This is a genomic window from Pseudomonas sp. MYb60 (genome assembly GCF_002979555.1).
Lineage (GTDB): Bacteria > Pseudomonadota > Gammaproteobacteria > Pseudomonadales > Pseudomonadaceae > Aquipseudomonas.
In genome coordinates this window covers 113,066-167,794 of the sequence record NZ_PCOZ01000005.1, presented here as the reverse complement: position 1 = coordinate 167,794, position 54,729 = coordinate 113,066, and the positions used below count along the sequence as shown (strand labels likewise).

Sequence of the window (54,729 nt, the reverse complement as noted above, 5' to 3'; positions counted from 1 at the left end):
GTCTTGTAATTCATTTTTTTGCAGTTTTTGATCCAGTAGCCCAAGTACACCGCCTCCAGTTCCTGGCGCAGTGCTTCGCTGATCTGCCAGAGGATGGCAAAGCGTCCCAGGCTGCGGCGCTCCTCGCCAGGTTCATAGAAGGTGTAGACCGCCGACAGGCCGTTAGGCAGTAAATCGGTCACCGCCACCGCGACCAACCGGTCATCGGCTCGGAACTCGTAGAAGCGCGAGAAGGGCAGGTCACGCACCAGAAACGTAGAGAATTGATCGCGACTGGGTGGGAACATGTCGCCGTCGGCATGCCGCTGTTCGATATAGCGCTGGTAAAGATCAAAATACTCTTCGGTAAATCTTGGCTTGGCGGCCGTTACGGTCAGGTCGGCGTTGCGCTTGAGAATGCGCTTTTGATTGCGGTCCGGCAGGAATTGCGCCACGGGAATGCGTGCCGGCACGCAGGCATTGCAGTTTTGGCAGTGCGGTCGATACAGGTGGTCGCCGCTGCGCCGAAAGCCCATCTCCGACAGGTCGGCATACACATGCACGTCCATCGGCTGGCTGGGGTCGAGGAACAGCGTGGTGGCCTGCTCGTCGGGCAGATAGCTGCAAGAGTGGGCTTGAGTGGCATAAAACTTCAAGCGCGCCAACTCGGTCATGATCAACCCTCGGATAAGCTTTGAAATAAGTGTAAGCCAGGTGCGACAAAGTCGCCTAGGAAACCCACGGTCCTGTGTTGGCTTGGTCCAGGTGGTCGCGCAGGTAGCCGGCGAAATCGCTGCGGGAGATGGCGCGGGCACCCAGGCTGTGCAGGTGGTCATTGGGCATCTGGCAGTCGATCAGGACAAAGCCCCATGCCTGCAGTTGCCGGGTGAGCGTGGCGAAGCCGAACTTGGAGGCGTTGTCGGCGCGACTGAACATGGATTCGCCAAAAAACAACTGGCCCATCGCCAGGCCGTAGAGGCCGCCTACCAACTTGCCGTCGTCCCAGACCTCTACCGAATGGGCGTGACCGCGCTGGTGCAGTGCCAGGTAGGCGCTCTGGATGCCTTCGGTGATCCAGGTGCCATCGGCATAGGCGCGTGGTGCGGCGCAGGCCTGGATGACGGCGGCGAAGTCCTGGTCGAATGTCACGCTGTAGCGCTGTTGACGCAAAAGCTTGCCCAACGAGCGAGAAACATGCAGCTCATCGGGAAAGATCACTGTGCGAGGGTCCGGTGACCACCAGAGGATGGGCTGGCCTTCCGAAAACCATGGGAAGCAGCCATGACGGTAGGCCTGCACCAGTCGCTCGGCCGACAGGTCGCCGCCAGCGGCGAGCAGGCCATTGGGTTCGCGCATGGCCTTGGCCAGCGGCGGGAAAGTCAGTGAGTCGCGTTGTAACCAGGTCAGCATGGCATCCAGGCTTGTAGGAGGGGAGGGGAGTGGCAGGTATGACACCGGCCTCGGCAGCAGTGATTATTGTCGACCTGGCGCCATCGGGCCAGCCTGAATCCGGCATTAGGGTGAGCGGGTGTTTCTGCAACTCTCTGTCCAAGGCGTGGTCGTAATCGGGTCTGCACCATGCAGGCCATTTGCCAAGCTACACCTTCTTGGCAAAAACAGCTCATAAGCCTTTGTCAGCTAAGACAATGCATGCTCAAATTGAACATGTTGTGACACTTGATTGGCTATGCTGCCGGGTGAGGGGCAAGGGCGTGGCATCGCCGACACAAACCCGTACAATGCGGGCACTGTGGCGCTTTTGTCATTTCATCCAGCAATCGCCCGGTGTTAAAAGTAGATTCAATCACGCTCGTTCATTTTTCAGCTGCCCGGATTGGGCGGTATTTGTCGTCATTCAACAGATGGACGCGCTAAAGGCGCAGGAAAAGACCCGTTTTGAAGAAATCCGCCGCAACACCCAAAGCAGCAGTCGTGCCGGCCTGGCGCCAGCACCTGCACTACCGCCTCAAGGAAGGTGCGCTGATCGCGATTGGCGCCCTGTGCCTGTTCCTGATGATGGCCTTGCTCACCTATGGCAAGGACGATCCGGGCTGGAGCCACAACAGCAAGATCGACGACGTGCAGAACTTTGGCGGGCCTGCCGGTTCCTACAGCGCCGACATCCTGTTCATGGTGCTGGGGTATTTCGCGTACATCTTCCCGCTGCTGCTGGCGATCAAGACCTGGCAGATCTTCCGCCAGCGCCATGAGCCGTGGCAGTGGAGCGGCTGGCTGTTTTCCTGGCGCCTGATCGGCCTGGTGTTCCTGGTGTTGTCCGGCGCGGCGCTGGCCCATATCCATTTCCATGCGCCGACCGGCCTGCCAGCAGGCGCCGGCGGTGCGCTGGGTGAAAGCCTTGGCGACCTGGCGCGCAAAACCCTGAATATCCAGGGCAGCACCCTGATGTTCATCGCACTGTTCCTGTTCGGCCTTACCGTATTCACCGACCTGTCGTGGTTCAAGGTGATGGACGTGACCGGCAAGATCACCCTCGACCTGCTGGAACTGTTCCAGGGCGCCGCCAACCGTTGGTGGGCCGCCCGTGTCGACCGCAAGCGCATGGTCGCCCAGTTGCGCGAGGTCGATACCCGTGTCAACGAAGTCGTGGCCCCGAGCACCCCGGACCGGCGTGAACAGGCCAAGGTCAAGGAGCGCCTGATCGAGCGCGAGCAGGCCCTGAGCAAGCACATGTCGGACCGCGAGAAGCAGGTGCCGCCAGTGATTGCCCCGGCACCGCCCAAGGCTCCCGAACCGAGCCACCGCGTGCAGAAAGAGAAACAGGCGCCGCTGTTCATCGACAGCGCCGTCGAAGGCACCTTGCCGCCGATCTCGATCCTCGACCCGGCCGAAAAGAAACAACTCAACTATTCGCCGGAATCCCTGGCGGCCGTTGGCCACCTGCTGGAAATCAAACTCAAGGAATTTGGCGTCGAAGTGTCGGTGGACTCGATCCACCCCGGCCCGGTGATTACCCGTTACGAAATCCAGCCGGCCGCGGGCGTCAAGGTCAGCCGTATCGCCAACCTGGCCAAGGACTTGGCCCGCTCCCTGGCCGTGACCAGCGTGCGTGTGGTGGAAGTGATTCCGGGCAAGACCACCGTGGGTATCGAGATTCCCAACGAAGACCGTCAGATCGTGCGCTTCTCCGAAGTGCTGTCCACGCCCGAATACGACAACTTCAAGTCGCCGGTCACCCTGGCCCTGGGCCACGACATCGGCGGCAAGCCGGTCATCACCGACCTGGCAAAAATGCCGCACTTGCTGGTGGCCGGTACCACGGGTTCCGGTAAGTCGGTGGGTGTGAACGCGATGATCCTGTCGATCCTGTTCAAGTCCGGCCCGGAAGACGCCAAGCTGATCATGATCGACCCGAAGATGCTCGAATTGTCGATCTACGAAGGCATCCCGCACCTGCTGTGCCCGGTGGTCACCGACATGAAGGACGCCGCCAATGCGCTGCGCTGGAGCGTGGCCGAGATGGAGCGCCGCTACAAGCTGATGGCGAAGATGGGCGTGCGCAACCTGTCGGGCTTCAATGCCAAGATCAAGGAAGCCCAGGAGCGCGGCGAGACCATTGACGACCCGTTGTACAAGCGCGAAAGCATTCACGACGAAGCGCCGAAGCTGACCAAGCTGCCGACCATCGTGGTGGTGGTCGACGAATTTGCCGACATGATGATGATCGTCGGCAAGAAGGTCGAAGAGCTGATCGCGCGTATCGCCCAGAAGGCCCGTGCGGCCGGTATCCACCTGATCCTCGCGACCCAGCGTCCGTCGGTGGACGTGATCACCGGCCTGATCAAGGCCAACATCCCGACCCGGATGGCGTTCCAGGTGTCGAGCAAGATCGACTCGCGGACCATCATCGACCAGGGCGGCGCCGAACAGCTGCTGGGCCACGGTGACATGCTCTACATGCCGCCGGGCACCAGCCTGCCGATTCGTGTGCATGGCGCGTTCGTCTCCGACGATGAAGTGCACCGTGTCGTGGAAGCCTGGAAACTGCGCGGCGCGCCGGAGTACAACGACGACATCCTCAATGGCGTCGAAGAGGCCGGCAGCGGCTTTGAAAATGGCGGCGGTGGCGGTGAAGACGATGCCGAGACCGACGCGCTGTACGACGAAGCCGTGGCCTTCGTGCTCGAAAGCCGTCGCGCCTCGATTTCGGCGGTGCAACGTAAACTCAAAATCGGCTACAACCGCGCCGCCCGGATGATCGAAGCCATGGAAATGGCCGGCGTGGTGACGGCAATGAACACCAACGGTTCGCGCGAAGTGATCGCCCCCGGGCAGATGCGCGACTGATCCCGCGCCGCGTGGCAGCACGCGGCGCGCCCTGACTACTCAATGAGGACTCCCATGCGTCTTATCCGCATGCTGTTGTTGCCGGCACTGGCCCTGACCGCTGTTTCGGCTCACGCTGACCCGGCCTCCGTCGCCAGCCTGAAGAACCTGTTGGACAAATCCCAGACCCTGACCGCGCGCTTCTCCCAGCTGACCCTGGATGCGGGCGGTACCCAGTTGCAGGAAACCTCCGGCGAAATGGCCGTGCAGCGTCCTGGGCTGTTCTACTGGCACACCGAAGGCAAAGCTGAGCAGACCATCGTATCTGACGGCCAGAAGGTCACCTTGTGGGACCCGGACCTGGAACAGGCCACCATCAAGAAGCTCGACCCGCGCCTGAACCAGACGCCGGCGCTGCTGCTCTCGGGTGACGTGTCGAAGATCAACGACAGCTTCGACATCACCTCCAAGCAGACCAGCAACGTAATCGAGTTCACCCTCAAGCCCAAATCCAAGGACACGCTGTTTGACACCTTGTCCCTGTCCTTTGGCAATGGCGTGATCAACAACATGCGCCTGGTCGACAGCGTCGGCCAACGCACCGATATCCTGTTCTCCGGGGTCAAGGCCAACCAGCCGGTGCCTGCCTCCACGTTCAAGTTCGACATCCCCAAGGGTGCCGACGTGATCCAGGAATAAACTGCCGAGAGGTTTCAAACGCTGCCCATGGATCTGTTTCGAAGTGACCCGATTGCCCAGCCCCTGGCCGCGCGCCTGCGCTCGACCAACCTGGATGAGTATGTCGGTCAGGAGCATTTGCTCGCACGTGGCAAGCCTTTGCGCGAAGCCCTGGAGCAGGGTGCGCTGCACTCGATGATTTTCTGGGGGCCGCCGGGGGTGGGCAAGACCACCCTGGCGCGGCTGCTGGCCAAAGTCTCGGATGCGCACTTCGAAACGGTCTCGGCAGTGCTCGCCGGGGTCAAGGAGATCCGCCAGGCAGTGGATGTTGCCAAGCAGCAGGCCGGGCAATACGGCAAGCGCACCATCCTGTTCGTCGACGAAGTGCACCGTTTCAACAAGTCACAGCAGGATGCATTCCTGCCCTATGTGGAAGACGGCACGCTGATCTTTATCGGCGCCACCACCGAAAACCCTTCGTTTGAGCTTAACAACGCGTTGCTGTCGCGGGCGCGGGTCTATGTGCTCAAGAGCCTGGACGAAGCGGCGATGCAAAAGCTGCTGCACCGCGCGCTGAGCGAAGACAAGGGCCTGGGCAAGCGCCAGCTCAGCGTCAGTGAAGAAGGCTTCAAGATCCTGCTGACCGCCGCCGATGGCGACGGCCGGCGTTTCCTCAACCTGCTGGAAAACGCCTCGGACCTGGCCGAAGACGGCAGCGAGATTGGCGTCGACCTGCTGCAAAGCCTGCTGGGTGACACGCGCCGGCGTTTCGACAAGGGCGGCGAGGCCTTCTACGACCAGATTTCGGCCTTGCACAAATCCGTGCGCGGCTCCAACCCGGACGGCGCGCTGTACTGGTTTGCGCGCATGATCGATGGCGGCTGCGACCCGCTTTACCTCGCCCGCCGTGTCGTGCGCATGGCCAGTGAAGACATCGGCAACGCCGATCCGCGAGCATTGAGCCTGTGCCTCGCCGCCTGGGACGTGCAGGAGCGCCTCGGCAGCCCGGAAGGCGAGCTGGCGGTGGCCCAGGCCATTACCTACCTGGCCTGTGCACCTAAAAGCAATGCGGTGTACATGGGGTTCAAGTCCGCCCTGCGCGCAGCCGCCGAATACGGTTCGCTCGAAGTGCCGCTGCACCTGCGCAACGCCCCGACCAAGCTGATGAAACAACTGGGCTATGGCGACGAATACCGCTACGCCCATGATGAACCGGACGCCTATGCCGCCGGCGAGGACTATTTCCCCGACGCGCTTGCACCGCTACCGCTTTATCAACCGGTGCCCCGTGGCCTGGAGCTGAAGATCGGCGAAAAGCTCAATCACCTTGCCCAACTGGATCGGCTCAGCCCCCGACAGCGGAGAAAGTAGTGCTCAAGACGATTCTTGCCGTGTCCGCAGCCGGCATCGCTGGTACATTACTGCGTTTCGCCACCGGCACTTGGGTCAGCGCCCACTGGCCGAAGCATTTCTATACAGCGACCCTGGCCGTCAACCTGGTGGGGTGCTTGATCATCGGGCTGTTGTACGGCTGGTTCCTGTTGCGCCCGGAAGTACCGATTGAAATTCGTGCCGGCTTGATTGTCGGCTTTGTAGGCGGTCTGACGACCTTTTCATCCTTTTCACTGGATACGCTGCGCCTGCTGGAAAGCGGGCAGGCCCTGATAGCCTTCGGGTATCTGGGGCTCAGCGTGTTCGGCGGGCTGCTCGCCACCTGGGCTGGCCTGTCCTTGACCAAACTTTGATAAACGAGAGACCGACATGCTCGATTCCAAACTGTTACGTAGCAACCTTCAGGACGTAGCGGACCGCCTGGCATCCCGTGGCTTTGCCCTGGATGTTGCGCGCATCGAAGCGCTGGAAGAACAGCGCAAGACCGTCCAGACCCGCACCGAAGCACTGCAGGCTGAGCGGAATGCGCGTTCCAAATCCATCGGTCAGGCCAAGCAGCGCGGCGAAGACATCGCGCCACTGATGGCGGACGTCGAGCGCATGGGCACCGAGCTGTCCGACGGCAAGGTCGAGCTGGAAGGCATCCAGTCCGAGCTGGATTCGATCCTGTTGGGTATCCCGAACGTGCCGCACGAATCCGTGCCGGTCGGTGCAGACGAAGACGGCAACGTCGAAGTGCGCCGCTGGGGCACGCCAAAAGCCTTTGATTTCGAGGTCAAGGACCACGTTGCCCTCGGTGAACTGACTGGCGGCCTGGACTTTGAAACCGCCGCCAAGATGTCTGGTGCACGTTTCTCCCTGCTGCGTGGCCCGGTGGCCCGTCTGCACCGCGCCCTGGCGCAGTTCATGATCAACCTGCACACCGCCGAACACGGTTATGAAGAAGCCTACACGCCTTACCTGGTACAGGCACCCGCGCTGATGGGCACCAGCCAGCTGCCGAAATTCGAGGAAGACCTGTTCAAGATCAGCCGCGAAGGCGAGGCCGACCTATACCTGATCCCGACCGCCGAAGTGTCGCTGACCAACATTGTGTCCGGCGAGATCCTCGACGCGAAAGAGCTGCCGTTGAAGTTCGTGGCCCACAGCCCATGCTTCCGCAGCGAAGCCGGTGCCTCGGGGCGTGATACCCGTGGCATGATCCGCCAGCACCAGTTCGACAAGGTCGAGATGGTGCAGATCGTCGAGCCGTCGACTTCCATGGAAGCCCTGGAAGGCCTGACCGCCAACGCCGAGCGGGTCCTGCAATTGCTGGAGCTGCCGTACCGCGTACTGGCGCTGTGCACCGGCGACATGGGCTTCAGCGCCGTGAAGACCTACGACCTCGAAGTGTGGGTGCCGAGCCAGGACAAATACCGCGAAATCTCGTCGTGCTCCAACTGCGGTGATTTCCAGGCGCGCCGCATGCAGGCGCGTTTCCGCAACCCGGAAACCGGCAAGCCGGAGCTGGTGCACACCCTCAACGGTTCGGGCCTGGCGGTAGGCCGTACCCTGGTGGCCGTGCTGGAAAACTACCAGCAGGCAGACGGTTCGATCCGTGTGCCGGAAGTGCTCAAGCCGTACATGGCGGGCGTTGAGGTCATCGGCTAAATGGAATTTCTGCCGCTGTTTCATAACCTGCGCGGCAGTCGTGTGTTGGTCGTTGGTGGCGGGGAGATTGCCTTGCGCAAATCCCGGCTGCTGGCTGACGCCGGTGCATTGCTGCGGGTGGTTGCTCCCCAGATCGAAGACCAGCTCCGCGAGCTGGTGCTGGGCAGTGGCGGGGACCTGATGTTACGGGGTTATCAGGAGACCGACCTCGACGGTTGCACCCTGATCATCGCGGCCACCGACGATGAGCCACTGAACGCGCAAGTGTCCAGCGATGCCAAGCGTCGCTGTGTGCCGGTCAACGTGGTGGATGCGCCGGCCCTGTGCAGCGTGATCTTCCCGGCCATTGTCGACCGTTCGCCCCTGGTGATTGCGGTGTCCAGTGGCGGCGACGCGCCGGTGCTGGCACGCTTGATCCGCGCCAAGCTGGAAACCTGGATTCCGTCCACCTACGGTCAATTGGCCGGTCTGGCGGCGCGTTTTCGTGCCCAGGTCAAAGGTTTGTACCCGGACGTGCAGCAACGTCGCGCGTTCTGGGAAGAAGTGTTCCAGGGCCCGATTGCCGACCGCCAGTTGGCCGGGCAGGGCGATGAGGCCGAGCGCCTGCTGGTCGAAAAGGTCAACGGCGCGCCGCCCTATGCGCCGGGTGAGGTTTACCTGGTAGGCGCGGGCCCCGGTGACCCGGACCTGCTGACGTTCCGTGCCTTGCGCCTGATGCAGCAAGCCGACGTGGTGCTCTACGACCGCCTGGTCGCCCCGGCGATCCTGGAGCTCTGCCGCCGCGATGCCGAGCGTGTTTACGTCGGCAAGCGTCGCGCCGACCACGCCGTGCCGCAAGACCAGATCAACCAGCAATTGGTGGACCTGGCCAAGCAAGGCAAGCGCGTGCTGCGACTGAAGGGGGGCGATCCGTTCATCTTTGGCCGTGGTGGCGAAGAGATCGAGGAGCTGGCTGCCCATGGCATCCCGTTCCAGGTCGTACCGGGCATCACGGCGGCCAGTGGTTGCGCGGCGTATGCCGGGATTCCGCTGACCCATCGTGACTACGCGCAGTCTGTGCGCTTTATTACCGGGCACTTGAAGGACGGGACGTCGGATTTGCCCTGGCAAGATCTGGTGGGGCCGTCGCAGACCCTGGTGTTCTATATGGGATTGATTGGCTTGCCGATCATCTGCGAACAGCTGATCAAGCACGGGCGCGCATCGGATACCCCTGCGGCGTTGATTCAGCAGGGCACTACGTCCAACCAGCGCGTGTTTACCGGCACGCTGGCGGACCTGCCGCGCATGGTGGCGGAGCATGAGGTGCATGCGCCCACATTGGTGATCGTGGGTGAAGTGGTGGTGTTGCGCGAGAAGCTCAAGTGGTTTGAAGGCGCTCAGTCACAAATCTGAGCCTTTCAAGAGCATCGGGGGTAAGTCCCCTCCCACATTGGAATGCATTTCACATGTGGGAGGGGCTTGCCCCCGATAGGGCCCTTAATCACAGCCCGCAATCTGGATCAGGTCCAAATACCTTTACCTGCCAACCGCTCCCGGTCATGCTTGCCATCAAACGCCTGCAACGGCCCCTTCGGCACAACCCCCGTCGGATTGATCGTGCGATGGCTGGCATAGTAGTGCCCTTTTATGTGTTCAAAATCCACCGTCTCGGCCACGCCCGGCCACTGATACATCTCCCTCAGCCAGTTCGACAGGTTCGGATAATCCGCAATCCTGCGCAGGTTGCATTTGAAATGCCCGTAATACACCGCATCAAAGCGGATCAGCGTGGTGAACAGGCGCACATCGGCTTCGGTCAGGAACTCGCCGGCCAGGTAGCGATGGTCGCTCAGGTGTTGCTCCAAATGATCCAGCTCGGCGAACACATCCTCAAACGCACGTTCATACGCCTGCTGTGAAGTGGCGAAGCCTGCGCGGTACACGCCGTTGTTCACCGCCGGGTAGATGCGTTCGTTCAAGCTGTCGATGGTCGAGCGCAGCGCCTCGGGGTAGAAGTCCAGGGTGTTGCCGGTCAACTCGTTGAACGCGCTGTTGAACATGCGGATGATTTCCGCCGATTCATTGCTCACGATGCGCTTGAGCTTTTTGTCCCACAGCACCGGCACGGTCACGCGGCCGGTGTAGTCGGCGGTATCAGCGGTGTAGCGCTGGTGCATGAAGGCAAAGTCATCGAGGGCGTCGCCGCTGGAGCCGTGGGCCTTGTCGAAGGTCCAGCCGTTTTCCAGCATCAGCCAACTGACCACGGACACATCGATCAGGCTTTCCAGGCCTTTGAGCTTGCGCAGGATCAGGGTGCGGTGGGCCCACGGGCAGGCGAGGGACACATACAGGTGATAGCGGCCAGCCTCGGCCTGGAAGCCGCCTTCGCCGGAAGCGCCTGGCGAACCGTCGGCAGTGACCCAATGGCGGCGTTGTGCCTGTTCCCGTTGGAAAGCGCCATCTGCGCTACTTTCGTACCACTGGTCTTTCCAGTGTCCTTCGATCAGCAAACCCATGACTGGCTCCTCGACTAATAAGCGTTGGAGACCAGTCTAAAGGGATAGGTTCGATTTAAAAGCGCAAAGACTGCGGGTTAATTATCGATTAAATCGATTTGTTCCGCGCATCCCAGTATTGCTGGGCCAGTGCAAAGGCCTGCTCCCGTGGATGGCCGAGGCCGCGCAAGGCCAGGGCCATGGTGGCGATCAGCGCCAGTTGCGGGTAGCTGTCCTCGACCTCGCCACGCCACAGCGCCTTGAGGTGCTCGGGGTCCAGCGCAGCCGGTTTGACGTGGCGCTGGGCGGAAAGCGCAGGCCACTCTTCATCCCAGCTGTCGCCGCCGGTGGTGCCGTACAGGTGGCTGGCCGAGTCCGGGTTGATCTCGATCTCGCCGCCGTCACCTTTGACCACAATCACGTTGTCTCCCAGCAGCCCGCTGGCATCGCGATGCACGCCCTGGTAACCGGGGTGGAAAATGCTTTGCAGGCCCAGCCGCGCGTTCAGCGGGTTGAGCAGGCGCGCCAGGGAGTGGATGGGCGAGCGCAGGCCCAATGTGTTGCGCAAGTCGATCATGCGTTGCAGTTGCGGCGCCCAGTCTCCCAAGGGGATAAACGCCAGGTTGCCGTGGGCGAATGCAGCGTCGACCTGCTGCCAGTTGCGGCACAGCGGGATCTGCAAACCCTCCAGCAATTGTTCGGTGTACAAGCGCCCGGCCGTGTGTGCACCGCCGCCGTGCATGAGGATGCGCACGCCGTTCTGCGCCAGGCACTTGGCCGCCAGCAGGTACCACGGCAGGTGGCGTTTCTTGCCGGCGTAGGTGGGCCAGTCCACGTCGACGTTCAGCGCGGGGGCATCAAGGCGTTCGCGCAGGGCCTCGGTGAAGCCGGCGAGTTCCTCCGGGCTTTCTTCCTTGTGGCGCAGCAGCATCAGGAAGGCGCCGAGCTGGGTGTCTTCGACTTTTTCGTCGAGCAGCATGCCCATCGCTTCGCGGGCTTCCTCGCGGGTCAGGTTGCGCGCGCCGCGCTTGCCTTTGCCCAGGATGCGCACGAATTGCGCAAACGGGTGCTCGGCAGGGGTTTCCAGGGTCAGCGGGGCAAAGTCGGTCATAAGCAATTCGTCGGCCTGGGCAGGCCCGCCAGCTTGGCGGCGAGTTTGGCGGGAGTGCCGTTGAACAGTTTGTTGAGGTGCAGGCTGTTGCCCTTTTCCGGGCCCAGCTTCAAGGCGGTGTATTTGATCAGCGGGCGCGTGGCCGGGGACAGCTGGAATTCGGCGTAGAAGGCGCGCAGCAGCTCGAGGATTTCCCAGTGAGCAGCAGTCAATTCCAGCGTTTCAGCGGCGGCCAATGCATGGGCAACCTCGACGGACCAATCGTTCAAGTCGACGAGGTAGCCGTCCTTGTCCAGTGCCAGGGCGCGCTCGCCTACGGTCAAGGTGTTCATAGCCAGCTGTTGACCTTGTCGTAGTCGAGTGACAGTTGCACGAAACCGGGATAGTCGACGCTGTCGGCCCAGTCCGGTAAGGGCAGATTGCGCGCCTGCATGTCTTCGGCCAGCACGAACACCTTCACGCCTCGAGCGTGCAGGGCGGGGGCGTGCAGCCCGTAGGCACCGTCGCCGCACAGCAGGATCGCGTCCTCGGCGCCGCAGATGCGCAGGCAGCTGTCGAGGCGGCTATCGGAAAACGGGGAGTGGGACACCACATGTAAAGTCGACATCAGAGGGTAATCACCTGGTCGTAGCGGTCAATCAATTGGGAAATGGCGTCGTTGCTCAACGGCTGTGCCTCGGTGGGCGGCGTCAAGCCGCGCACGGCCATGCTGTGGCGGCAGACAAATACATCGTCGATGCCGAACAGTCCCAATGCCTGCAGGTTGGCGCTGAGGTCCTTTTGTTGCACGGCCTTGGCGTTCTGGTGCGGCGCGAGCTGGAACACGCCGTCATCCATGAACAGCAAGCCGATAGGCAGGTCAAACGCGCCACCGGCCAGCACGATATCCAGCGCTTCCCGCGCACTTGGCCCGGACCACGGTGCCTGGCGGCTGATCACCAACAAGGATTTGGACATGTCACGGCCCTCCAAAGCAGATCAGGCGGTCGGCGGTTTGCGCGGCGTCGTGCAACTGCCCCAGGCCCGAGAGTGCCCACGGCGCATCCAGTGTCACCGCGCTGCGCTGGTAACGCGTGGCTTCCTCGGTGTTGAGCACGCCACGGCGCAGGGCGGCGGCAATGCACACCACCCCGTCGAGCTGGTGCAGGCTGACAAATTCACGCCACTGGCGGGCAATGTCCTGCTCGTCCTGCGGCGTAACGACAGCGTTGGACGCGCTGTACACGCCATCCTGATAAAAGAACAGCCGCACAATCTCGTGCCCGCCGGCCAGCGCCGCCTGGGCGAACATCAGGGCGCGGCGCGAGGAGGGCGCGTGGGCGGCAGAAAACAGGGCAATCGCAAACTTCATGGAACACTCTGCAAGTAAACGTGAGCCAATGATAAAGCCGTCGCCATGAAAAAGCCCGCCGTGATCAAAACGGTCACTGTCGGTGACTGTTTCGGCGATTGCCGGCAGGCGCAGGGCTGCCTAGTCTGTGGGCAGTCGAAACGGAAATGGAGTGCCCATGTCAGGTCCCTTGGCGTCCCTCAAAGTGCTGGATTTTTCCACCCTGCTGCCTGGCCCGTTTGCCTCCCTGCTGCTGGCCGACATGGGCGCCGAAGTGCTGCGTATCGAGTCGCCCACGCGCCTGGACTTGTTGCGGGCGTTGCCGCCGCACGATCAGGGCACTTCAGCGAGCCATGCCTACCTCAATCGCAATAAGCGCAGTTTGGCCCTGGACCTCAAGCAGGCTGAGGCATTGGAGATTGTGCGAGCGCTGGTCAAGAACTACGACATCGTCCTCGAACAGTTTCGACCCGGCGTGATGGAGCGATTGGGCCTGGGGTATGAGGCACTGAAAGCGATCAACCCCAGGCTGATTTATGTATCGATCACCGGCTATGGCCAGACCGGCCCTTACAAAGATCGCGCCGGCCACGACATCAATTATCTCGCCCTGGCCGGCGTGGCCAGCCATACCGGGCGCCAGGACAGCGGGCCATTGCCGCTCGGCGTGCAAGTGGCGGATGTGGGCGGGGGCTCGTTACATGCGGTGGTGGGCTTGCTCGCGGCCGTGATTGCGCGGCAGCAGAGCGGAGAAGGGCAGTACCTTGACGTGAGCATGACGGACTGCTCATTTAGCCTGAATGCCATGGTCGGCGCGGGTTACTTGGCGTGCGGGGTGGAGCCTGCATGGGAAAGCCATGTGCTCAATGGCGGCAGTTTTTATGATTACTACCGGTCCCGGGATGGGCGGTGGATGTCGGTGGGCAGCCTGGAACCGGCGTTTATGCAGCAACTGTGCGAAGCGCTGGGGCGGCCGGAGTTGGCGGCGCTAGGTATGTCCCCTGAACTCAAAATTGCGCTGCGTGTCGAGTTTGAAAGGCGTAGCTTCGAAGAGCTATGTGAGCTATTCGCTGGCGTGGATGCGTGTGTCGAGCCGGTGTTGAACCTGAGCGAAGCGGTGGAGCATCCGCAATTGAAAGCGCGGGGGGTGGTCAGCCAGGTACCGCGCGGCGACGGCTCGACCCAGGCGCAGTTGGCCTGCCCGTTGAAGTTCTCGCAGGGGTTGCCGGCGCCTCGGCATATTGGGGTTGCGGTGGGGGCGCACAGTGATGAGGTGTTGGCGGAGCTGGGGGTCAGTGCTCGGCGGATAGAGCAATTGCGGCAGACAAAGGTAGTTGGGTGACTGGTCTGGCGCTATCGGGGGCCTCACTCCCACACTGATCGACGGCGCGGTCAAAATGTGGGAGGAAGCTTGCCCCCGATGAGGGCTTCACTCCACCCGAGTTTCCCCAGTGAACACCAATGTCTGCCGACACCTGCGACACAAATACCGCCGCCCCTGTGCAACCAATCCATGGCGCTGGGACGAAAACGGAAAATCACTGTCTGCACACGGGCAGCGGTAGATATAGCGGGTCACCTGGCGACGCTTCACTTCATAGGTGTGACAACGGTCCGGCGGCAGTTCGTAGACCCCGCGCATGATCAACTGCCATTCCTCGCCATGGGGCTGGATACGCTCACCGAACAACTGGTGGGCAATCAGGTGCGCGACTTCGTGAGCCACGGTCTGTTTGAGGAAGTGCTGGCTGTTTTCACGGTAGAGTTGAGGGTTGAAGCGCAGCAGGTTCTCGTGCAAATGCGCGACACCGGCTTTCTGGCCCCGCAGCTTGAGGCTCACCTGGGGGCGTTTGAAGCTTCGTTTGAAAAAGGATTCGGCTTGCAGGAAACAATCTTCGACGCGGGTATTGAGTTGCTCGGGCATGCTGTACATCTCTCCAGAGACGCCCAGTATGCCGCAAAGTAGGGTGTTTCCGAATCTGCCAGGCGCCGAATGGTCGTGCATCATGCACAAAGCCACCTTGCGGTGGCCTTGCTCCCGGCTGGAAATGGGTCAGTTGGTGTAGATAGGCCCTACGCCCAGGCCCCAGACAATCACGGTGAACGCCATGATTGCCACCAGCACCACCAGGCCTACCGCCAATACCGAGCTGGAAAACAGAAAACCTTCATCCGGATCGATGTTCATGAAGGTCGGCAGCCCCACATACAGCAGGTACACCGTGTAGCAAATGGCCGCCGTGCCCACCACCATACCCAGCCACATGTGCGGGTAGAGCGCCGCCAGCCCGCCGATAAACAGCGGTGTGGCGGTGTAGGTGGCGAAGGCCACGCAACGCGCCATGCTGGGATTGGCGTCATAGGTGCGCGCCATCCAGTGGATGAACGCACCCATCACGGCCACACCGCCGAGCATGGCGGCGTAGGACATGAGCGTCATCCACAGCGCACTTTCCTGGGTCAACATCACGGGCGCGCGGTCACCGATGACCCAACCGACCTGCGTGGTGCCAATGAAGGCTGATACAGCGGGAATCGCCGCGAGAATCAGCGTGTGAGTGAGGTACATGTGGCTGATGCTTTCTTCTTTATCGCCACGGATTTCCCGCCATTCCTGGTCGGGATGGGTAAACAGCCCCACGACGTGATGGATCATGCCAGTCACTCCTGTCGTTATTACCATCGCCCCCCATCGGAGCGCCCACGGGCCAAATGGCCTCAAAGGTCTGGATAAATACGCGACCTCAGTCGCAGTATAGGAAGTTATGACCTGAATAACTGTAGGGCCTTTAGAGCATATTGCGCTGTAAACACTGGGCTTAATCGCGGCGGGGTCTGTTGTATGAAATGCTGACCGCCCCTCCCACATTGAATGTGGATAGTCGACATCGGTAAAATACCCGGCTTTTCGTCACACACCTCTAGCGGATCCAAGCGCCATGGGCACTCTTACGGTCAACCAGAACAAACTGCAAAAACGCCTGCGTCGCCTCGCTGGGGAAGCGGTCGCCGATTTCAACATGATCGAGGACGGCGACAAGGTCATGGTCTGCCTCTCCGGCGGCAAAGACAGCTACACGTTGCTCGACGTGCTGCTGCACCTGCAAAAGGTCGCGCCGATCCAGTTCGAGATCGTGGCCGTCAACATGGACCAGAAACAACCGGGCTTCCCCGAGCATGTGCTGCCGGCCTACCTCAAGGAGTTGGGTGTCGAGTACCACATCGTCGAAAAAGACACCTACTCGGTGGTCAAGGAGCTGATCCCGGAGGGCAAGACCACGTGCTCGCTGTGCTCGCGCCTGCGTCGCGGCACGCTGTACACCTTCGCCGACGAGATCGGCGCGACCAAGATGGCACTGGGTCACCACCGCGACGACATCGTCGAAACCTTCTTCCTCAACATGTTCTTCAACGGCTCCCTCAAGGCCATGCCGCCCAAGCTGCGCGCCGATGACGGGCGTAACGTGGTGATCCGTCCGCTGGCGTACTGCAACGAGAAGGACATCCAGGCCTACTCCGACTTCAAGCAATTCCCGATCATCCCGTGCAACCTGTGTGGCTCCCAGGAAAACCTGCAACGCCAGGTGGTCAAGGAAATGCTGGTGGACTGGGAACGCAAAACCCCAGGCCGCACCGAAAGCATTTTCCGCAGCCTGCAGAACGTGATTCCGTCGCAGTTGGCTGATCGCAACCTGTTTGACTTCACCAGCCTCAAGATCGATGAGACGGCTGCATCGCGGTTCGTCAATGTAGTGAACCTCTAGGCGGTTCCGACGCTCTGACACACGGCGCTCGCGGGCGCCGTTTTCAATTCATTTCCCGGGAGAGGGCATGCGCGATTACAAGTGGCTGCACGAATATTGTCTGAACCGCTTTGGTTCGGCGGCCGAGCTGGAAGCCCACCTGCCGGTGCCGAAAACCCCGGCGCAATTGCGCAAGATCAGCGATGACCGCTACCTGTCGACCTTGGCCCTGCGTGTCTTCCGCGCGGGCTTGAAGCACAGCGTGGTGGACGCCAAATGGCCGGCGTTCGAGAAGGTATTCTTTGGCTTCGACCCGGAAAAAGTCGTGCTGATGGGCGCCGAGCACCTGGAGCGGCTGATGCAGGACACCAGCATCATCCGCCACCTGGGCAAGCTCAAGAGTGTGCCGCGCAACGCGCAGATGATTCTCGACATCGAGCAAGAGAAGGGCAGCTTTGGCGCGTTCATTGCCGATTGGCCGGTGACCGATATCGTCGGCCTGTGGAAATACCTGAGCAAGCACGGGCACCAGCTTGGCGGGCTGTCTGCGCCGCGCTTCTTGCGCATGGTGGGCAAGGACACGTTCGTGCCGAGCTATGACGTCGTGGCGGCATTGAACGCGCAGAAGATCGTCGACAAGGCCCCCACCAGCCTGCGGGACCTGGCAACGGTGCAGGGCGCCTTCAACCAATGGCACGCCGAAAGCGGGCGGCCGATGTGCCAGTTGTCGATGATGCTGGCTTACACCGTCAATCATTGAGATTGAGGTGATGCCAGCGCAGGCAAGCCACACAGTTGACTGCATTCCAACGTTGACACTCGGTCAAAATAGGGGAGCTGGCTTGCCTGCGATAGCTGACTTCAGGTCGGCAATGATGCTGCTGCCAGCCGCCGATTCAGCTGATGCCGCCACCGCACATACAACAACGCCGTACAAAACACCGCCAAACTCGCCAACATCTCCAGCACCCCGAAGACTTGCCGGTTCGGGTCATACGCCGCCAGTGCGCCCTTGATGAAGTACAGGTTCACCGCAAAGCACATCCACGAATGCCCGCGCGCGCTGCCCAGCAGCATGCCCGGTGCGAGCACCAGCAGCGGCACCAGTTCAATCAGCAGGATCACCCACGGACGTGCCCCGTGCAGGTCGGCCATGAACAGGTAATACCCGCACAACAACCCCACCAGCCCGAGAAACGCCAGCAGGCTGAGCGCGCGGGCCAGCTTGACCCGTGGCTCCAGCCAGGCCCGGGAGGGCAGGACCTTAGGCTTTTTGGCCACGGCCGCTCTCCAGCAGGGTGGCGGTGGTCGCCAGGCGGAGGCCGAGGGCGCGGCACAAGGCGATTTCATGCGTGTCGAGCAGGCGCTTGCCATCCGGCCCGGCGTGGTGGCTGGCGCCGTAAGGCGTACCGCCGCCCTGAGTGTCGAGCAGCGCCTGCTCGCTGTAGGGCAGGCCGGTGATCAGCATGCCGTGGTGCAACAAGGGCAGCAGCATCGACATCAGCGTGGTTTCCTGACCGCCGTGCAGGCTGGCGGTGGAAGTGAACACCCCGGCCGGCTTGCCGACAAGGGCGCCGGTGAGCCACAGGTTGCTGGTGCCGTCGATGAAGTACTTGAGCGGCGCGGCCATGTTGCCGAAGCGTGTCGGGCTGCCCAGAGCCAGGCCGGAGCAGTGCTTCAGGTCATCCAGGCTGGCATACAGTGCGCCCTCGTCCGGGATGCTTGGCGCCACGGCCTCACACTCGGTGGAGATCGCCGGTACGGTGCGAAGGCGCGCTTCCATGCCGCCTTGCTCGATACCGCGGGCGATCTGCCGGGCCATTTCGCTGACCGAGCCGTTACGGCTGTAATACAACACCAGCACATAGGGTGTGGTCACGGCAGGATCTCCAGCACGTTTTCGGGCGGACGGCCGATGATGGCCTTGTCCGCGGTTTCCAGGATCGGGCGCTCCATCAGCTTGGGGTGCGCGGCGATGGCGGCGATCAGTTGCGCGTCGCTCAGGCTGGCGTCAGCCAGGTTGAGGGTTTTGTATTCGTCTTCACCGGTGCGCAGCAGTTGGCGGGCGCTAAGGCCCAGCTTGGCGAGCAAGGCCTTGAGTTGCGCGGCGTCCAGCGGGGTTTCCAGGTAGCGCACCACGGTCGGGTTGAGGCCGCGGGCTTCGAGCAGTTCCAGCGCACCGCGGGATTTCGAGCAGCGCGGGTTGTGATAAAGCGTCAGATCGGTCATGTGCGGGTCGCATCTTGCGTAAGGTGGCGGGTATTCTACCTGCGCTGTGGCCCGTCCTTAAACCGCAAGAGGCGATAGGTCGCAACCCACGTTCATTTTTGCGAAGGATTACCCCATGACAAGTCGACTGATCGGTGCATTGGCGATCATCACAACCCTGCTGCTCAGTGGCTGCGGCAATGACTACGGCGTTGACCAGTACGGCCAGAAAGTGGCAGCCGAGCGCCTGGACAAGCAATGGCTGGTCGTGAATTACTGGGCTGAATGGTGTGGCCCATGCCGCACGGAAATCCCGGAGCTCAATGCCTTGTCTGAACAGCTCAAGGGGCAAGGCGTGGGCGTAATCGGGGTCAACTTCGACAATGTGCAGGGTGAAGAATTGAAAGCCGCCAGCGACAAGCTGGGCATCAAATTCACGGTGCTGGCGCAGAACCCGGAAGAGCTGTTCGAGATTCCCCGTAGCGAAGCGTTGCCGGTCACCTACATCATTGATGACAAGGGCAAGGTGCGTGAGACGTTGATGGGCGAGCAGACAGCAGAAGGGGTGATCGCCAAGCTCAAGGCTTTGCGCGGTTAAGCAACAACGCAGATTAATTGTGGGAGGGGGCAAGCCCCCTCCCACATTTTGACCTCACCCCACCTAAAGCCGATGTTGTCAGCCTTCTTCAAGCCACAGGCGAATCGGCTTGCCTTCGGCCGGCCAGAAGCGGGTCTGCTCGATCGGGGAGATGTCCCAGCGTTGCACGCCTTGTAAGGCCTGGAAGAACCGGTGTTCCTGCTCCATCAGGGCTTCAGCACAGAGTTTGCGAGTGCTGCCGATCTTGCCAAAGCTGAGCGTGTCGCCGTCGAGGGTGTACGGTGCGAACCAGTGGTTGCAACCGCCGTTGCCATAAGCGCGACCATCCTCGCCGAGGGTGACGGTGAGGTGCGCGTAATCCATCAGCGGCCGTTCACCGATCCATTCCACCACGTAGCTGTGGTCCTGCTTGAGCTTGACGGCATCGCCGGCGCAACCCGTGAGGGCCGCACCGACGGCGGCGAGCAGAAGCAGGCCTTTCATTGCGCGGCCTGCTGGCATTTCGGGCAGCGGTGCTTGTCGCCTTCGCTGGCCCAGCCCAATTCCTTGATGCGCGCATTGGCGGCCGGTTGCAGCGGCTCTTTGGTCAGCTTGGTTTCCACCGCGAATTCAAACTCCAGCACGCTGTCGCAGCTGTCGCAATTGACCTTCCAGGTGTGAATCTCCAGTTCGCCGAATTTCGGCCCTTGGGCCATGGCGACCCACTGGCCAGCCGGGCGGATGGAGTAGCGCGCGTCACCTTCGACGGTCAGGCGCATCGACAGGGTTTTACTGCCGCGCAGGGTGACGATCAGTACGTCGCCATGCTTGATCGAACCACCGTTGCCGGTGACCTGGTAACGGCCCGGCACCAGGGCGCGGCATTCGATCAGGGTGTGTTGCGGGCTCAGCAAGCTGAAGCGGAAATCGTGTTCGGCCATGGATCCTCCAAATAGGCGCGGCATCCTATCACGGGTGCCTGCTCATCATGAGCGCGGTATGTGACCACTGATCATCCTTCGACGATGTTTTGCGCCCGGCCTGCCGCCCAGGCTGCGATATTGGCCAGGGTGGTGCCGGCAATCGCTGCCAGCGCCTCGCGGGTCAGGAACGCCTGGTGCGCGGTGATGATCACGTTGGGGAAGGTCAACAGCCGCGCAAGTACGTCGTCCTGCAGGGGCAGGTCGGAGCGGTCCTCGAAAAACAGCTGGGCCTCTTCCTCATACACGTCCAGGCCGAGGTAGCCGAGTTGGCCATCCTTGAGCGCGTGAATCAGTGCCGGGGTGTCCACCAGCCCACCGCGACCGGTATTGATCAGCATCGCGCCCGGCTGCATATGGGCCAGGGATTGAGCATTGATCAAGTGCTTGCTGTCGGCGGTGAGTGGGCAATGCAGGCTGATGATCTGCGCCTCGGCCAGCAATTGCGGCAGGCTCACGTAGCGGGCGCCCAGGGCTTCTACCTGCGGGTTGGGGAAGGGGTCAAAGGCGAGCAGTTGGCAACCGAAGCCGGCCATGATCTTGGCGAACGTCGCGCCAATCTGGCCGGTGCCGACCACGCCGACGGTCTTGCCCACCAGGTCGAACCCGGTGAGGCCATGCAGGCTGAAATCGCCGTCGCGCGTGCGGTTGTAGGCGCGGTGCAGTCGGCGGTTGAGGGCGAGGATCAGCGCAACGGCATGTTCGGCAACGGCGTGGGGCGAGTAGGCCGGCACGCGCACGATGGTCAGGCCCAGGCGCTTGGCGGCGGCCAGGTCCACATGGTTGTAGCCTGCAGAGCGCAAGGCGATCAGCCGCGTGCCACCCTTGGCCAGTTGTTCCAGCACCGGGGCGCTGAGGTCGTCGTTGATGAACGGGCAGACCACCTCATGCCGTTCGGCCAATGCCACGGTGTCGAGGTTGAGCCGCGCGGGCTGGAAGTGCAGCTCAAGTCCCGGTGGCAAAGGCTCGCCGCGGAAGCTGTCGCGGTCGTAGGGCTGGCTGCTGAAAAGAATCACGCGCATACGAATGCTCCCTGCAATGACTGAAATGTATGGGTTTCTCCCCACAGCAACCCTGTTCCTGCGAGGTGATCAAGCACTGACCCGCGCTTCACTGGCCAACCGGGCAATGGCCATGTCCAACTCGTCGAGGGCGTGCAAGGCCTTGGCGTCATCCTGTTTGAGCAGGGTCTCCGCACGCTGGCAGGCGGCGCGCAGTTGCGGCACGCCGCAGTAGCGGGTGGCGCCATGCAGGCGGTGCACCCGCTCGATCAGGGCGTTGCTGTCGTTGGCATCTCGGGCGATGCCAATGGCCAGGCGGTCGGCTTCCAGGGAGGCGAGCAGCATGGCCAGCATGTCGGCGGCGAGGTCGGTCTTGCCGGCGGCCAGGCGCAACCCTTCTTCGTGGTCGAGTACCGGCAGTCGCACGCCCGGGCCCAGGCCCTCGGTGACGCGCTCCGGGCCCTGGTTGCGCAGGGCCAGGCCGGTCCACTTCAGCACCACTTGAGCCAGTTGGCGCTCGCTGATGGGTTTGGTCAGGTAGTCGTCCATGCCGCTTTGCAGCAGCGCGCGTTTTTCGTTGGCCATCGCGTGGGCGGTCAGCGCCACCACGGGCAGCGGCGTGCCATGGCGCTCGCTTTCCCATTGGCGGATCGCCTCGGTGCTTTGGCGGCCGTCCATGCCGGGCATCTGCACGTCCATCAGCACCAGGTCGAAGGTTTCCTGTTTCACCGCATCCACGGCGGCGTAGCCACTTTCCACCGCCCGCACCTGGGCGCCCATGTCTTCCAGCAGGGTCTGCACCAGCAGCAGGTTTGCCGGGTTGTCATCCACGCACAGCACGCGTGGCGCACGGCTGGACAGCGGTTCGCCCGGCTCGCTGCGCGACGGACGCGGGCTGATCAAGTCGGACAAGGCTCGGCGCAGCTTGCGCGTGCATGCCGGCTTGGCCTGCAACTGGCTGTTGGGATTGGGCACCGACTGGTTGAACAGCATCTGCTCGGTGGTGGGGCACAGTACCAGCACCTTGCAGCCCAGGTGTTCCAGGTCCCACAGGTGTTGGTTGAGACGTTCGGGCGGAATGTCGTTGGCGGTCACGCCAAGCACCGCCAGGTCAATGGCCTGCTCGGTCTGGTGGGCGCTGGTGATGCCGTTGGTCAGGCTCTCCAGAGTGTTGAACGGGGTGACTTCCAGGCCGCAATCTTCCAACTGGTGCTGCAGGGCCTGGCGTGCCAGTTCGTGGTTTTCCAGCACCGCCACCCGATGGCCCAGCAGTGGCGCTGAAGGCAAGTCTTCGATGTCGTCGCGGGTCTTGGGCAGGTTCAGGCTGATCCAGAACTCCGAGCCCTGGCCCGGCGTACTCTCCACCCCGATCTCGCCGCCCATCTGTTCGATCAGGCGCTTGGAAATCACCAGCCCCAAGCCCGTGCCGCCGGGTTGGCGCGACAGCGAGTTGTCAGCCTGGCTGAAAGCCTGGAACAGCGCGCGCACGTCCTGGCTGGACAGACCAATGCCGGTGTCCTGCACGCTGATGCGCAATTGCACGCTGTCTTCCTGCTCGTCCTCGATCATCGCGCGGGCGACGATGGTGCCTTCACGGGTGAACTTGATCGCGTTGCTGATCAGGTTGGTGAGGATCTGCTTGAGCCGCAGCGGGTCGCCCACCAGCGCCAGCGGCGTGTCGCGGTACACCAGGCTGACCAGTTCCAGCTGCTTGGCGTGGGCAGCGGGAGCGAGGATGGTCAGGGTGTCTTGCAGCAGGTCGCGCAGGTTGAAAGGAATGCTGTCGAGCACCAACTTGCCGGCCTCGATCTTCGAGAAGTCGAGAATCTCGTTGATGATGCCCAGCAGGTTGTCGGCGGATTTTTCGATGGTGCCCAGGTAGTCGAGTTGGCGCGGCGTGAGCTCGCTTTTTTGCAGCAAATGGGTGAAGCCGAGGATGCCGTTGAGGGGCGTTCGGATTTCATGGCTCATATTGGCCAGGAACTCGGACTTGATTCGGCTGGCTTCAAGGGCCTCTTTGCGGGCCAGGTCCAGCTCGATGTTCTGGATCTCGATGGTTTCCAGGTTCTGGCGCACGTCTTCGGTGGCCTGGTCGATGCTGTGTTGCAGTTCTTCCTGGGCATTGTGCAGGGTCTCGGCCATGCGGTTGATGCCCGAAGCGAGCTGGTCCAGCTCCTGGCTGCCCAGGGGCGGCAAGCGGGTTTCCAGATTGCCGTCCTTAAGCTGCGCGACGGCTTGCTTGATCAGGCCGATCGGCGAATTGATCGTGCGGCTGATGCGCAGCGCCAGCGCCGCGGTGAAGATCAGGCCGATGGCGATCAGCAGCAGGCTGGCGAACAGGCTGCGATAGCCGCGCAGCAACATGCCGTTGTGGGACAGTTCGACTTCGACCCAGCCGAGCAGGCGGTCAGCTTCATCCGGAATCAGCTCGCCGGCGAGGTTGCGATGGCGGCCGAAGACCGGCAGCAGGTAGCGCGTGGCGTCATTGCCGGTGCGTTGCAGCAGGTGGGAGCTGTTGCCGCTGGGTGGCGGGTTGAGCATGCTCGGGCCGGCGTGGGCGAGGGAAGCGCGGTCAGGACCGAGGAAAGACACTGCGCGCACGTCCGGTTGTTCCAGGGACTGGGTGGCGATGCGCTCGAGTAAATCGGTATTTCTTGCACCCAGGGCAGGCGCCACCAGCGGGGCCAGTTGCTCGGCGATCATTTCGCCGCGTTGCAGCAGTTGGCTCTGCAATTCCGAGAGCTGCATCCAGGTGAAGTAGCCCCCTAACAAGCAGGCCATCAGGCTGGTCGGTAATAAGGTCAGCAACAGTACGCGGCCTTTTATCCCCATTCTTCTAAGCACGCCACTCTCCTGCTACCACATTGTCATCAACGATTTGCGTCGGCATCCGGTCCGCGCCACTTGCGCAGTGTAGCCATTTGCGCGGGGTGGAATCTCGCAAATTCATCAGTTGCGCGTGTCTTGGGGGGATTTGGCGCCGGGTGGCGATTGCCTGGGCCGGGGTTATCTTGAATAATCAATCATTGAGAATGACTTGCAGACGCTAATGAATCCCGCAGCCGTAGCCCTCCCCAGTATTCTGGCGATAGAAGATGATCCCGTGCTCGGCGCCTATGTGCATGAGCACCTGGGGCGTTGTGGCTTCCAGGTCACCTGGTGCCAGAATGGCCAGCAGGGGCTGCAGATGGCCCGCGACCATGCGTTCGACGTCGTGCTCATGGACATTCTGCTGCCGGGGATGGACGGGCTGTCGATCCTCACGCACTTGCGCCAGAGCCATTCGATCCCGGTGATTTTGATGTCGGCACTGGGCGCCGAAGCCGATCGTGTCAGTGGCTTCCGCCTGGGCGCCGACGATTACCTGCCCAAGCCGTTCAGCATGGTCGAACTGCGAGTGCGCATCGAAGCCATCCTGCGGCGTGTGGCGCTGGACCGGCGTCCACAGCCGGTGCTGGCACCGGTGCGCGAAGACGCCCGCACGCTGCGCTTCGACGATGAACTGTGCGACGTGTTCCACCAGGAGCAGTGGGCCGGCCTGACACGCAGCGAATACCGCCTGCTGGAAACCCTGCACCGCAATGGCGAGGAGGTCCTCAGCAAGGCCTTCCTGTATCAGCATGTTCTGCAACGCGGCTACGCGCCCCACGACCGCAGCCTCGACATGCACATCAGCCAGATCCGCCGCAAACTCAAGGCCATCGGCTACAGCGAACGCGAAGTGCGCACGGTGTGGGGCAAGGGCTATGTGCTGAGCGGTTACGATGACGGCATTTGATCGACCCTTCAAACCGTTGCCGGGCATACATTCGTTATTCTGGAAGCTTGCCTGCCTGCTGATCGCGTTTTGCCTGTTGATGATCTGGCTCAGTCTGACCTGGGGCCGGTACATGGAGCAGCAGGTCGCGTACCTGTCAGACGAGGCAAAAACCACCCTGAGTGGCTACGCCGTGGGCGCCGAGCAGGCCTGGAACCGCGGCGGCCACGCAGGCGTCGATGCGTGGATCGAGGCATTGGGCAAGCGCGAGCGCACCTGGATCGGTGTGATTGGCACTGACCTGCAGTCGTTGAGCAGCTATCCGCTGCTCGACAGGGAAAACCAGCGCCTGACCTTCCTGCGTGGGCTCGAATGGCCGGTGGGGCGGCATGCGAAGGTGTTGCCCTGGGTGAAGATCCCGTTCCCGGTGAACCCGGAACTCGGTTCGCTGGTGATCGAATTGCCGCAGCGCTTCATGCCGGGACGCTACAAGGTGTTTTGGCGGGTGGTGACCTATGGGGTGATTCCCGGTCTGTTTACCCTGTTGCTGTGTGTCGGCCTGTATCGCCTGTTGATCATGCCCCTCAATCAACTGCGCGCCCAGGCCAATGCCTGGCGTGCCGATCAATTGAATACGCGGCTGTCCCAGGCGGCGACCAGCCGCCAGGACGAGCTGGGTGAATTGGGCCGGGCGTTCGACCATATGTCCGAACGCCTGCAGGGCACGGTGGTGTTGCAGCAGCAACTGCTGCGCGACATGTCCCATGAGTTGCGCACTCCGCTGAGCCGTCTGCGGGTGGCGTGTGACAGTGAGCAGGACCTCGCGCCGTTGCGCGAGCGCCTGGGCCGCGAGATTGACGCCATGCAGCGCCTGGTCGAAGACAGCCTGCAACTGGCCTGGCTGGACGCCGAGCGCGCGCCGCTGCCCAACGAAGATATCCAGATTCAGGCGTTGTGGGACATGCTGCGCGAGAACGCCTGTTTCGAAAGCGATTGGCCCGCATCGCGCCTGCCTTGCCTGCTGGGGGCCGACTGCTGGGTGCGGGGAAATTTGAATGCCTTGGCCCAGGCCCTGGAAAATATCCTGCGCAATGCCATCCGCCACTCCCCAGCGGACGGGGTGGTGCGCCTGGATGGCCGGCGTGACGGCGACTACTGGCACCTGTGGCTGGAAGATCAGGGTGGGGGCATCGACGAGCAGGATCTGGAGCGAATCTTCGCGCCTTTCACCCGGCTCGACGGTTCTCGCCCCGGCGACGGCGGTTTCGGCCTGGGGCTGAGCATCGCCCGCAATGCCGTGCAGCGTCAGGACGGCAGCCTATGGGCGGAAAACACCGGTGTTGGCTTGCGGGTGCATCTGCGCTTGCTGGCGCGTTAGGGTTCAGCCGCGACGCTGTTTGCGTTTTTTCCATTGGTGGGCGACCCACCAGCGCCAGTAGCCCATGGTCAGGCAGTAGGCCAGTGCGCCCAGCACCAATCCCAATACCACCGAGCCCAGCAGGAACGGTTGCCACAGGGTGCTCAACTGGCCGCTGATCCATTCCCAGGTCAGGTCATCGGGCAGGCTTCGGGCGGGCACGTTCATCAACCAGGCCCCGGTCATGTAGGTGCAGATAAACACTACCGGCATGGTGATCGGGTTGGTCAGCCACACCAGGCTGACCGCGATGGGCATGTTGCCGCGCACGGTAATCGCCAGCACGGCCGCCAGCAGCATCTGCATCGGGATCGGGATAAACGCCGCGAACAGACCCACCGCCATGGCTCGCGCGACCGAGTGACGGTTCAGGTGCCACAGGTTCGGATCATGCAGCAGCGTCCCAAGAAACTGTAAAGACTTGTGTTCCCTGATACTGCTCGGGTCAGGCATGTACCGCTTGAATAGGCGCCGGGGCATAAGGGGTCCAGTTCAGTTCGAGGGGCAAGTATGCCCGCATTCTATAAACAGAAAATTCAGACTTTGTGACAAAACATCATCGGCAGTGCCCGGCGGTTGGCCAAGACTGAGTGGATCAGTCAAAAAGGATGATCCATGAGAATAGGGATGTTTGCACTCGCGCTGGGGCTGCTGACCCTGCGTTTTCTACCGGCGTTGCCGCCCACCGGGTGGCTGATCGTGCTCTTGGTGCTGGCCTTGATGCTGTTGCCGTTTCGCACGTACCCCCTGGCGTTTTTCCTGATCGGCCTGAGTTGGGCGTGCATCAGCGCGCAATGGGCGCTGGACGATCGACTGGCGCCGGGACTGGACGGCGAGACACGTTGGGTGGAGGGGCGCGTCACCGGGTTGCCGCAGCGAACGGGGGAGGGGGTGCGTTTTGAGTTGTCCGATGGCCGGTCACGCACTGCTCGCTTGCCCCAACGAATGCGTTTGTATTGGCAGGCTGGGCCCGAGGTGCGCAGCGGTGAGCGCTGGCGCTTGGCAGTCAAGCTCAAGCGACCCGCCGGGCTCCTGAATTTTCATGGCTTCGATCAGGAAGCCTGGCTGTTGGCCCAGCGTATGGGGGCCACCGGTTCGGTCAAGGACGGTGAGCGGTTGGCGCCCGCTCGCAACGCCTGGCGCGATGCTGTTCGCCAGCGCCTGATGGCAGTCGATGCACAGGGGCGTGAGGCCGGGCTGGTGGCGTTGGTGCTGGGCGACGGTTCGGGTCTGACGTCCGAGGATTGGCGGGTGCTGCAAGACACGGGCACGGTGCATTTGCTGGTGATTTCCGGCCAGCACATCGGCCTGCTGGCGGGGCTGGTCTACGCCCTGATCGCCGGCCTTGCACGCTACGGTTGCTGGCCGCGAACCTGGCCGTGGCTGCCTTGGGCATGCGGGCTGGCGTTCGCAGCGGCGCTGGGCTACGGCCTGCTGGCGGGGTTTGGCGTGCCGGTCCAGCGCGCCTGCGTAATGGTGGGGCTGGTGCTGCTGTGGCGCCTTCGCTTCCGTCATCTCGGGCTATGGTGGCCGCTGCTGCTGGCGCTGAACGGGGTGTTGATCCTTGAGCCGCTGGCCAGTCTGCAGCCGGGGTTCTGGTTGTCGTTTGCGGCAGTGGCGGTGCTGATCCTGGCTTTTGGCGCTCGCCTGGGACCGTGGCCTGCATGGCAGGCCTGGACACGGCCGCAGTGGTTGATCGCTATTGGCCTGTTTCCGGTGCTGTTGGTGCTGGGGTTACCGATCAGCCTCAGTGCGCCGCTGGCAAATCTGGTTGCGGTGCCATGGATCAGTCTGGTGGTGTTGCCGCTGGCGTTGCTGGGAACCGTGACGCTGGCGCTGCCGTTTGTGGGGGAGGGTTTGTTATGGCTCGCAGGCGGAGCGCTGGATGGGCTGTTCCGAGGCCTGGGCTGGCTCGCCACGCTGGTCCCGGCCTGGATTCCCACCGAGGTGCCGCTGGTGTTCTGGTGGGTGAGCCTGCTGGGTGCGGTGCTGCTGTTGCTGCCCAAAGGCGTGCCGTTTCGTCTGCTGGGCTGGCCGATGCTGTTGCTGGCGGTGTTTCCACCACGAGAACCGGTGCCCCATGGGCAGGTGGACGTGGTGCAACTGGACGTCGGGCAGGGGCAGTCGCTGATCCTGCGTACTCGCCACCACGTGCTGCTTTACGACGCAGGGCCGCGCTCCGGTACCTTCGACCTCGGTGCGAGGGTGGTGCTGCCGTCGTTGCGCAAGCTTGGAGTCGAGCAATTGGACTTGATGCTGCTCAGCCATGGCGACGCCGATCATGCCGGTGGTGCGGCGGCGGTTGCCAGGCGAATGCCCACCAAGCGTGTAGTGGGTGGGGAGACCCGGGGGTTGCCGGCATTTCTCGCCACAGAGCCGTGTATCAGCGGCGAGAAATGGACGTGGGACGGTGTCTCGTTCGAACTCTGGCAGTGGCCGGATGCCATCGACGGCAATCCGAAGTCCTGTGTCTTGCAGGTCGAGGCCAATGGCGAGCGCCTGCTGCTGACCGGTGACATTGATCGCCACGCCGAACAGGCGTTGCTCGCCTCACCGCTGGCGGTACCGACCGATTGGTTGCAGGCGCCGCACCATGGCAGTCGCAGTTCTTCGTCCTGGCCTTTTTTGGCGCGGCTTGGGCCCACGTCTGTGTTGATTTCCCGGGGGCGTGGCAATGCCTATGGTCACCCGCACCCGCACGTGCTGGCGCGTTATCGGGCGGTGGGCAGTCGCGTGTATGACAGCGCCGAGCAGGGGGCTGTACGCCTGCAACTCGGGGCATTTTCGACTCCGGTTGCCGCGCGCGATCAACGCCGGTTCTGGCGCGCAGGGCTTGAGTGAGCGAGGCGGGTCGACGAACCCCGCCGCCCAACCAATATGGTAAAGTGGCGCACTTTTTCGAGGGGGCATTCACTGTGTGGGAATTGGTCAAATCCGGCGGCTGGATGATGTTGCCGATCATCATGAGCTCTATCGCCGCACTCGGCATCGTAGCCGAACGCCTGTGGACCCTGCGCGCCAGTCGCGTCACCCCCGAGCATCTGCTGGGTCAGGTCTGGGGCTGGATCAAGAACAAGCAACTGGACAAGGAAAAACTCAAGGAGCTGCGCGCCAACTCGCCGCTGGGTGAGATCCTGGCGGCGGGCCTCGCCAACTCCAAGCATGGTCGCGAGATCATGAAGGAGTGCATCGAAGAGGCGGCTGCCCGCGTGATTCATGAGCTGGAGCGCTATATCAATGCGCTCGGCACCATCGCCGCGATGGCACCGTTGCTCGGTTTGCTCGGCACTGTGCTCGGCATGATCGATATTTTCAGCTCGTTCATGGGCTCTGGCATGACCACCAACGCGGCCGTGCTGGCCGGCGGTATTTCCAAGGCGTTGATCACCACGGCAGCGGGCTTGATGGTGGGTATTCCGTCGGTATTCTTCCACCGCTTCCTGCAGCGGCGCATTGATGAACTGGTGGTCGGCATGGAGCAGGAAGCCATCAAACTGGTGGAAGTGGTGCAGGGCGACCGTGACGTGGACCTGGTCGGGGGCAAAGCGTGAAATTTCGCCGCAAGCAACGGGAAAATGTCGATATCAACCTCGCGTCGCTGATCGACGTAGTGTTTATCCTGCTGCTGTTTTTTGTCGTCACCACCACATTTACCCGGCAGACCGAACTGCGTGTCGACCTGCCGGAAGCGGTGAGTGGTTCGCCGGCGGAGGACCAGGAGGTCAAGCAACTGGACATTGCCATCAGCGCCGAGGGAGTGTTTTCGGTGAATAACCAAGTGCTGGAGAAAAACGATCTCAACACCCTGATGGACGCCCTGCAGAAGGAGTCCGGCGGCGATACCCAGTTGCCGCTGTCCATCAGTGCCGATGGCAAGACCCAGCATCAAGCCGTAATCACCGCGATGGATGCTGCTGGCAAGCTCGGCTTCAGCCATTTGCGCATGAGTACCGTCGAGGCGGCGGGCCAACCCTGATGGCGATGTCCGATCGTTTGCTCAAGGCCTGGTACGAAGGTCACCCGGCGCTGGCGTTGTTACGGCCGCTGGAGTCGTTGTATCGCCGGGTGGTACAGGGCAAGCGTGCGCGTTTCCTGGCCGGCGAAGGCGACATCTATCAGTCACCCGTGCCGGTGGTGGTGGTGGGTAACATCACCGTCGGTGGCACGGGCAAGACGCCGTTGATCCTGTGGTTGATCGAGCATTGCCGCCGTGCGGGGTTGCGCGTGGGGGTGGTCAGCCGCGGCTATGGTGCCAAGCCTCCTCACTTGCCGTGGCGGGTCGAGGCCAGCCACAGCCCGCAAGTGGCGGGGGATGAACCTCTGCTGATCGTGCAGCGCAGCGGCGTGCCGCTGGTGATCGATCCGGACCGCAGCCGTGCAGTCAAGGCGCTGCTGGCCAGTGAGCCGCTCGACCTGATCCTCTCCGACGATGGCCTGCAACACTACCGTCTGGCCCGCGACCTGGAACTGGTGCTGATCGACGCCGCCCGCGGGCTGGGCAATCGCCGTTGCCTGCCTGCCGGGCCGTTGCGTGAGCCGGTGGAGCGCCTGCAAAGCGTCGATGCGCTGCTTTACAACGGTGCAGTGAGTGACCGCGATGACGGTTTCGCTTTTCGCCTGCAACCCACGGCGCTGGTCAATCTTCACACCGGCGAACGCCAGCGGGTCGATCACTTCGCGGCGGGCCAGCAGGTCCATGCGGTCGCCGGCATCGGCAACCCGCAGCGTTTCTTCAATACCCTTGAAACGCTACACTGGCGACCGATACCCCATGCTTTCGCCGACCACGCGCCCTACAGTGCCGAGGTCCTGAATTTTACCCCGTCATTGCCGCTGGTCATGACCGAGAAGGACGCGGTGAAGTGCCGCGCCTTCGCCCAGCCCGACTGGTGGTACCTTACGGTGGATGCGCTGCCGTCGCCGGCGTTCGTCGCCTGGTTCGACACGCAGCTGATGCGCCTGTTGCCCGCCCGTCTCTTGCCTTAAACCGCTTAATTCCAGGAAACACTCATGGACACCAAACTGCTCGATATCCTCGCTTGCCCGATCTGCAAAGGCCCGCTCAAGCTCAGCGCCGACAAGACCGAGCTGATCAGCAAAGGGGCCGGCCTGGCTTACCCGATTCGTGATGGCATTCCGGTCATGCTGGAGAGCGAAGCCCGCACCCTGACCAACGACGAGCGCCTGGATAAATGACCACCGCCTTTACCGTCGTCATCCCGTCCCGCTACGCCTCGACACGTTTGCCGGGCAAGCCGCTGCAGTTGATCGGCAGCAAGCCGATGGTGCAGCTGGTGTGGGAACAGGCCTGCAAAAGCAGCGCCGAGCGCGTCGTGGTTGCCACCGATGACCCGCGTATCGTCGAAGCCTGCAAACGCTTTGGCGCCGAAGCGGTGCTGACCCGCGAAGACCACAACTCCGGCACCGACCGGCTGGCCGAAGTGGCTACGCAGCTGGGGCTGGCACCGGATGCCATCGTGGTCAACGTACAAGGCGACGAACCCTTGATCCCGCCGAGCGTGATCGACCAGGTGGCGGCCAACCTCGCGGCCCATCCTGAAGCGCGCATGGCGACCCTGGCCGAGCCCATCGAAGACATCGAAACGCTGTTCAACCCGAACGTGGTCAAGGTGGTCAGCGATATCAATGGCCTGGCGCTGACCTTCAGCCGCTCCACCTTGCCATGGGCGCGGGACGCCTTCGCCAGGCAGCCGGATGTGCTGCCCGAGGGCGTACCCTATCGCCGCCATATTGGTATCTATGCCTACCGCGCCGGATTCCTGCATGACTTTGTCGGCTGGGGCCCGTGCTGGCTGGAAAACACCGAGTCCCTGGAGCAACTGCGGGCCCTGTGGCACGGCGTGCGTATCCATGTGGCCGATGCGCTGGAAGCGCCGCCGGCAGGGGTCGACACCCCGGAAGACCTCGAGCGCGTCCGCCGCTTGCTGGGGGCCTGATGGAGGTCCTGTTCGTCTGCCTGGGCAACATCTGCCGCTCGCCCACGGCCGAAGGCGTACTGCGCCATAAATTGCGCGAAGCCGGGCTGGCGGGGCAGGTCACCGTGGCCTCTGCCGGCACTGGTGACTGGCATGTCGGTAACCCGCCGGATTCACGCAGCCAGCGTGCGGCGTTGGGGCGCGGTTACGATCTGTCGGCCCAACGTGCCCAGCAAGTGTCCCGCGCCGACTTTGCGCGTTTCGACCTGATCCTGGCCATGGACAACAGTAACCTGCGCAACCTCAAGGCGTTGCAGCCGGCCCAGGGCAAAGCGGAGCTGGACCTGTTCCTGCGCCGCTACGACGCGGAAGTGGACGAAGTTCCAGACCCGTATTACGACGGCGAGCAGGGTTTCGAGCGGGTCCTGGACCTGGTCGAGCGCGCCTGTGATTTATTGGTGATCGAATTGAAGGGGCGGTTATGACCTTGCAGGTGCGTGCGCACGTATCGCTCAAACCCTTCAACAGTTTTGGCATCGACGTGCGTGCCCAGCTGTTTGCCGAGGCCCGCAGCGACAGCGACGTGCGCGAGGCCTTGGCCTACGCGTCGGCCCAGGCGTTGCCGCTGCTGGTAATCGGCGGTGGCAGCAACCTGCTGCTGACCCAGGATATTCCAGCGCTGGTGTTGCGCATGGCTACCCAAGGCATCCGCGTGGTGCACGATGATGGCATTCACGTAGTGGTCGAAGCCGAAGCGGGCGAGGCATGGCATCCCTTCGTGCTGTGGACCCTTGCACAGGGCTTCTGCGGCCTGGAAAACCTCAGTCTTATCCCGGGCACCGTCGGCGCTGCGCCGATGCAGAACATTGGTGCCTACGGCATCGAGATCAAGGATGTGTTCGCCGGGCTCACCGCACTGGATCGCCAGACCGGCGAGCTGCGCGACTTCAGCCTGCAGGAATGCGACTTCGCCTACCGTGACAGTCTGTTCAAGCACCAGACCGGCCGCTGGCTGATCCTGCGGGTGCGTTTTGCCTTGAGCCGTGCCAGTCACCTGAAACTCGACTACGGCCCGGTACAACAGCGCCTGGCGGCGCAGGGGATCACAGACGCCACGCCGAGTGACGTCAGCCGCGCCATCTGCAGCATTCGCAGCGAAAAGCTGCCGGATCCGGCAACGCTGGGCAACGCCGGAAGCTTCTTCAAGAACCCATTGGTGTCCGCCGTACTCGCTGCCGAACTGCAGGCGCAGTACCCGGACCTGGTGGCCTATCCGCAACCTGACGGGCAGGTGAAGCTCGCCGCCGGCTGGTTGATCGACAAGGCCGGCTGGAAGGGCTTTCGGGACGGTGATGCGGGCGTCCACTCGCTGCAGGCCCTGGTGCTGGTGAACTACGGCAGTGCCACCGGGCACGACATTGCCAATCTCGCCCTGCGTATCCAGCGCGATATCGCAGAGCGATTCAAGGTCGAACTGGAAATGGAACCCAACCAGTATTGATCCCCTGAAAGCGAAAAAGCCCCGTATCTTTCGATACGGGGCTTTTTTTATGCCGACTGGAATCAGTCGTCGCGGCTCATGATGCCGAAGATCTGCAACAGGCTGATAAACAGGTTGTAGATCGATACATACAGGCTGATGGTGGCCATGATGTAGTTGCGCTCACCACCGTGGATGATGGCGCTGGTCTGGAACAGGATGCAGACCGAGGAGAACAGCACGAAACCTGCGCTGATCGCCAATTGCAGGCCGCTGATCTGGAAGAACATGCTCGCGACCACGGCTGCCAGCAACACGAAGAAGCCCGCGGTGATGAAGCCACCCAGGAAGCTCATGTCCTTGCGGGTAATCAGCACATAGGCCGACAGACCCCCAAACACCAGGGCCGTCATGGCAAATGCCGAGCTGACCACTTCCGCACCACCGGCCATGCCGAGGTAACGGTTGAGGATCGGGCCGAGGATGAAGCCCATGAAACCGGTCAAGGCAAACGCCGACACCAGACCCCAGGCCGAGTCACGCAGCTTGTTGGTGAGGAAGAACAGGCCATAGAAGCCGATCAGCACAACGAAAATGTTCGGGTAGCCGACTCGCATCTGTTGAGCCACGAACGCCATCACGCCGCTGAATGCGAGGGTCAGGGCGAGCAGGCCATAGGTGTTGCGCAACACGCGGCTGACTTCAAGCTGCTCAGCCTGCGCGTTGCCATTCACTGCGTAATTCTGTTCGCGCATGGCGACACTCCTTCGGTTTTGAAACGTTCAGTCGCAAAGATCATAACAGACGCTCTGTAACAAGCGATGCCGAGAGTTTGACAGTGTGTTTCATTCGGGTATTATGGCGCCCGCTGAGACGGGATGGGCTACTATAATCTTGTGATGCAAAAGGGAAATTGGCAGAGTGGTTGAATGCACCGGTCTTGAAAACCGGCGAACGTTAATAGCGTTCCCAGGGTTCGAATCCCTGGTTTCCCGCCAATATTCATACGAAAGCCCCGTTCTTACGGGGCTTTCGTGTTTCTGGGGTTTGGGTGTGGTAAGACGGTTTTTGATAGGCGTTCCGAAACTTTGCCTATTTTGATGGTTTAGCAGTGGGGCCAATCCTCCTGTAAACCCTTTTGGTGATCTCCTGTTTGCTATGTCCCAGCAGTAGGCTTGCTTCGCCAATATCGATGATTTCCGATGCCGCCTTGGGTCGGATGTCACGAAACTGAAACCCTCCAATCTTTGCTGCGAGCATAGGGTCGCCCTGATCCAGCGCTTTCTGCTGCGCCTTCTCTCTTGCCTTGTCCCAGCGCAGGCGCAACATGCCTTTTGTCATCCTTTTTCCGTACTGGTTGATTAGTAGGTACTTGGAGGGGTGGTGCGCATTTCTTTCGATTATCTCTCTAACCAATTTCCCGAGACTGTTTTCTCCGGATTCTGTCCGCATGAGAATCCTGAGTTTCTGCCCGGTTTTACCCTGGGTGACCAGGAAATAATCGCCCTCGGTATCGTCGCTACGCATGATGATCACATCGGCAGGTCGCTGGCCGGTCAGGTAGGCCAGGTCCATGGCCTCCTTGAGTTCCGGTCCTGCCATTCCATACACCGCATCCCACACCACGGCGTTGGCGTAGTAGTCGCGTGGCACCTCCTTGTTTTTTCTGATGCCTTGGCACGGATTCTCTCGCTCCGTACCTACTTCACCACCCGCCGCCATCGAGCGGTCTTTTTTTGCCTGGGAAAAAGCGATGTCCATCACCGAGCAACAACTCCAACGCATCATGCCCAACGCCCGCCGCCAAGCGGGCGTTTTTGTATCCGCGCTAAACGCCGCCATGACCAACCGCAAGATCGACACACCGAAGCGCCAGGCGGCCTTCCTTGCCCAGGTCGGCCACGAGTCCAGCCCGTTGCAGTACGTGCGTGAACTGGGGGGCGATCAATACCTCAGCAAGTACGACACCGGCCCGCTGGCTGCCAAGCTGGGGAACACCCCGGCGCCTGATGGTGACGGCCAACGCTATCGCGGCCGTGGGCTGATCCAGATCACCGGGCACGACAACTACCTGCGCTGCAGCTTGGCGTTGTTTGGTGATGAACGATTGCTGCGCACGCCGGAGCTGCTGGAACTGCCGCAATGGGCGGCAGAGTCTGCAGCGTGGTTCTGGTCTGTGAATGGGTTGAATGGGCTCGCGGATCTGGAACAGTTCAACACCATCACCCGACGTATCAATGGCGGGCTCAACGGGCTGGAAGATCGCCTACAGCTGTGGGCCAGGGCGAGGGCGGTGTTATGCGTCTCCTCGACCTGATCCCCGCGCAGTTCCGCATTGGTGCAGTTGCCTTGTTTCTGGTGATGTTGGTCGCCGGCTCTGCTGCATTGGCCTGGACCGTTCAAGGCTGGCGTTGCGGCCAGCAACTGGAGCGCCAGGGCAGGCTACATGCAGACACCCTCAAAGAACTGTCCCTGGCCGCTGCCACCCTACAGCGCAATGAGCAGGATAAGCGCCTCGCCCTGGAGCAGCGCCTGCAGAACAAAGATGAAACCCACCATAAGGAATTGACCGATGAGCAAACCAAGCAAGCTCGTCTGCGTGATCGCCTGGCTACAGCTGATCTGCGGCTGTCAGTCGTACTCGCCGCCACCGACACCACCAGCGGCTGTTCAGTGCCAACCACCTCCGCCGCCGGGCGCGTGGTTCATGGCACCACAAGAGCCCAACTTGACCCAGCGCATGCTCAACGAATTATCGGAATCACCGATGCCGGCGACCAAGGATTAATTGCGCTGGGCGCATGTCAGAGTTATGTGCGCGAACTCACAATGATTCAGTAATAGTATTTTTTCGGATCAGGTGTTGTCTTTTAGTCCGTCGAGAAAAGTCAGTTCGTTTTCAAGCCGGATGAAGTTGAAGTCTCTAAGTAAGTGAGTGGCGTTTTTTCTAAATTGCAACTCAAAGACTTCGTCTTGCTCAACCCTGCGCCATAGAGTGTTAAAGCTGTCAACGGCAATAATTTTTATGTCGTTTGTGTCCATAAGATAAAAGTTTTCATAGCCGCGTGCGGACATTGCAGCTTGAACAACGTCTTTTTTCTCAGGCCATGAGTAATAAAAAATGGTTTTGGGTGGGTTGGTCTTGGTCGCGTGGTCTCCGAGAGGAGAGTACGCGTGCAGCAGTGAACTTCTGGCAGCCCACAGATCGTAAGGAGAATATTGGCTCCATTTGGAGTGGTGATATTTAATCAAATAATTTTTGAATCTGTCTTGGTTCGTGGTTTTGCCATCGCCCTCTTTGGCTAGTGTTGCACAAATGTCAATAAATGAATAAAACAATAAAAGCGCAGGCATCTTATGACTCTTTGCGAGCGCGTCGTAGGCGGCACCTTTGAGGTCGTTAAGCGTAACCAGAGCCAAGAGAGTTTGAGGATTCAATTTTTTTCCTGTTATTTCGTAGCCTATGAGGAGGTAGATTTGATCTCATAGAAAACCAAAAGAGCAACCGGTTCGATGCGTCAACATATAAACCGGTTGCTGTACCCGCAGATCATCCCTGCAAGTCCAGCCAAGGCTCCTGCTTCGTGCACAAAGCGGAGCGAGCCTAGAACTGTTTATCCATACAGCAAAGGTCTTGCTTTTATATGTCCACACCCATCATCCCTTGGATGGGCGGCAAACGCCGCCTGGCCGACCGCCTTATCCCGCTCTTCCCACCCCACGAATGCTACGTCGAAGTCTTTGCCGGCGGCGCCGCGCTCTATTTCATGCGTCCCCAGGCCGCACCGGTTGAAGTTCTAAACGACATCAACGGCGACCTGGTGACGCTCTACCGCGTTGTGCAGAACCATTTGGAAGAATTCGTGCACCAGTTCAAATGGGCGCTCAGTTCTCGACAGGTGTTCGAATGGCAGAAAATGACCCGCCCTGAAACCCTTACCGATATCCAACGCGCCGCCCGATTTTTCTACCTGCAGCATCACGCCTTTGCCGGCAAGGTGACGGGGCAGACGTTTGGCACCGCGACCACTGGCCCGGCCATCAATCTTCTGCGGATCGAGGAGAACCTGTCTGCCGCATGGCAGCGCCTGTCCGGCACCTATGTTGAGAATCTCCCCTGGATTGATTGCGCCGAACGTTACGACCGACCGCACACTTTCCACTACATGGACCCGCCTTACTGGCAAACCGCAGGCTATGGCGTGGACTTTCCCTTTGAAAACTATGAGCGAATGGCCGATTTCATGCGGCGCTGCAAGGGCAAGGTGATGGTCAGCATCAATGACCATCCCGATATCCGACGGGTGTTTGAAGGCTTTCATTTCGAGACGGTGGATATCCGATACAGCACGGCTAACCAGCGCCAAGGCAAAGCCGAGATCAGCGGTGAGTTGGTGATCATGAATTGGGAGCCGGCAGCGTTGGGTGGGTTGTTCTGATAGGAGCCGCCGTTTTGAACGGTGGCGCGTTGCCCTCACTGAACTAAAGTTGCCCCTGTAGCTCCTATTGCAGTCTTTTAGCCTCACATTGGGTAGCGGATGGATAAGCAACTCGCGGGTCTTTCATTTCTGCTTACCCTTGGGTGGATCTCCGCAGTCGCCTTCGTGATGTGGTACTTGAGCTGATCTGTCTGGCTCAATCAGTTCAGGGCCCTGATTTCTAACATTCCCTACGGCCTTGCCTACGGGAAACCATTCAAACTCTTCCGTGGGTTGGCACTGCTCCTTTGCAATCGCCTCCGCTCGCGATGGAGTTATGCCGGGATCAAGCCACTCGTTGGCATGTTCTGGCGTCAGCACCAAAGGGCGCCGGTCGTGGATATCGACCATGCCCTGATCGCTTGCGGCGGTGATAATGACAAAACCATCGCCCTCGTGAAGCTCCAACCCTGTATTGGCCTGGGCAAGCGCCCCGAAGAACATCGGACGCCGGCTCTTCAGACGGATGAAGTAGGGCTGCTTCTTCTTCGGGTCGTCTGGGTCTTTTACCCATTCATACCAGCCTTCACTGGGCACAATGGCCCGGCCATTCGGCCAGAGCTGTTTGAAGAACTTCCCGGTGGTGACCGTCTCGACCCTAGCGTTAATCGGATCCGGACGTTTTCCCTTCGCCCAGAACGGTGCCCATCCCCATTTCACTGCATCGATATGCAGCCCATCTTCTAATGTGTGTAGAACCTGCACCCGCGTTGACGGTGCCACGTTGTAGCGATAAATAGGCTGAGCGTCATACCCGCTAAACAGCTCTATCTGTGGGCTCAGCTCTTCAATGAAGATTGCCATTCCCTCGTACTGCACGAATCGCCCACACATACGCACCTCTCCACTTGTCGAAATCCCCTACAGAAAAATTGACCGCAAGCGTCCTACAAAGTTAACTGTACATTCATACAGTAAATGTAAAAGGCCGCATCATGAGCTTCACCATTCTAGGTCCCATCGCTGAGGTCGGCGCGAAGCTGCCGTTGTGCTCGTTCCAGGTCCCGGCCGGCTTTCCGTCGCCAGCAGCGGACCACATCGAGCAGCACATCTCATTGGATGAGGTCCTGAATATCCGAGCGCCCCACGTGTACCTGGTAGCAATCACCGGTGAGAGCATGCAGGGCGTTGGGATCTTCGATGGTGACCTGGCCGTGGTGGACCGTGCCATCGAGCCGATCCACGGGCATGTGGTGGTGGCACTGCTGAACAATGAGCCCGTCTGCAAGCGCCTATGTAAGCGCGGTGGGGAAGTAGTCCTCTTTTCCGAAAACCCCAAGTTCCCGGCCCGCTATGTTCTCGAAGGCGACGAACTGTCGATCTGGGGCGTGATCACCAGCACAGTGCGCAGCCATGTCTAAACCGCAGCCAACCTTCGCACTGATCGACTGCAACAGCTTCTATGCCAGTTGCGAGCGGGTATTCCGGCCCGACCTGGCGAAGGTGCCCATCGTGGTGCTAAGCAACAACGATGGATGTGTCATCGCACGCAGCTACGATGCGAAGCCGTTCATCAAGATGGGCGAGCCGTATTTCCAGATCAAGCACAAGCTCAAGCAGCATGGCATTGTGGCGTTCTCCTCCAACTATGCGCTATACGGCGACATGAGCGAGCGCGTGATGAGCCTGATCGAGGCGATGGTGCCGGCGGTTGAGGTGTACAGCATCGACGAGGCGTTCGCTGACCTGACTGGTATCGGTGGGTTGGATGCCTTGGGCCGGCAGATTCGCGCCCAGGTGCTTCGCTGCACGGGTATCCCTGTCGGTGTTGGTATCGCTCACACCAAGACCTTGGCGAAGTTGGCAAACCACACCGCGAAGCGACTGCAGTCTCAAACCGGTGGGGTGGTAAATATCACCGATCCGGTTAAGCGTGACTGGGTGCTACGCAATACTGACGTGGCGGAGGTGTGGGGCGTTGGCCGCAAGATGAAGCTTCATCTTGATGCCATGGGTATCAAATCGGCTATGGACTTGGCTAAGGCCGACCCATGGACGCTCCGAAAGAAGTTCAGCATTGTGATCGAGAAGACGGCCAGAGAGTTGGGCGGCACGCCTTGCCTGGAGCTGGATGACCCGGATCCGCCAAAGCAGGAAATCTGCTGTAGCCGCATGTTCGGCATGAGGTTGACGGAGTTGGCGCCCATCAAGGAGGCGGTGGCCACCTACATGATGCGTGCCTCTGAGAAACTCCGGGCTCAGAACTCGCTATGCAAGAAGGTACGCGTGTGCATCCGCACTGGGATGTTCAATCCCGAAGAGGCCAAGTATGCCAATGGGGTGGTTGTGGATATGCCGTATCCCACTGATGACGTGCGGCTGCTTACTCAAACAGCCGTGGGGGCACTTGACCGGATATTTCGACCAGGCTTTAAGTACAGCAAGGCTGAGGTGATGTTGCTGAACCTCTGCCAGCCCGGTGAGTACTCCGATGATTTGTTCGCTATATCACAGCCGGCAGAGGCGACTCGGGTGATGACAGTGATGGACCAGATCAATGAGCGATGGGGTAGGGGAACGCTGCGCTCTGCTTGTGTTCCGGCAGATCCTGATTGGGGCATGCGCCGCGATATGATGAGCCAAAGCTATACGACGAAGCTTGATGAGCTCTGGTCTGTGGCCTGTAGATAGCGGCAGCTTTCGGCCAATAGTGGCCGTTTGAAATATCAAATTTCACATCCATCCGCTGATTATCTTTTTAAACCGCGGAGGAGTGCAGGCAGCGCTGAGCTTGGTGGCTAGCCACAACCTGAATCGTCGCCGGTTCCGTAGACATCTTTGATGTCAATACTGTGGGCCGAAAGCAGGCACGATGTATCTCATAAATCTTTGGCTTTTTTGGTATTTTTTTATTCGGCAGAACGCCGGGGGATGGGCATAAACAGTTCCCAAACCAAAACCGCACCCCTTCCAGAATACGGGCTGTAGCTTGGTTGGTAGTTGCGAGTAAAGGAACTCCGGAGGCCTTCAAGGTTCCAGCCCGCTTGAGTCTGCATATCGGTCTTCAAAACCGGCGAACGTTAATAGCGTTCCCAGGGTTCGAATCCCTGGTTTCCCGCCAAGATTCAAACGAAAGCCCCGCACTAGCGGGGCTTTTGTGTTTCTGGAATTCGGCGGTGCTTTCAGTGAAGCGGCTGATCGTTTCCGCATCATTTCCGGCGGTTACCGCAACTCTTCCAAATTTCGGATTCATCGGGTTGGCTTCACGATCACCCCCGGCCCGTCGATAAACAGTCTCGGTTATCCGCTCGTCCGTGTGCCTCAGCAGTCGACTTGCATCCCCCAGATCAAGGATCTCGCTTGCTGCTTTCAGCGTGCGCACACGCCGAATCATTCGCGGCGGCAGATCCCTGTTTGCCGCGTTTGTCGCTCGCATTTCTTCATCCTACTCGTGAGACATCCAGCGACCAGGCGTCAGCCGCGACATTTTCTGTTGATGGTTTCACGCCTGCCAGTTCATCCGGGCGTAGACGCGGCCAACTACTGGGCGTCTTGCCAGTGATTCCCACGGTCTCCTCCTCGGCGATGGTTTCGCTCGGTATTTCCATGGTGGTGTCATTGCCGCGCCGGGCGGCACAAGGTGAGCAGTAAGTAGGTACGGTTGGTCTACAGTGGGTCGAGGCGCTATTCGATGGGGAGAAAATGGATGTTCGACAAGTATCCCGAGCAAAAGCAGGCCCGAAAGTGGGTAGGTGCGTTTGGTGTCGCACTCCTGGCATTGGGGGTCTTTCTGATTGTCATTGGTAGAACGGGTGGCGGGCTTTGTATCTTCATGGGGTGCGCTTTGGTATTACTGGTATTACTGGCGAATGATAAGCAGTTTGCGAGAACGATAAGGGCACTGGGCTGGTTTGGTGGGCTGTCGTGAGTGAGGTACCTCGCGCGCCGCTCACCGGCAGGCATGTAGGGGGATTTGGGTTGGGCTGACAGTCGCTATATTGGATAGCTGACTGCTATTATTTGAGGCTTTCTAATTAGGGAGTTTCATGGATGCGTTTTTATGCTGTCGGCCTTGCTGTTGTAGTTGGTTCTCTCTTTGGATGCGGGAGCCACTTGCCGGGTACACGAAGTGAGAGCATAGAGACTGCTGCGACCGCTTCCGAAGCGGAGTGGAAGAGCATTAAGGCAAATGTTCATGAGGTGCATAGCGCATATGGCGGCGCCCCAGAGAGCTTCGGGACGGTGCTCCAGCAGGTACAGATAAAAATGTGCATTGCAGGGCTTCCAACCGATGGGAACGTTCAACTACTCACGAATACGTTGAAATTCAAGGCCAATGCTCTGGGGGCGACGGGTATCAGCAAAGTTGATTTGCACATCGTTCCTTGGAGAGGGGCTGCACCCGCCGGTACCCGCTGCGTAAACGGTTACATGGAGGGGACCGCTGTAGCGCTTATCTTGGATAAGAAACTTTTCCCGTACTTATACCCCCAAGTTCAAGACACACCTGTAAGAAAGCTGCCAAATTGACATCCAAAATCTATAGGCAAAACGATGGCTCGACCCAGTGAACTGCACTTGGATTCAGTGACTCTGCACGAGCTCTCTCCGATCTCTTGATGGTGGGCTTATCACTTCGCTCCCTTCTAGCAGTACATACAGGTCAATCAGGCCAGGGCTGGCGCTGTGCGCAGGATCATAGACGGTATGATCCTACTTCGATTAAGCCGTCGCGTTCTTCGCGCATCTTGTCGCGCTCCCTGATAAGTGCCTTTATGGCAGTTGAGATGTTCATCTACCCGAGATCGAGCGTGACGCCCGGGAAGATCCTAGCCGACATCCTGCTGGCGATGCTGGTGCCGCTGACGCTGCTGGCGAGCGGATGAAAAACCCGGCACTTGGCCGGGTTTCGGTTATTTGCCTTTTGGTGCAGCGTTCCCTCTACCGCCTCCAGAAGGGTTGCCTGTGGTACTTGGCAGATTTGGAACGGCGGGGGCTTTGGAGCCCCCGCCACTCCCGCCTTTTCCAGTCGATCCTGAACTGCTCTTGCCGCCACCAGACTTGGACATGAGTTTCTCCTTGCTATAGATCAGTGGGACTGCCTAGAAGACCATAGACCCGTGAGTACGGCGTGCTCCGGTTTAATCTCTGAGATTGTTGCAGGTTGTTTCCAGGCTGGCGCGGGTAACCCTGTGCCGGTCTATTTTTTGTTTGGTTGATTTGTATTTGGGTGGTTTGTGCTCGGGCGGCGGGACGCCGGGGGAGGGGTGAAATCGTTTCCGCAACTCAATATGCGCCCCGTGATCTTCGCGTGTTTCCCGCCGAACACATAAAGAAATCCCGCGAGCCCAAAGGCTTTACGGGATTTTTTGCTCGCGGTTCAGGTGCTGCCTTTTATGTACCTACTGATGTATTGGTATCGGCATGGAGTGAAGGTCGGCGATTTCCGATGGTTAAACCCGTGCATTGTCATGACCGTGACTGTTTGCGCCATAACTGCACCATCGTCCCCAAATATCACCCCTTGGTCAGATCTACCAACGGTGTCTGCCGCACCTCAGTCTCGCGGCCACCCAGAATCTCGCTCACCTGCTTCAAGGCGTTATCCACTGCCGCCTTATTCGCCAACAAGCTGTAGCTGATGCGGAACTGCTTGTGCTCTTTCGGCCCAATAGTCGGCACCAGGTTCAGTGGCCGCTGATAACGGCGGTTGTAGGAAAAACTCGTTCCCGGCTCCAGCCCCGTGACATATCCCTGGCCTTGGGTGTCGGTGTTTTTCCACAGGGAAAACACCGGCAGTGTCTGCGTGTTGAAACCGACTGAAACGCCCAGGCTGCCGGCCTTGTTATGCAACACGGTCAAGGTATCGCCCTTGGCATCGCTATAGGGCACTACGTTGTAAACCGTTTCGTCGTAGTCCTTGGTCGGTGCGCGGTAGGTTTGCCACTCGGGTAGATCGCCTTTGGCCTTGTCGTTGAACGGCGACACTTGCTTCACAGGCGCGACGAAACGAGCGCCCTGCTCGAGGAACGGGGTGCTGAAGTTGCTGTGATACAGCGCCTGGTATTCCTTCGGATAGTCGCCGTTGTTGGTCAGGGTGTCGTTGAGGGCGAACAGTACGCTGCCGGGTTCGGTGACCAGTTCCGTTGCGACGGAGAAGTCGACCTTCTTGAACGCCTGCTCTTTCAGTTCGCCGCGCAGGATGATGGTGTACGGTGGTTTTTCATCGATGTGCAGGGTGACTTTGCTCGCAGGAATGTTGGCAGCTCGACCGTGCAAGGTCAGCAGTTCGCCATTGTCGACGCCGGGGTGGCCGACCCATTCGTAGCCGCAGCGGGTGACCAGTTCATTGAAACCTTCCAGCCAGCCCAAACCACCGCGGCCGTTGAGTTCGATGAAGGACGGATTGACCACTTCCTTGACCGGCGAATCCCAGCCCATGCGCACATTGCCGACCGAGGCCTGCAAGACATTCATACCCCGAGTCGGCACGACCGAGAGTTTCATCGTACCGTTATCGATGTCGACAATGCTGACGCCCTCCTGCCGACCGTCGTGCAAGGTGCGCAGCGTAACGCTGAAGGGCTTGTCGGTTTTTATGCCAAGCTGCTGGCTGGTGATCTGCCAGTTCTGAGCGGCTGTGTCGGTGTCGAGCAGGACGTAATCCCAAGCCATGGCGTGGGAGGCAGCGGACAGTGCGCTGAGGGCAACAACGAGTTTGAGCGGGGTCATGGCAGCAGCCTTTCTTGGAGTTGTGCGCTTTTTATAATCCTGATGAAACGTTTCAGCAAGCTTAAATGCCGACGCAGCGCGGGTGTATGCCAAGAAAGTCATCTGGAGGGGGGGGGCGTGCGCGTCTCTCGCTGGGATCTGCACGAAGAGAAGCGTGAAGCTATCCATTCGCAGGGGGCACCTCATTCGCCCCCTGCGATTGAACGTTTAGTGGCTGTCGCTTGAAGTGGCCGGCTGCTCAATCACTACGCGCTCGAATCGTCCGGCCAACACGACATACGCGAAGATCCCGATCAGACCGTGAGCTGCCACAAACCACAGCGCCGAGTTGAATGAGCCGGTGGTGGCAACGAAGTAGCCAATGACCACCGGGGTGATAATGCCGGCGACATTCCCGATCCCGTTGAACACCCCACCACTGAGCCCCACCATGTTTTTCGGTGCTGTGTCGGACAGCACTGCCCAGCCTACTGCGGCGAGCCCTTTGCCAAAAAAGGCCATAGCCATCAACGCGATCACCATCCAGTTGGCATCGACGTAGTTTGCCGAGACCAGGGTCGAAGCCATCGCCATGCCTATCACGAACGGTGTCTTCCGGGCGCGTGAGGGGTGGACGCCACGGCGGATCAAGTAATCTGACACCAGGCCACCCAGAATCCCACCTGAAAATCCGCAGATCGCCGGGAGCGCAGCCACCCATCCTGCCTCCATGATGGACATGCCTCTTCCTTTGATGAGGTAGATCGGAAACCAGGTAATGAAGAAGTAGGTGAGGGCGGTAATGCAGTATTGGCCGAGATAGATAGCCCACAATGTCCTGTTGTTGAAGAGCTGGGCGACTTCTTTCATGTTGAGCTTCGGTTTGACGGCCTTGCGCGTGGCTTCAAGATCCACCAACGCACCGCCGTCACGCATGTACTTAAGTTCAGCCTCGGTGAGGTGCGGATCGCTGTGAGGCTCGTGATACAGCGCGAACCAGAACACCGTGGCGACCAACCCCAGACCACCCATCCAGATAAAGACATGCTCCCAACCCCAGGAGTGGGTGAGCCATGCCATGAGCGGCGCGAAGACCACGACGGCCATGTACTGCGCTGAGTTGAACAGTGCGGAGGCGGTACCGCGTTCGCTCGTAGGGAACCAGCAGGACACGATGCGGTTGTTGGCGGGGAATGCAGGCGACTCCACAAGGCCGAGCATGAACCGCATGCCGAACAGGGTGATTGCGGCAGTGGAGCCAACCAGCCCAATCCAGCCTACGGTGCCTTGCATCATGGTGAATAACGACCATAAAAACAGGCTGCATCCGTAGACTCTGCGCGCACCAAATTTATCCAGTAGCCAGCCACCTGGGATCTGTCCAAGCGCGTAAGCCCAGGCAAAAGCAGAAAAGATCATGCCAAGCATGATGGGGTCGATGCCCAGTTCTTTGATGACGCCCGTGCCGGCAATGGACATCGTAGCGCGGTCGGCATAGTTGAGGACGGTCACAATGAAAATCAGGCCAAGGATGACGAACCGACGTCGTCCGACATTGGCCTTTTCAAGCGTCATTGCAAGGGGGGCGGTCTTGGAGGTCATGGCGCTCTCCGGCTTCCCTCGAGGGAAGTTTTATTGTTGGAATGAACAGCGTTTTTTAATCAGCAAGCGACGGCGGTCGGTAGCGGTGACCCTGCAAAACAGGCTTGCAAATTGGCCAGCACGATTTCGCCCATGGCGAGTCGTGTCTGTTCTGTCGCGCTGGCGCGGTGCGGTTGCAAAACCACAGTGTTCAGCGAGCGAAGTGCCTGAGGTACGCGCGGCTCATCGGCGAAAACATCCAGGCCGGCGCCTGCTATCGTGCCGTCGCTCAAGGCTGCAATCAGTGCGTGTTCGTCCACCAACTTCCCGCGTGCGACATTGATCAGATACCCATCAGGCCCCAGCGCTTTCAAGACTTCAGACGTGATGATCGCGCCGCCCTGGTCGGCAGATGCGGCCAGCATCAGTACATCGCTGCAGCGAGCCAAGTCGATCAGGTCGGGCACAAAGTTGTAGCCGCTTTGTGGTTGCTCACGCAGGTCGGTGTAGTTCACCGTCATGTTGAATGCCAAGGCCCGTCGGGCAATGGCATGACCCACCCGGCCTAGCCCGACAATGCCCAACTGAATGCCCGTCACCTTGCGTGCCAGTGGCTGTGCGGCAGTGCCCCATTGGCCCTCGCGCACGATGCGATCACCCGTACCCAGGTCGCGAAGGGCCATGATCAAGAGACCCATGCCCATGTCTGCAACGTCATCGGTCAGCACGCCGGGTGTAGTGGTCACTTGGACGCCACGAGCTGCAGCATGGGGCAGGTCGACCGCATCCGTGCCAATGCCACTGATGGCAATGACCTGAAGCGCAGGCAGGCGATCCATGATCAAGTTGGACAGGCCTTTGGCGCCGCCGGTGACGACGCCGCGAATGCTTTCTCCCACTTGAGTCAAAAATGCACTCGGGTCAGCGGCGTCATACAGTCGATGGACGACGTAGGATTCCCGTAGCCGGGCATCGATCAAGTCCGGCACTGGTTGGGTCAGGAGAATATTGATCTTCACGTCGCATTCCTTGAATTGTATTTATGTGGCAAGCGACAAGCAGTCGCCTGCGTGTCGTTCAAGAGTAGGAAAACGATCGATGCTGGTCTAACATTGATGCTGTATCGATCAATACAAGATTTGCATCATGGAATTGCATCAACTCCGTTGTTTTGTGATGGTTGCCGAGGAACTTCACTTCGGTAGAGCAGCCAAGCGTCTGTTCATGACTCAGCCCCCTCTCAGTCGACAAATCCAGATGCTCGAGCGCTCGCTGGGGGTGACGCTGCTGGAACGCAGCAACAGGAATGTGCAGCTCACAATTGCAGGTCAGCATTTCTTGCGAGACGCTCGTCATGTCCTGGCGTACACGGAGCAGGCCGGTACGGCAGCCCGGCGCTTGGCCAGGGGTGAATCAGGGCAACTTCTCCTGGGGTTCACAGCGGTCAGTGGTTATCACTTGATTCCCGGGCTGCTTGGGCACGCTGCATTACAGCTACCCGATGTGGGTTTCGAGTTGCATGAAATGGTGTCCGGCGCTCAAACCGAGGCCTTGGCGGCGAGCATGATTGATGTCGGTTTTGTAAGGCGGGCCGCGCCAGACCTGGCGTTCAACTCTCAGCTGGTGTGCAGCGAACCCCTTTTGGTCGTCATGTCGAATGCGCATCCGTTGGCGAGTAAAACCACGATCGCTATTGCCGATCTGGATCAGCAGCCTTTCGTCATGTATTCGCCGGATGAGGGGCGGTACTTCTATGACTGCATCGTCGGGATGTTTGCCATGGCAGGCGTCTCGCCGCGCTACCTGCATCATCTTGGCCAGACCCACTCGATACTTGGGCTCGTGCGTGCCGGACTGGGTGTGGCGATCGTGCCGGCGGCGGCCCGTGAGCTTTACCAGGGGCATCTACAGTTTCGTCCCATTGAAGAGGCTCAGCCGCGCGCAGAGATGTACATGATCTCCAGGAGCGACAATGACAATCCCGCATTGCCACCTTTCCTGCGGATGGCCGAGGATTATTTTCGCAGCCTTGATTGATGCGACCCTTCACGACGGTCCATACGGGCTACAGGCAAAATGCTTTCATCGTCATGAGCGGAAGTTGGCGTGGCGTAAACGCTCGCGGACACCGCTGAGGTGAAGTTGCATGGCTGCTTTGGCAGCGATCGGATCATCCTCGGCAATGCTTTGATAGATCGCCTGGTGTTCTCGCTGTAGGCGCAAGGTGTATTCAGACCGATCCCCGCCATTCATCGCGGCGTTGTTGAGGCGCTTGCGCGGTATGAGATCAATGCCCAAGTGATCGGTGATATCGACGAAATAACGATTGTCAGTCGCCAACGCGATCTGCCTGTGAAATTCGTGATCTGCCGCCGCTTCGGCTTCATGGCTCATAGACGGATCCGCTAGCGTTTCGAGCGCGCTCAGCATGCGTGCCAAGTGCTGCGCATTTCTACGTTGCGCCGCGAACCCAGCCGCCTCGACTTCCACGCTGACGCGAAGCTCAATGACCGCCAGGACATCCTCTAACGAGGTGCTGGAATCAGGGTGCGGGTCGAAATCAGCGTTACCCCTGACGAAAGAGCCTACGCCATGTCTGGTGATGACCAATCCTCGGGTTTGCAGCTGCGAAATGGCTTCGCGTACAACGGTTCGACTGACGCCGTGATCAATCATGATCTGCGCTTCGGGAGGGAATTTTTGCCCGCAGGCCATTGCGCCGCTGGTGATCCGTTCAGTCAGCACTTGAGCCAGTACGGACGAAAGGTTTCTGGGTTGATTCAAACCTTTGGGCCGGCGGTAGAGTGGCTGGGGTTCGTGCGTGCACGTGTCCATGTCTGCCCCTATGCATGAGCGGTAATTCCGGTCGACCTTGCCGCGGCATACTGCAAAGCAGGGCGGCACACAGTGTGCGCCACCCTGCAGGTCGACAAGCCGCAGGTGAATTCAGCCGATAGAGGCTTCGCTCCACTCACTGTTGACCAGGCGTTTCAGCTTGAGCGGATTGGCGTTCTGCAATGCCGGTGGTAAAAGCGCATCGGGGTAGTTCTGGAAGCAAACCGGACGCAGGAAGCGGTCGATGGCCAGGGTGCCGACCGAGGTGCCGCGCGCGTCTGACGTTGCCGGGTAGGGCCCGCCATGCACCATGGCCTCACACACTTCAACGCCGGTGGGATACCCGTTGACCAATATCCGTCCGACCTTTTGCTCCAGCGTTGGCACGAGCCATTGGTACTGCTGCAAGTCAGACTGTTCACCAATCAGCGTGGCGGTCAACTGGCCGCGTAATGATTTGAGTGCGCTGTCGAGTTCTTGATCGTCGGCAACTTCAATCACGATCGTGGTCGGCCCGAAGACTTCTTCCTGCAGCAGTTCATCCCCCGACAGCAGCAGGCTTGCATCAGCCTGGAATAACTGTGGGTGTGCTTGCTTGCCGGTCTGTTCAGCGCCGGCCAGGTGGGTGATGCCGGGGTGGGCGTGAAGGTGCTCAAGGCCTTTGGAATAGCTGCGCAGCCCTCCTGCGTTGAGCATGGTCTGTGGCGTTTGAACCGCCATCTGACCTTTGAGATGCTCCAGGAACTGCGTGAATTGTGCCGATTTAATCCCGATCACCAGGCCAGGATTGGTGCAAAACTGACCGCAGCCCATTACGACCGAGGCAGCCAGATCCTTTGCGACTGTTTCGCCCCGTTGGGTCAGGGCGTCAGGCAACAGAACGACAGGGTTGATGCTGGACATTTCGGCAAACACAGGAATGGGTTGAGCGCGCTCAGCGGCCATCTTGCAAAGCGCATTACCGCCGTTTAGAGAGCCAGTGAAACCCACCGCTTGTATGGCTGGATGTTTGACCAACCACTCACCGACACCTGATCCGAAAATCATGTTGAACACACCTTTGGGCATTCCGCTGCGCTCGGCGGCCCGAATGATGGCGCAGCCCACTTGGTCGGCTGTTGCCATGTGACCACTGTGAGCTTTGAACACCACCGGGCAGCCTGCTGCCAATGCGGCGGCGGTGTCACCCCCTGCCGTGGAAAAAGCGAGTGGGAAGTTGCTGGCACCAAACACAGCCACCGGGCCTACACCGATCCGATATTGACGCAGGTCACCACGCGGGAGAGGAGTGCGGTCCGGCAGGGCAAGGTCAATGCGCGCGCCCAGGAAGTCGCCACGACGCAGCACCTTTGCAAACAACCGCATCTGGCCACTGGTGCGTGCCCGTTCACCCTGTATGCGTCCTGCTGGCAGCGCAGTTTCCTGGCAAACGATGGAAACAAAGTCTTCACCCAGCTGATCGATTTCGTCAGCGATGGCATCGAGAAACGCTGCGCGGCGTGCAGGGCTCAACTGACGATATTCAACAAAAGCGTGTTCAGCCGCCAGAGCGGCTCGGTTGACCTCATCCTCTGTCGCTTGAAAAAAGGCGTAGGGCAGGGCCTGCCCGGTCGTTGCGTCAATGCTTGAAAGTGTTTTCTCGCTGTCAGCGCTACGCTCGCCGGCGATAAAGTTTTGGCCAAGAAGTGTGGACATATCGGTCTCCGTTCGCTTCGGACTCTTGTTTGAATCCGAAGCGGTTAATGATGCTGCACAGAGGGCAATTGTGGCGCCTGAACTGCAGTGGGACGATCAGCGAACCAGGCAAGGCTGCTTATTGTTGAAGCTCCAGCCTGGAATCAAAAACTGCATCGCAACGCTGTCGTCACGAGCGCCCAATCCCATGCCTTTGTAAACTTCGTGTGCCTTGGCCACGGCGTCCATATCAATGTCGACGCCCAGACCGTGTTTGGTCGGTACCTTGACGTAGCCGCCCTCAATTTTCAGCGGTTCCTTGGTCAGGCGTTGACCGTCCTGCCAGATCCAGTGCGTGTCGATCGCGGTAATTTCACCCGGCGCAGCGGCTGCGACCTGAGTGAACATGGCCAAGGAAATATCGAAGTGATTATTGGAGTGAGAACCCCAGGTCAGGCCCCATTCATGACACATCTGGGCGACACGGACAGAGCCCTGCATCGTCCAGAAGTGCGGATCTGCAAGTGGGATATCAACGGACTGCAACTGGATCGCGTGGCCCATTTCGCGCCAATCGGTTGCAATCATGTTAGTGGCGGTTTTGAGGCCGGTGGCGCGACGGAATTCAGCCATGACTTCACGACCCGAGTAACCATTTTCTGCGCCGCAGGGGTCTTCGGCATAGGCGAGCACGTGATGCTGATCACGGCACAAGCGGATGGCTTCTTTCAGCGACCAGGCGCCGTTCGGGTCGAGTGTGATACGGGCATCCGGGAAACGTTCGGCCAGCGCAGTGACCGCTTCGATTTCTTCATCGCCGTTCAACACACCACCCTTGAGCTTGAAGTCGTTGAAGCCATATTTCGCTTTCGCGGCTTCGGCCAGGCGCACGACCGCTTCGGCGGTCATCGCTTTCTCGTGACGGACCCTGAACCAATCGTCGTCGGCTTCAGCCTCGTGACGGTACGCAAGGTCCGTCACGTTGCGATCACCGATGTAGAACAGATAACCGAGCATTTTTACGGCGTCGCGTTGCTGCCCTTCGCCCAATAACGCTGCGACCGGAACCTCAAGGAATTGACCCAACAGATCGAGCAGGGCGGCCTCCATTGCGGTCACGGCGTGAATGGTGATTCGAAGGTCGAACGTCTGCAGTCCGCGCCCGGCTGAATCACGCGAGGCGAAGGTCGTGCGCATCTGATTCAGGATGCGTTGATACTGGCCAATAGGTTGGCCGATAACCAGGCTGCGCGCGTCTTCGAGTGTTTCGCGGATGCGCTCGCCGCCTGGCACTTCACCCACGCCAGTGTTGCCGGAACTGTCTTTGAGAATGACGATGTTACGGGTAAAAAATGGACCGTGAGCGCCGCTCAGGTTCAGCAGCATGCTGTCGTGACCCGCTACGGGGATGACTTGAAAACTGGTGACAATGGGTGACTTGGTGGCGTTGGCAGCGTGTTCTGCGTTCATGGCAAATTCCTGCAAAATAAGATCGATCGGGTCAGTTGGATTTGCTGACGGTCACACCGGGTACTGCTGCGATAGGCGGCGTCAGTAGCGAAGCTTGTTTTGGCGAAGTCTTCGCAAAAAACACCAGGATCGCGGCGAATATCGATGTACCGGCCAAGCCGTACAAACCGCCTTGGATGGAGCCTGTGGTCTGTTCGAGAAAACCGAAAGTCGTGGGTGCTACGAAGCCGCCGAGGTTGCCGATCGAGTTGATCAGCGCGATGACAGCCGCTGCGATTCGAGCATCCAGGTAACCTTGCGGGATTGGCCAGAACAGAGACGATGCGGACTTGAAGCCAATGGCGGCGAAGCAGATGGCTACGAAAGCAAAGATTGGCCCGCCTGTAGTCGAAAGAAACATGCCTACTGCGGCGATCAACAGCGCGGTGGCAACCCAGGCTTGCTGGAACTTGAACTTCCCTGACAGCGCTGCGAAGGAGTACATGGCCAAGATGGAGATCAGCCATGGGATGGAATTGAAAAAGCCCACCTGCACGTCACTCAGGTCGCCCATCTTTTTGATAATGCTGGGCAGCCAGAAGGTTGCCGCGTAGATCGTCAACTGGATGCAGAAATAGAGCGCGCAGAACAGCAGGATTTGGCGATCTTTCAGCAGTTTCCCGATGGTGGGTTTTACAGTCGTCAGTGCTTCACGGTCACGCTGCTCCTGGTCAATGGCCTCCACAAGGGCATCCTGCTCTTCGCGATTGAGCCATTTAGCGTCATGGGGTTTGGAATCAAGCCAGAACCAGACGAAGAAACCCAGGAAAACAGAAGCCAGACCTTCGATGGCAAACATCCATTGCCAACCTTTGAAACCGAAGCCATCAATCTGCAACAGGGCGCCCGATAACGGGCCTGATATGAGCGACGCGATGGCTGAACCGCTCAGGAAAATGGCAATAGCCTTTCCGCGCTCGACACCTGGCAACCAGCGAGTGAAGTAGTAGATCACGCCAGGGAAGAAGCCTGCCTCGGCAACACCCAGCAGGAAGCGCAGGATGTAAAAATGGGTTTCGTTTTGAATAAACGCCATCATCGTGGCAACGATACCCCACGTGAACATGATGCGAGTCAGCCAAATGCGAGCGCCCACTTTTTGCAGCAACATATTGGAGGGGACTTCGAAGAGGGCGTAGCCGATGAAGAACAGGCCGGCACCCAATCCATAGGCAGCAGCACCAATGCCGAGGTCGTGTTCCATGTGCGTACGCACGAAGCCAATGTTGACTCGGTCGATGTAGTTGAGAATGAACATGATGACGAAAAGTGGGAGGACATGCCTCTTCACTTTGCCGATGGCGTTGGCCAGAACGGAATGCTCTTCCGGAACTGCAGGCGTATTGATTGAATTGGTCACAATCCAAATCTCCCACTGATTATTTTTATGCGGGTTTGGGTGTAATGCCGGCGGCTTGGCCGCCGGTTGTCGCGATTGAACTACTGAGCGCCAAGTTTTTTGATCAGGGCGTCCAGTTCTTCCATTTCCTTTGGCAGCAAGTCGGTCAGCGGTGCCCGGACTGGGCCGGCATCATGGCCTACCAGCTTCGCGCCAGCCTTGACGATGCTCACGCCATAACCTTCGCAGCGGTTGCGAATGTCCAGATACGGGAGGAAGAAATCGTCAATGATCTTGCCCACGGTTGCGTGATCTTCAGCGGCGATCGCGCGGTAGAAATCCATTGCGGTCTTCGGGATGAAGTTGAAGACGGCTGATGAGTACACGGGCACGCCCAGTGCTTTGTAAGCGGCTGCGTAAACCTCTGCGGTTGGCAAGCCGCCCAGATAGGTAAGACGCTCACCCAGTCGACGACGAATCGAGACCATGCTCTCAATGTCGCCAATGCCGTCCTTGAAGCCGATCAGGTTAGGGCAGCTGTCGGCAATTTTTTCCAGGCTGTCTGCGTTCAGGCGGCAAACATTGCGGTTGTAAACAACCACCCCGAAATCGACCGACTTGCAGACTTGCTGCACGTGGGCAACCAACCCTTCCTGGCTTGC

Annotated in this window: 58 protein-coding genes, 1 tRNA gene and 1 pseudogene (2 of these 60 only partly in view); 29 read left to right on the top strand and 31 right to left on the bottom strand. The window is 60.1% G+C overall.

Features of this window, described 5'->3' with window-relative positions:
• Positions 1 to 653: the 5' portion of an arginyltransferase gene (locus CQ041_RS10605; protein ID WP_105522775.1), read on the bottom strand. It extends 55 nt beyond the left edge of the window; 653 of the gene's 708 nt are visible here — the first part of the coding sequence; its start codon is at positions 651 to 653; its stop codon lies off the left edge, out of view.
• Between the two features lie 55 nt (positions 654 to 708).
• The gene (gene aat / locus CQ041_RS10600; RefSeq protein WP_105522776.1) at positions 709 to 1,389 is read right to left on the bottom strand and encodes a leucyl/phenylalanyl-tRNA--protein transferase; all 681 of its coding nucleotides are present in this window, start codon (positions 1,387 to 1,389) and stop codon (positions 709 to 711) included.
• A gap of 486 nt (positions 1,390 to 1,875) precedes the next feature.
• Between aat and CQ041_RS10595 the strand changes: the two genes are divergently transcribed.
• Genes CQ041_RS10595 through cysG form a run of 6 tightly spaced genes read left to right on the top strand, consistent with a single transcriptional unit; the run spans position 1,876 to position 9,378 of the window.
• Positions 1,876 to 4,284, top strand: coding sequence for a DNA translocase FtsK (locus CQ041_RS10595; RefSeq protein ID WP_105522777.1), 2,409 nt, complete (start codon positions 1,876 to 1,878; stop codon positions 4,282 to 4,284).
• A gap of 54 nt (positions 4,285 to 4,338) precedes the next feature.
• Positions 4,339 to 4,962 carry an outer membrane lipoprotein chaperone LolA gene (gene lolA, locus CQ041_RS10590; protein ID WP_105522778.1) on the top strand — a complete coding sequence of 208 codons (624 nt, stop codon included), beginning with the start codon at positions 4,339 to 4,341 and terminating at the stop codon, positions 4,960 to 4,962.
• 27 nt (positions 4,963 to 4,989) lie between these two features.
• Positions 4,990 to 6,312: a replication-associated recombination protein A gene (locus CQ041_RS10585; protein WP_105522779.1), complete on the top strand. Its 1,323-nt coding sequence runs from the start codon at positions 4,990 to 4,992 to the stop codon at positions 6,310 to 6,312.
• Positions 6,312 to 6,686, top strand: a complete 375-nt coding sequence (gene crcB, locus CQ041_RS10580) for a fluoride efflux transporter CrcB (RefSeq protein ID WP_105522780.1) — start codon at positions 6,312 to 6,314, stop codon at positions 6,684 to 6,686. Before CQ041_RS10585 ends, crcB begins: the two co-directional genes overlap by 1 nt.
• Before the next feature lie 16 nt (positions 6,687 to 6,702).
• A complete protein-coding gene (gene serS, locus CQ041_RS10575; protein WP_105522781.1) occupies positions 6,703 to 7,983 on the top strand; it encodes a serine--tRNA ligase in 1,281 nt (426 codons plus the stop codon).
• Positions 7,984 to 9,378, top strand: coding sequence for a siroheme synthase CysG (gene cysG / locus CQ041_RS10570; protein ID WP_105522782.1), 1,395 nt, complete (start codon positions 7,984 to 7,986; stop codon positions 9,376 to 9,378). It abuts the gene before it with no gap.
• 107 nt (positions 9,379 to 9,485) lie between these two features.
• On the opposite strand, the gene CQ041_RS10565 is transcribed toward cysG, so the two are convergent.
• The 6 genes from CQ041_RS10565 to tusD all read right to left on the bottom strand — a co-directional run bounded on the left by CQ041_RS10565 (position 9,486) and on the right by tusD (position 12,922).
• Positions 9,486 to 10,481 (bottom strand): glutathione S-transferase family protein, encoded by a 996-nt coding sequence (locus tag CQ041_RS10565; protein ID WP_105522783.1) that lies wholly within the window; start codon positions 10,479 to 10,481, stop codon positions 9,486 to 9,488.
• A gap of 88 nt (positions 10,482 to 10,569) precedes the next feature.
• Complete coding sequence (locus CQ041_RS10560; protein ID WP_105522784.1) at positions 10,570 to 11,571, bottom strand: glycosyl transferase family protein; 1,002 nt, start codon at positions 11,569 to 11,571, stop codon at positions 10,570 to 10,572.
• Complete coding sequence (locus CQ041_RS10555) at positions 11,568 to 11,903, bottom strand: TusE/DsrC/DsvC family sulfur relay protein (protein ID WP_105522785.1); 336 nt, start codon at positions 11,901 to 11,903, stop codon at positions 11,568 to 11,570. The genes CQ041_RS10560 and CQ041_RS10555 overlap by 4 nt, the downstream gene beginning before the upstream one ends.
• Positions 11,900 to 12,178, bottom strand: a complete 279-nt coding sequence (tusB, locus tag CQ041_RS10550) for a sulfurtransferase complex subunit TusB (protein ID WP_105522786.1) — start codon at positions 12,176 to 12,178, stop codon at positions 11,900 to 11,902. The genes CQ041_RS10555 and tusB overlap by 4 nt, the downstream gene beginning before the upstream one ends.
• The gene (tusC, locus tag CQ041_RS10545; RefSeq protein ID WP_105522787.1) at positions 12,178 to 12,528 is read right to left on the bottom strand and encodes a sulfurtransferase complex subunit TusC; all 351 of its coding nucleotides are present in this window, start codon (positions 12,526 to 12,528) and stop codon (positions 12,178 to 12,180) included. The genes tusB and tusC overlap by 1 nt, the downstream gene beginning before the upstream one ends.
• A gap of 1 nt (position 12,529) precedes the next feature.
• Positions 12,530 to 12,922, bottom strand: a complete 393-nt coding sequence (gene tusD / locus CQ041_RS10540; RefSeq protein WP_105522788.1) for a sulfurtransferase complex subunit TusD — start codon at positions 12,920 to 12,922, stop codon at positions 12,530 to 12,532.
• Between the two features lie 157 nt (positions 12,923 to 13,079).
• On the opposite strand from tusD, the gene CQ041_RS10535 reads away from it, so the two are divergent.
• Positions 13,080 to 14,243, top strand: coding sequence for a CaiB/BaiF CoA-transferase family protein (locus CQ041_RS10535; protein ID WP_105522789.1), 1,164 nt, complete (start codon positions 13,080 to 13,082; stop codon positions 14,241 to 14,243).
• 87 nt (positions 14,244 to 14,330) lie between these two features.
• On the opposite strand, the gene CQ041_RS10530 is transcribed toward CQ041_RS10535, so the two are convergent.
• On the bottom strand, positions 14,331 to 14,825 hold the full coding sequence (locus CQ041_RS10530; protein WP_105522930.1) for a SprT family zinc-dependent metalloprotease: 495 nt from the start codon (positions 14,823 to 14,825) through the stop codon (positions 14,331 to 14,333).
• A gap of 129 nt (positions 14,826 to 14,954) precedes the next feature.
• A complete protein-coding gene (locus CQ041_RS10525) occupies positions 14,955 to 15,557 on the bottom strand; it encodes a Yip1 family protein (protein ID WP_105522790.1) in 603 nt (200 codons plus the stop codon).
• Positions 15,558 to 15,840: 283 nt separating this feature from the next.
• On the opposite strand from CQ041_RS10525, the gene ttcA reads away from it, so the two are divergent.
• On the top strand, positions 15,841 to 16,665 hold the full coding sequence (ttcA, locus tag CQ041_RS10520; RefSeq protein ID WP_105522791.1) for a tRNA 2-thiocytidine(32) synthetase TtcA: 825 nt from the start codon (positions 15,841 to 15,843) through the stop codon (positions 16,663 to 16,665).
• 67 nt (positions 16,666 to 16,732) lie between these two features.
• Positions 16,733 to 17,404 (top strand): DNA-3-methyladenine glycosylase I, encoded by a 672-nt coding sequence (locus CQ041_RS10515; protein ID WP_105522792.1) that lies wholly within the window; start codon positions 16,733 to 16,735, stop codon positions 17,402 to 17,404.
• 101 nt (positions 17,405 to 17,505) lie between these two features.
• Here CQ041_RS10515 and CQ041_RS10510 read toward each other — a convergent pair whose 3' ends face one another.
• Genes CQ041_RS10510 through arsC form a run of 3 tightly spaced genes read right to left on the bottom strand, consistent with a single transcriptional unit; the run spans position 17,506 to position 18,873 of the window.
• Entirely contained in the window at positions 17,506 to 17,925 is a 420-nt protein-coding gene (locus CQ041_RS10510; protein WP_105522793.1) for a DUF2069 domain-containing protein, read from the bottom strand.
• Positions 17,909 to 18,523, bottom strand: a complete 615-nt coding sequence (gene wrbA / locus CQ041_RS10505) for an NAD(P)H:quinone oxidoreductase (RefSeq protein WP_105522794.1) — start codon at positions 18,521 to 18,523, stop codon at positions 17,909 to 17,911. Before wrbA ends, CQ041_RS10510 begins: the two co-directional genes overlap by 17 nt.
• On the bottom strand, positions 18,520 to 18,873 hold the full coding sequence (arsC, locus tag CQ041_RS10500) for an arsenate reductase (glutaredoxin) (RefSeq protein WP_105522795.1): 354 nt from the start codon (positions 18,871 to 18,873) through the stop codon (positions 18,520 to 18,522). Before arsC ends, wrbA begins: the two co-directional genes overlap by 4 nt.
• 115 nt (positions 18,874 to 18,988) lie before the next feature.
• On the opposite strand from arsC, the gene CQ041_RS10495 reads away from it, so the two are divergent.
• Entirely contained in the window at positions 18,989 to 19,450 is a 462-nt protein-coding gene (locus CQ041_RS10495) for a TlpA disulfide reductase family protein (protein ID WP_105522796.1), read from the top strand.
• A gap of 78 nt (positions 19,451 to 19,528) precedes the next feature.
• Here CQ041_RS10495 and CQ041_RS10490 read toward each other — a convergent pair whose 3' ends face one another.
• The 4 genes from CQ041_RS10490 to CQ041_RS10475 all read right to left on the bottom strand — a co-directional run bounded on the left by CQ041_RS10490 (position 19,529) and on the right by CQ041_RS10475 (position 24,254).
• A complete protein-coding gene (locus tag CQ041_RS10490; protein WP_105522797.1) occupies positions 19,529 to 19,933 on the bottom strand; it encodes an META domain-containing protein in 405 nt (134 codons plus the stop codon).
• Positions 19,930 to 20,370 (bottom strand): hypothetical protein, encoded by a 441-nt coding sequence (locus CQ041_RS10485; RefSeq protein ID WP_105522798.1) that lies wholly within the window; start codon positions 20,368 to 20,370, stop codon positions 19,930 to 19,932. The genes CQ041_RS10490 and CQ041_RS10485 overlap by 4 nt, the downstream gene beginning before the upstream one ends.
• 71 nt (positions 20,371 to 20,441) lie before the next feature.
• Positions 20,442 to 21,431: a 2-hydroxyacid dehydrogenase gene (locus CQ041_RS10480; RefSeq protein WP_105522799.1), complete on the bottom strand. Its 990-nt coding sequence runs from the start codon at positions 21,429 to 21,431 to the stop codon at positions 20,442 to 20,444.
• 69 nt (positions 21,432 to 21,500) lie between these two features.
• A complete protein-coding gene (locus CQ041_RS10475; protein WP_105522800.1) occupies positions 21,501 to 24,254 on the bottom strand; it encodes a response regulator in 2,754 nt (917 codons plus the stop codon).
• 205 nt (positions 24,255 to 24,459) lie between these two features.
• Here CQ041_RS10475 and CQ041_RS10470 point away from each other — a divergent pair, with 205 nt between their 5' ends.
• Positions 24,460 to 25,188, top strand: coding sequence for a response regulator transcription factor (locus tag CQ041_RS10470; RefSeq protein WP_105522801.1), 729 nt, complete (start codon positions 24,460 to 24,462; stop codon positions 25,186 to 25,188).
• On the top strand, positions 25,175 to 26,545 hold the full coding sequence (locus CQ041_RS10465) for a sensor histidine kinase (RefSeq protein ID WP_105522802.1): 1,371 nt from the start codon (positions 25,175 to 25,177) through the stop codon (positions 26,543 to 26,545). Before CQ041_RS10470 ends, CQ041_RS10465 begins: the two co-directional genes overlap by 14 nt.
• A 3-nt stretch (positions 26,546 to 26,548) precedes the next feature.
• Here the strand turns inward: CQ041_RS10465 and CQ041_RS10460 are convergent, their stop codons facing one another.
• Positions 26,549 to 27,064 carry a DUF2062 domain-containing protein gene (locus CQ041_RS10460; RefSeq protein WP_105522803.1) on the bottom strand — a complete coding sequence of 172 codons (516 nt, stop codon included), beginning with the start codon at positions 27,062 to 27,064 and terminating at the stop codon, positions 26,549 to 26,551.
• Positions 27,065 to 27,211: 147 nt separating this feature from the next.
• On the opposite strand from CQ041_RS10460, the gene CQ041_RS10455 reads away from it, so the two are divergent.
• The 8 genes from CQ041_RS10455 (at position 27,212) to murB (ending at position 34,021) form a co-directional block, all read left to right on the top strand.
• Complete coding sequence (locus CQ041_RS10455) at positions 27,212 to 29,425, top strand: DNA internalization-related competence protein ComEC/Rec2 (RefSeq protein WP_105522804.1); 2,214 nt, start codon at positions 27,212 to 27,214, stop codon at positions 29,423 to 29,425.
• Positions 29,426 to 29,499: 74 nt separating this feature from the next.
• The gene (locus tag CQ041_RS10450) at positions 29,500 to 30,135 is read left to right on the top strand and encodes a MotA/TolQ/ExbB proton channel family protein (RefSeq protein ID WP_058425437.1); all 636 of its coding nucleotides are present in this window, start codon (positions 29,500 to 29,502) and stop codon (positions 30,133 to 30,135) included.
• Entirely contained in the window at positions 30,132 to 30,560 is a 429-nt protein-coding gene (locus CQ041_RS10445) for a biopolymer transporter ExbD (RefSeq protein WP_105522805.1), read from the top strand. Before CQ041_RS10450 ends, CQ041_RS10445 begins: the two co-directional genes overlap by 4 nt.
• Entirely contained in the window at positions 30,560 to 31,570 is a 1,011-nt protein-coding gene (gene lpxK / locus CQ041_RS10440; protein ID WP_105522806.1) for a tetraacyldisaccharide 4'-kinase, read from the top strand. Before CQ041_RS10445 ends, lpxK begins: the two co-directional genes overlap by 1 nt.
• Positions 31,571 to 31,594: 24 nt before the next feature.
• On the top strand, positions 31,595 to 31,780 hold the full coding sequence (locus CQ041_RS10435; RefSeq protein ID WP_105522807.1) for a Trm112 family protein: 186 nt from the start codon (positions 31,595 to 31,597) through the stop codon (positions 31,778 to 31,780).
• The gene (gene kdsB, locus CQ041_RS10430; protein ID WP_105522808.1) at positions 31,777 to 32,541 is read left to right on the top strand and encodes a 3-deoxy-manno-octulosonate cytidylyltransferase; all 765 of its coding nucleotides are present in this window, start codon (positions 31,777 to 31,779) and stop codon (positions 32,539 to 32,541) included. The genes CQ041_RS10435 and kdsB overlap by 4 nt, the downstream gene beginning before the upstream one ends.
• Entirely contained in the window at positions 32,541 to 33,005 is a 465-nt protein-coding gene (locus tag CQ041_RS10425; protein ID WP_105522809.1) for a low molecular weight protein-tyrosine-phosphatase, read from the top strand. The genes kdsB and CQ041_RS10425 overlap by 1 nt, the downstream gene beginning before the upstream one ends.
• Positions 33,002 to 34,021 carry a UDP-N-acetylmuramate dehydrogenase gene (gene murB, locus CQ041_RS10420; RefSeq protein ID WP_105522810.1) on the top strand — a complete coding sequence of 340 codons (1,020 nt, stop codon included), beginning with the start codon at positions 33,002 to 33,004 and terminating at the stop codon, positions 34,019 to 34,021. Before CQ041_RS10425 ends, murB begins: the two co-directional genes overlap by 4 nt.
• A gap of 62 nt (positions 34,022 to 34,083) precedes the next feature.
• On the opposite strand, the gene CQ041_RS10415 is transcribed toward murB, so the two are convergent.
• A complete protein-coding gene (locus tag CQ041_RS10415; protein WP_016977342.1) occupies positions 34,084 to 34,755 on the bottom strand; it encodes a Bax inhibitor-1/YccA family protein in 672 nt (223 codons plus the stop codon).
• 152 nt (positions 34,756 to 34,907) lie between these two features.
• On the opposite strand from CQ041_RS10415, the gene CQ041_RS10410 reads away from it, so the two are divergent.
• Positions 34,908 to 34,998 (top strand) — tRNA-Ser (locus tag CQ041_RS10410).
• 94 nt (positions 34,999 to 35,092) lie between these two features.
• Here the strand turns inward: CQ041_RS10410 and CQ041_RS10405 are convergent.
• Positions 35,093 to 35,698, bottom strand: a pseudogene (locus tag CQ041_RS10405) (tyrosine-type recombinase/integrase); the annotation flags it as partial.
• Positions 35,699 to 35,753: 55 nt separating this feature from the next.
• Between CQ041_RS10405 and CQ041_RS10400 the strand changes: the two are divergent.
• Positions 35,754 to 36,317: a glycoside hydrolase family 19 protein gene (locus CQ041_RS10400; RefSeq protein WP_105522811.1), complete on the top strand. Its 564-nt coding sequence runs from the start codon at positions 35,754 to 35,756 to the stop codon at positions 36,315 to 36,317.
• Positions 36,299 to 36,841: a lysis system i-spanin subunit Rz gene (locus CQ041_RS10395; protein WP_105522812.1), complete on the top strand. Its 543-nt coding sequence runs from the start codon at positions 36,299 to 36,301 to the stop codon at positions 36,839 to 36,841. Before CQ041_RS10400 ends, CQ041_RS10395 begins: the two co-directional genes overlap by 19 nt.
• Before the next feature lie 15 nt (positions 36,842 to 36,856).
• Here the strand turns inward: CQ041_RS10395 and CQ041_RS10390 are convergent, their stop codons facing one another.
• Positions 36,857 to 37,438 carry a hypothetical protein gene (locus CQ041_RS10390; protein WP_105522813.1) on the bottom strand — a complete coding sequence of 194 codons (582 nt, stop codon included), beginning with the start codon at positions 37,436 to 37,438 and terminating at the stop codon, positions 36,857 to 36,859.
• 206 nt (positions 37,439 to 37,644) lie between these two features.
• On the opposite strand from CQ041_RS10390, the gene CQ041_RS10385 reads away from it, so the two are divergent.
• Complete coding sequence (locus CQ041_RS10385; protein ID WP_105522814.1) at positions 37,645 to 38,439, top strand: DNA adenine methylase; 795 nt, start codon at positions 37,645 to 37,647, stop codon at positions 38,437 to 38,439.
• 123 nt (positions 38,440 to 38,562) lie between these two features.
• Here the strand turns inward: CQ041_RS10385 and CQ041_RS10380 are convergent, their stop codons facing one another.
• Positions 38,563 to 39,312, bottom strand: coding sequence for an SOS response-associated peptidase family protein (locus tag CQ041_RS10380; RefSeq protein ID WP_105522815.1), 750 nt, complete (start codon positions 39,310 to 39,312; stop codon positions 38,563 to 38,565).
• A 101-nt stretch (positions 39,313 to 39,413) separates the two neighbouring features.
• Between CQ041_RS10380 and CQ041_RS10375 the strand changes: the two genes are divergently transcribed.
• A complete protein-coding gene (locus tag CQ041_RS10375) occupies positions 39,414 to 39,839 on the top strand; it encodes a LexA family transcriptional regulator (RefSeq protein ID WP_105522816.1) in 426 nt (141 codons plus the stop codon).
• Positions 39,832 to 41,109 carry a translesion error-prone DNA polymerase V subunit UmuC gene (umuC, locus tag CQ041_RS10370; RefSeq protein WP_105522817.1) on the top strand — a complete coding sequence of 426 codons (1,278 nt, stop codon included), beginning with the start codon at positions 39,832 to 39,834 and terminating at the stop codon, positions 41,107 to 41,109. Before CQ041_RS10375 ends, umuC begins: the two co-directional genes overlap by 8 nt.
• A 373-nt stretch (positions 41,110 to 41,482) precedes the next feature.
• Here the strand turns inward: umuC and CQ041_RS26545 are convergent, their stop codons facing one another.
• Complete coding sequence (locus CQ041_RS26545) at positions 41,483 to 41,854, bottom strand: hypothetical protein (RefSeq protein ID WP_105522818.1); 372 nt, start codon at positions 41,852 to 41,854, stop codon at positions 41,483 to 41,485.
• A 270-nt stretch (positions 41,855 to 42,124) separates the two neighbouring features.
• Between CQ041_RS26545 and CQ041_RS10360 the strand changes: the two genes are divergently transcribed.
• Positions 42,125 to 42,346, top strand: coding sequence for a hypothetical protein (locus tag CQ041_RS10360; protein WP_105522931.1), 222 nt, complete (start codon positions 42,125 to 42,127; stop codon positions 42,344 to 42,346).
• Positions 42,347 to 42,468: 122 nt separating this feature from the next.
• Positions 42,469 to 42,948 (top strand): hypothetical protein, encoded by a 480-nt coding sequence (locus tag CQ041_RS10355; protein ID WP_105522819.1) that lies wholly within the window; start codon positions 42,469 to 42,471, stop codon positions 42,946 to 42,948.
• Between the two features lie 987 nt (positions 42,949 to 43,935).
• Here CQ041_RS10355 and CQ041_RS10350 read toward each other — a convergent pair.
• The 3 genes from CQ041_RS10350 to CQ041_RS10340 form a co-directional block, all read right to left on the bottom strand.
• The gene (locus CQ041_RS10350; protein WP_105522820.1) at positions 43,936 to 45,150 is read right to left on the bottom strand and encodes an aldose 1-epimerase family protein; all 1,215 of its coding nucleotides are present in this window, start codon (positions 45,148 to 45,150) and stop codon (positions 43,936 to 43,938) included.
• A 207-nt stretch (positions 45,151 to 45,357) separates the two neighbouring features.
• Positions 45,358 to 46,731 carry an MFS transporter gene (locus tag CQ041_RS10345; RefSeq protein WP_105522821.1) on the bottom strand — a complete coding sequence of 458 codons (1,374 nt, stop codon included), beginning with the start codon at positions 46,729 to 46,731 and terminating at the stop codon, positions 45,358 to 45,360.
• A 59-nt stretch (positions 46,732 to 46,790) separates the two neighbouring features.
• Entirely contained in the window at positions 46,791 to 47,729 is a 939-nt protein-coding gene (locus tag CQ041_RS10340; protein WP_105522822.1) for a 2-hydroxyacid dehydrogenase, read from the bottom strand.
• A 127-nt stretch (positions 47,730 to 47,856) separates the two neighbouring features.
• Between CQ041_RS10340 and CQ041_RS10335 the strand changes: the two genes are divergently transcribed.
• Positions 47,857 to 48,747, top strand: coding sequence for a LysR family transcriptional regulator (locus CQ041_RS10335; RefSeq protein ID WP_205899706.1), 891 nt, complete (start codon positions 47,857 to 47,859; stop codon positions 48,745 to 48,747).
• Between the two features lie 51 nt (positions 48,748 to 48,798).
• Here CQ041_RS10335 and CQ041_RS10330 read toward each other — a convergent pair whose 3' ends face one another.
• The 5 genes from CQ041_RS10330 to kdgD form a co-directional block, all read right to left on the bottom strand.
• Positions 48,799 to 49,545, bottom strand: a complete 747-nt coding sequence (locus CQ041_RS10330) for a FadR/GntR family transcriptional regulator (protein ID WP_105522824.1) — start codon at positions 49,543 to 49,545, stop codon at positions 48,799 to 48,801.
• Between the two features lie 111 nt (positions 49,546 to 49,656).
• Positions 49,657 to 51,240, bottom strand: a complete 1,584-nt coding sequence (locus CQ041_RS10325) for an aldehyde dehydrogenase (NADP(+)) (RefSeq protein ID WP_105522825.1) — start codon at positions 51,238 to 51,240, stop codon at positions 49,657 to 49,659.
• A 96-nt stretch (positions 51,241 to 51,336) separates the two neighbouring features.
• Positions 51,337 to 52,689 (bottom strand): glucarate dehydratase, encoded by a 1,353-nt coding sequence (gene gudD, locus CQ041_RS10320; protein WP_105522826.1) that lies wholly within the window; start codon positions 52,687 to 52,689, stop codon positions 51,337 to 51,339.
• A gap of 31 nt (positions 52,690 to 52,720) precedes the next feature.
• Positions 52,721 to 54,088, bottom strand: coding sequence for an MFS transporter (locus tag CQ041_RS10315; protein WP_105522827.1), 1,368 nt, complete (start codon positions 54,086 to 54,088; stop codon positions 52,721 to 52,723).
• An 80-nt stretch (positions 54,089 to 54,168) separates the two neighbouring features.
• Positions 54,169 to 54,729, bottom strand: the 3' portion of a protein-coding gene (gene kdgD, locus CQ041_RS10310) for a 5-dehydro-4-deoxyglucarate dehydratase (protein ID WP_105522828.1). 351 nt of this gene lie beyond the right edge of the window; 561 of the gene's 912 nt are visible here — the last part of the coding sequence; its start codon lies off the right edge, out of view; the stop codon is at positions 54,169 to 54,171.

What these genes read in the sequence shown, in the direction of transcription:
- CQ041_RS10425 (WP_105522809.1), top strand. Translation starts at nt 32,541, where the DNA reads ATGGAGGTCCTGTTCGTCTGCCTGGGCAACATCTGCCGCTCGCCCACG.
- CQ041_RS10395 (WP_105522812.1), top strand. Translation starts at nt 36,299, where the DNA reads ATGCGTCTCCTCGACCTGATCCCCGCGCAGTTCCGCATTGGTGCAGTT.
- lolA (WP_105522778.1), top strand. Translation starts at nt 4,339, where the DNA reads ATGCGTCTTATCCGCATGCTGTTGTTGCCGGCACTGGCCCTGACCGCT.
- CQ041_RS10400 (WP_105522811.1), top strand. Translation starts at nt 35,754, where the DNA reads ATGTCCATCACCGAGCAACAACTCCAACGCATCATGCCCAACGCCCGC.
- gudD (WP_105522826.1), bottom strand. Translation starts at nt 52,689, where the DNA reads ATGAACGCAGAACACGCTGCCAACGCCACCAAGTCACCCATTGTCACC.
- CQ041_RS10460 (WP_105522803.1), bottom strand. Translation starts at nt 27,064, where the DNA reads ATGCCCCGGCGCCTATTCAAGCGGTACATGCCTGACCCGAGCAGTATC.
- murB (WP_105522810.1), top strand. Translation starts at nt 33,002, where the DNA reads ATGACCTTGCAGGTGCGTGCGCACGTATCGCTCAAACCCTTCAACAGT.
- CQ041_RS26545 (WP_105522818.1), bottom strand. Translation starts at nt 41,854, where the DNA reads ATGCGAGCGACAAACGCGGCAAACAGGGATCTGCCGCCGCGAATGATT.
- tusC (WP_105522787.1), bottom strand. Translation starts at nt 12,528, where the DNA reads ATGTCCAAATCCTTGTTGGTGATCAGCCGCCAGGCACCGTGGTCCGGG.
- CQ041_RS10415 (WP_016977342.1), bottom strand. Translation starts at nt 34,755, where the DNA reads ATGCGCGAACAGAATTACGCAGTGAATGGCAACGCGCAGGCTGAGCAG.
- CQ041_RS10360 (WP_105522931.1), top strand. Translation starts at nt 42,125, where the DNA reads ATGTTCGACAAGTATCCCGAGCAAAAGCAGGCCCGAAAGTGGGTAGGT.
- tusD (WP_105522788.1), bottom strand. Translation starts at nt 12,922, where the DNA reads ATGAAGTTTGCGATTGCCCTGTTTTCTGCCGCCCACGCGCCCTCCTCG.
- lpxK (WP_105522806.1), top strand. Translation starts at nt 30,560, where the DNA reads ATGGCGATGTCCGATCGTTTGCTCAAGGCCTGGTACGAAGGTCACCCG.
- CQ041_RS10345 (WP_105522821.1), bottom strand. Translation starts at nt 46,731, where the DNA reads ATGACCTCCAAGACCGCCCCCCTTGCAATGACGCTTGAAAAGGCCAAT.
- CQ041_RS10335 (WP_205899706.1), top strand. Translation starts at nt 47,857, where the DNA reads ATGGAATTGCATCAACTCCGTTGTTTTGTGATGGTTGCCGAGGAACTT.
- CQ041_RS10535 (WP_105522789.1), top strand. Translation starts at nt 13,080, where the DNA reads ATGTCAGGTCCCTTGGCGTCCCTCAAAGTGCTGGATTTTTCCACCCTG.
- CQ041_RS10325 (WP_105522825.1), bottom strand. Translation starts at nt 51,240, where the DNA reads ATGTCCACACTTCTTGGCCAAAACTTTATCGCCGGCGAGCGTAGCGCT.
- CQ041_RS10470 (WP_105522801.1), top strand. Translation starts at nt 24,460, where the DNA reads ATGAATCCCGCAGCCGTAGCCCTCCCCAGTATTCTGGCGATAGAAGAT.
- CQ041_RS10585 (WP_105522779.1), top strand. Translation starts at nt 4,990, where the DNA reads ATGGATCTGTTTCGAAGTGACCCGATTGCCCAGCCCCTGGCCGCGCGC.
- CQ041_RS10555 (WP_105522785.1), bottom strand. Translation starts at nt 11,903, where the DNA reads ATGAACACCTTGACCGTAGGCGAGCGCGCCCTGGCACTGGACAAGGAC.
- CQ041_RS10455 (WP_105522804.1), top strand. Translation starts at nt 27,212, where the DNA reads ATGTTTGCACTCGCGCTGGGGCTGCTGACCCTGCGTTTTCTACCGGCG.
- CQ041_RS10385 (WP_105522814.1), top strand. Translation starts at nt 37,645, where the DNA reads ATGTCCACACCCATCATCCCTTGGATGGGCGGCAAACGCCGCCTGGCC.
- CQ041_RS10495 (WP_105522796.1), top strand. Translation starts at nt 18,989, where the DNA reads ATGACAAGTCGACTGATCGGTGCATTGGCGATCATCACAACCCTGCTG.
- CQ041_RS10530 (WP_105522930.1), bottom strand. Translation starts at nt 14,825, where the DNA reads ATGCCCGAGCAACTCAATACCCGCGTCGAAGATTGTTTCCTGCAAGCC.
- CQ041_RS10375 (WP_105522816.1), top strand. Translation starts at nt 39,414, where the DNA reads ATGAGCTTCACCATTCTAGGTCCCATCGCTGAGGTCGGCGCGAAGCTG.
- cysG (WP_105522782.1), top strand. Translation starts at nt 7,984, where the DNA reads ATGGAATTTCTGCCGCTGTTTCATAACCTGCGCGGCAGTCGTGTGTTG.
- CQ041_RS10330 (WP_105522824.1), bottom strand. Translation starts at nt 49,545, where the DNA reads ATGGACACGTGCACGCACGAACCCCAGCCACTCTACCGCCGGCCCAAA.
- CQ041_RS10485 (WP_105522798.1), bottom strand. Translation starts at nt 20,370, where the DNA reads ATGGCCGAACACGATTTCCGCTTCAGCTTGCTGAGCCCGCAACACACC.
- umuC (WP_105522817.1), top strand. Translation starts at nt 39,832, where the DNA reads ATGTCTAAACCGCAGCCAACCTTCGCACTGATCGACTGCAACAGCTTC.
- CQ041_RS10560 (WP_105522784.1), bottom strand. Translation starts at nt 11,571, where the DNA reads ATGACCGACTTTGCCCCGCTGACCCTGGAAACCCCTGCCGAGCACCCG.
- CQ041_RS10465 (WP_105522802.1), top strand. Translation starts at nt 25,175, where the DNA reads ATGACGGCATTTGATCGACCCTTCAAACCGTTGCCGGGCATACATTCG.
- aat (WP_105522776.1), bottom strand. Translation starts at nt 1,389, where the DNA reads ATGCTGACCTGGTTACAACGCGACTCACTGACTTTCCCGCCGCTGGCC.
- arsC (WP_105522795.1), bottom strand. Translation starts at nt 18,873, where the DNA reads ATGACCGATCTGACGCTTTATCACAACCCGCGCTGCTCGAAATCCCGC.
- CQ041_RS10350 (WP_105522820.1), bottom strand. Translation starts at nt 45,150, where the DNA reads ATGACCCCGCTCAAACTCGTTGTTGCCCTCAGCGCACTGTCCGCTGCC.
- ttcA (WP_105522791.1), top strand. Translation starts at nt 15,841, where the DNA reads ATGGGCACTCTTACGGTCAACCAGAACAAACTGCAAAAACGCCTGCGT.
- CQ041_RS10380 (WP_105522815.1), bottom strand. Translation starts at nt 39,312, where the DNA reads ATGTGTGGGCGATTCGTGCAGTACGAGGGAATGGCAATCTTCATTGAA.
- CQ041_RS10490 (WP_105522797.1), bottom strand. Translation starts at nt 19,933, where the DNA reads ATGAAAGGCCTGCTTCTGCTCGCCGCCGTCGGTGCGGCCCTCACGGGT.
- CQ041_RS10565 (WP_105522783.1), bottom strand. Translation starts at nt 10,481, where the DNA reads ATGGGTTTGCTGATCGAAGGACACTGGAAAGACCAGTGGTACGAAAGT.
- CQ041_RS10515 (WP_105522792.1), top strand. Translation starts at nt 16,733, where the DNA reads ATGCGCGATTACAAGTGGCTGCACGAATATTGTCTGAACCGCTTTGGT.
- CQ041_RS10355 (WP_105522819.1), top strand. Translation starts at nt 42,469, where the DNA reads ATGCGTTTTTATGCTGTCGGCCTTGCTGTTGTAGTTGGTTCTCTCTTT.
- CQ041_RS10435 (WP_105522807.1), top strand. Translation starts at nt 31,595, where the DNA reads ATGGACACCAAACTGCTCGATATCCTCGCTTGCCCGATCTGCAAAGGC.
- CQ041_RS10480 (WP_105522799.1), bottom strand. Translation starts at nt 21,431, where the DNA reads ATGCGCGTGATTCTTTTCAGCAGCCAGCCCTACGACCGCGACAGCTTC.
- serS (WP_105522781.1), top strand. Translation starts at nt 6,703, where the DNA reads ATGCTCGATTCCAAACTGTTACGTAGCAACCTTCAGGACGTAGCGGAC.
- CQ041_RS10525 (WP_105522790.1), bottom strand. Translation starts at nt 15,557, where the DNA reads ATGATCCATCACGTCGTGGGGCTGTTTACCCATCCCGACCAGGAATGG.
- kdsB (WP_105522808.1), top strand. Translation starts at nt 31,777, where the DNA reads ATGACCACCGCCTTTACCGTCGTCATCCCGTCCCGCTACGCCTCGACA.
- tusB (WP_105522786.1), bottom strand. Translation starts at nt 12,178, where the DNA reads ATGTCGACTTTACATGTGGTGTCCCACTCCCCGTTTTCCGATAGCCGC.